This is a genomic window from Selenomonas sp. oral taxon 892 str. F0426 (genome assembly GCF_000468035.1).
Classification (GTDB): Bacteria; Bacillota; Negativicutes; order Selenomonadales; family Selenomonadaceae; genus Centipeda.
Genome location: NZ_KI260542.1, coordinates 40062 through 97048, shown reverse-complemented (window position 1 = coordinate 97048; position 56987 = coordinate 40062). Strand labels below are relative to the sequence as shown.

The following is a 56987-nucleotide window of genomic DNA, read 5'->3' as shown; positions in this document are numbered from 1 at the left end:
TCGAGGCGGTGCGCGGCAAACCACTCAGCCCCAAGGTGATGCATTACATTCAGAATGCGGGCGTGGGGTTGATTGTACTGCTCATGCTGCTCGCGATGAAGAACGACATTGTCCGTATCTTTGCAGGAGGATGACCTTCTCTATGGCAAGCTATGAACGCCGCAGGACGCGGCAAATCCATATAGGAAATATTTCCATTGGGGGAGATGCCCCTATCTCCGTTCAATCGATGTGCAATACAAAGACAACGGATACGGAGGCGACTGTTCAGCAGATTCGTGAGCTTGCGGCGGCAGGCTGTGACATCGTGCGCGTCGCCGTGCCGGATATGGAGGCAGCGAAGAATCTCGGCAATATTGTGCGGCAGGTAAAGACGCCGCTTGTTGCCGATATTCACTTTGACTACAAGCTCGCGCTTGAGGCGATGGCGCAGGGGGTTGCAGCACTGCGGATCAACCCTGGCAATATCGGCGGGACGGAGCGCGTCAAGAAGGTCGTTGCGGCAGCACGTGAGGGAGGTATTCCCATCCGTATCGGCGTCAATGCCGGGTCGCTCGATCACAAGATTCTCACGAAGTACGGCGGCATTACGGCAGAGGCACTTGTGGAGTCTGCGATGGAGCATGTACGTGTCCTTGAGGAGCTGGACTTCTACGATATGAAGATCTCGCTCAAGGCGCACGATGTACCGCTGACGCTCGCAGCGTACCGCCTTATGAGCGAGCGCGTCGACTATCCGCTCCACCTCGGCATCACAGAGGCGGGAACGGCAGGCACGGGGATCATCAAGTCCTCGGTCGGCGTTGGAGCACTCCTCGCCGAGGGCATCGGCGACACGATCCGCATCTCGCTGACGGGTGATCCTGTGGTCGAGGTGCGTACGGCGAACGAGATTCTCAAGGCACTCGGGCTGAAGGAGTACGGTCCGACGCTTGTCGCCTGTCCAACCTGCGGGCGTACGAGCATCAATCTCGTGGAGATCGCGGAGAAGGTCGAGGAGCGCCTGCGCGGCATGAAGGACCCAATCGAGGTTGCTGTGATGGGCTGTGTCGTCAACGGTCCCGGAGAAGCACGCGGGGCGGATGTCGGCATTGCGGGCGGCAACGGTGAGGGACTGATCTTCCGCAAGGGCGAGGTCATCCGTAAGGTGAAGGAAGAAGAACTGCTTCCCGAACTGTTTCGGGAAATTGATGCAATATTGGAGGAACGCAAATCGTCATGAGAGCTACGAATCTGTATGCGCCCACACTTAGGAACACACCCGCGGAGGCGGAGATTGCAAGCCATCAGCTCATGTATCGTGCGGGGCTCATACGCAAGTCTGCAGGGGGGATGTATACCTATTTGCCGCTCGCGTGGCGCACGATCCGCAAGATCGAGCAGATCATCCGTGAGGAGATGGACGCGGCAGGCGGACAGGAGATCATGATGCCGATCCTCCAGCCGTCCGAACTCTGGGAGGAAAGCGGCCGCTGGGGTGCGTACGGTGCGGAGATGATCCGTGTCAAGGATCGCCATGACCGCGAATTCTGCATGGGACCGACGCATGAGGAGATGATTACGGCACTCGTGCGCGATGAGCTGCGTTCCTACAAGCAGCTGCCCGTCCTGCTCTATCAGATTCAGGACAAGTTTCGCGATGAGCGCCGTCCGCGCTTCGGCGTCATGCGCAGCCGCGAGTTTATCATGAAAGATCTTTATTCTTTCGATAAGGATGTCGAGGGGATGAACGAGTCCTACCGCAAGATGTCGGTGGCGTATACGAATATCTTCACGCGTTGCGGACTGGACTTCCGCGCAGTGGAGGCGGACAGCGGCGCGATCGGCGGCGGACACTCTGAGGAGTTCACTGTCCTCGCACCCGAGGGCGAGTCGCGCATTGCCTGCTGTGACGCATGCAGCTATGCAGCGAGTGATGAAAAGGCGGCATTGCGTCCGATTGATGCGCCAGACGAGGCGGAGCTGCCGCTCGAGAAGGTGGCAACTCCGCACACGAGTACGATTGCTCTCCTTGCAGAATATCTCAAGCTCCCTGTGGAAAAGACGATCAAGGCGGTCGCCTATCAGACGGAGGACGATGTACTCATTCTCGCGTTCCTGCGCGGCGATCACGAGGTCAATGAGATCAAGCTCGCAAACGCCGTACCGGGCGCACGCGAGCTGCGCATGGCGGACGAAGAGGCAATCCGTGCGGTGGGCGCCTGCCCCGGTTTTATGAGTCCGATTGGCATCAAGAAGGGTACGCATATCGTCGTCGATGAGACGGCAATGCGGATGCACAACGCTGTTTCCGGTGCGAACGAAGCGGATTTTCACTATACGAATGTCAATCCGAAGCGTGACTTTGGTGCGGTGACAGTGGCGGATATCCGCCTCGTCGAAGAGGGGGATGATTGCCCCGTCTGTGAGAGCGGGCATCTCCACATCGGGCGCGGCATTGAGGCGGGACAGATTTTTGCCCTCGGCACGAAGTACAGTGAGGCGATGGGGGCGACCTTCCTCGATGAGACGGGCAAGTCGCAGCCCATGCAGATGGGGTGCTACGGCATCGGCGTCGGCCGTACGATGGCGGCGGCGATAGAACAAAACCATGACGAGAGCGGCATCATCTGGCCGCGTGCGATTGCTCCTTACGAGGTCGTCGTTGTCGTCGTCAACGCGAAGGTGGATGAGCAGCTCGCGTACGCCGAGGAGGTCTACGAGGAACTTCGTGCGGCAGGCCTGGATGTGCTGCTTGATGACCGTCGTGAGCGCGCGGGCGTGAAATTCAACGACTGCGATCTGATCGGCTATCCCGTGCGCATTGCGATCGGACCCAAGACCATCGAGAGCGGGAGCATCGAGGTGAAGGTGCGCAAAACAGGGGAACTTGTAAACTTTGCACGCGATACCTATTTGAAGGGCGTGCAGGATATGCTGGCTACGCTTTGAAGCGGAGGGGGCGGCGTTTGATACGCCGCCTTTTCTGTACATATTGAAAAGAAGGCATGTTATTGCTATAATGAGATCGTAGATAGAAATCTAGTCAGTGTTGGAGGTGGTCATTATGTTTCGTCCATTGCCGTTCAATCTGAGAGAGAATGCTGAGAAGGGGCAGGAGATCCTGGGAAAGGCACTTGAGACCGTCATGGAGCATTCGTTTAACCCATTCGACAAGGTGGGCGGTATGCTCTTTCCGTTCCGTGTTGATGTGGTCGACAGTGAGAACTCCTATGAGCTGTTCGCGGAGCTTCCCGGCTTCACGAAGGAGGCCATCGAGGTGTCTTATAACGAAGATGGACGCCTGAAGATTAAGGCGGAGCGTGTGGACTCCGAGGAATCTGAGACGAAATATCTATGTCACGAGCGTAAGGCAGGCATATTCGAGCGCTCTTTCCTCATTGATGATGTGGATGAGGCGGCGGTGTCTGTCTCGTATGAGGCGGGCATCCTTCATGTGACCCTGCCTAAACTTGAGGTAAAGAAATCCTGCCGCGTCTTTACGATTCAGTGAGATCGTACTGTAGGGAATGTGTTTGGGAGGGTAATGTATGGCGGAAGATCGCGACTGGGAGCAATTTAAGCAGAAGCTCAAGGCGAAGACGGAGATCGATCTCGACCTCTACAAAGAGCCGCAGATGAAACGGCGGATCAACAATCTGATCACGCGGGCAGGATATAAGGGATGTGTCGAGTATTTCGATCATGTCTGTCAGAATAAGGATGACTTTGCGGCGTTCATCGAATATCTGACGATCAACGTATCGGAGTTTTTCCGCACGCCGGAGAAGTTCAGCAAGCTCGAGACGGATGTTATTCCCGATCTCCTCCAGCGCTCATCGAAGCTCAATATTTGGAGTGCAGGCTGCTCCATCGGAGCGGAACCGTATTCGCTTGCGATCATTATGAAAGAGATGACGCCGGGAACAAGGCACCGCATTCTCGCCTCTGATCTCGATGTCGAGATTCTCGCGAAGGCGAAGCGTGGTGTCTATACGGCAGATGAGATCAAGAGTATGGCGCCTGAGCGTCGCCGCAAGTATTTTGATCAGGACGGCGATCACTTTGCTGTAAAATCTGAGATCAAGAGCATGATCGAGTTCAAGCGGCACAATCTGCTGCAGGATAAGTTCGAGACGGGATTCGACCTGATCCTCTGCCGCAATGTTGTCATCTATTTTACGGATGAGGCGAAGGATCAGCTCTATCGTCATTTCTTTGAGGCACTGAAGCCAGGTGGAATTCTCTTTGTCGGTGCGACAGAGTCCATCCTGAACTTCCGCAAGATGGGTTATACGAGCTTTCAGCCGTTCTTCTATCAGCGCCCTCTCGAATCATGATCTCTGAGATGCTGACATCGGAGCAGCGTCTTGCGTTGCTCCGACGCACCCTAAAATGGGCGGAGGAGAAGATAGAGTTCTACCGCGCTGCCTTCGCGCGTGCGGGCCTCAGTCATGCATGTGTGCAGAGCTTTGCGGACATGGTAAAGTTCCCGTTTTGGGATGATGTGGTGAAAGAGGGGGCAGATGCCCCCTTTTTCATGCTCACGCTGCCGCTCTCGTCCCTTCTTCGCATGAGTGCTTTGTGCGATGATGATGGGACGTACGGGATTCATTGCTATACACAAGGGGACATTGCACGACAGGTACAGACGGCAGCTGATATGCTAGTCTCCTGTGGCGTGAACCGCGCGAGTACAGTGCTCCTTACAGGAGATTTTGCGGATAGTCGTACGCTCGACCTGCAGTATGCACTTGATTCGATTGGTGCGGCGGTGCTGCCCTGTACGGGAGCTGATACTGCGGCGCAGCTTCTTCGTGCAGCAGTTCCCGATACCATCATTGCCTGGGAGCATGATCTGCCTGCACTTGCGGAGGTCATGGGCGACAGTTATATGAACCGACTGATTACCGTTGGAAATCACATTATGCCGCAGGTGTTTGCGTGTGAACTGGCAGAGCGCACGGGAGTGCGTCACACTCATATCTATACACTGGCGCAGATGGGAGCGCTCATCGGAGCCGGCTGCGCGGCGAATGAGGGGATTCACCTCGAGGATAGGCTCTTCTTTGCAGAGGTTGTTGATGAAACGGGGCGATCTTCGTGCGAGAGCGATGCATGCGGACAGCTTGTTCTTTCGACGATTGCGGCGGAGGCGCAGCCTATCCTGCGGTATCGTACAGGTCTCTCCGTGCGCCTCATACGGGAACAATGCAGCTGCGGGGATGCGCGGCTGCGCATCATAGAGGAGTGAAAACATGGCGGATGAACGGTTGATTGCTGCACTGGATGTATCGACACGTGCGGAGGCAGAGAAACTCGTCACGCAACTTGGGGAGCGTGTTGGCTATTACAAGGTGGGCATGGAGCTTTTCTACGCACTTGGCGGCGATATTGTCACATGGCTCAAGGGGGAGAGAAAGAAGGTCTTTCTCGACCTCAAGCTCCATGATATTCCAAATACTGTGGGGAACGGGATTTGCTCACTGCTGCGGCTGCGTCCCGACATCCTGAACGTCCATACTGCGGGCGGCCTGCGTATGATGAAGGCGGCAGCAGAGGCTCTGCACAGTGCGGCAGCTGAGGCGGATATTCCCTGTCCGAAGCTGATTGGTGTCACGGTGCTCACAAGCATGGATGCAGAGGATTGGGCAGGCCTTGGGCACACAGAGCCTGTTGCGGATTCCGTTCTGCGACGTGCGAAGCTCGCGCAGGAGGCGGGACTGGACGGTGTGGTCGCCTCGCCTGCGGAGACGGCAGAGATTCGGCGCGCTTGTGGTGAGGATTTTCTTATCGTGACGCCGGGCATTCGCCCCGCAGGTGTTTCACATGACGATCAGCGGCGCGTCATGACACCGGCGGGGGCGATTCGCTCTGGTGCGTCGCAGATTGTGGTCGGACGTGCGATTTATGCAGCGGAGGATCCGCGTGCGGCAGCAGAGGCTGTTTTGAAGGAGATGGAGGCTGTATGATGACACAGGAGGAAGTGCGCGCACTGCTCGTAAAGACAGGGGCGATCATGGATGGACATTTTTTGCTGACTTCGGGGCTGCACAGCCCGCATTATGTAGAAAAGTTCAATGTGCTTCAGCATCCTGCCTATACACAGCAACTTTGTGAGGCAATGGCAGAGAAGTTCAAGGATGCGGAGATTGAGACGGTGGTTGGCCCCGTGACGGGCGGCATCCTGCTTGCACATGAGACGGGCAAGGCTCTCGGGACACGCGCGATCTTCACGGAGCGTGTGGATGGGAAGATGACGTTTCGTCGCGGCTTCTCGCTGCGTGCCGGTGAGCGTGTGCTCATCGTCGAGGACATTGTCACGACAGGGGGATCGATCAAGGAAGTAATCGAGGTAGTCAAAGAGGCGGGGGCTGTTCCTGTTGCGATATCCATGCTTGTTGACCGCAGCGGAGGAAAGGCACGGTTCGGCGACGTTCCTGCAACGGCACTCCTCACAATGGATGTAGAGACCTATGCGCCTGAGAGCTGTCCGCTTTGTGCCAAGAGTGTTCCAATGACGAAGCGCGGACGTACGGGTAAGTAGCAGGGACTTTGATGGCTGAGGAATTTACGGAGCAAATTGATGCCGCGCTTGCCGAATGGATGGTGTTGGACAAACTCCCCGCCGAAATCGAAGGGTTCGTTCTTTCGAAGGAGCGGCAGGCAAGCGAGGCGCAGTATGATTTCTTTCGTTACGATCATGTGCAGGAGCATCGCGCCGTTGTCGGTTTTTATGACGCATCGACCACCTCCTACAAGCTGCGTGTCGAGATTGGTGTGGTGAGTTTTGCCCTGCCATCCTTTATCCACGGGGATTTGGATGCGTTTGGGCAGGAACTGATGCGCTATTTGCCGCGCGTAATAAAGGAAATTCATGCGAATGCGCTAACAACGCAGGAACTCCTGCCCGTGCGCGAGAGCATTGAAGCATGGATATATGGAAAAGCGTTGCCGGAGGAGATGGAGGGATATACGCTCTTTATCCACCCTCTGGCTCCTGCAGAACTCACGAATGGTTCCTTTCTCATCATTGATTATGTTGACTTTGCACGAAAAAATGACGTCGGAATTTACTATAACTGCTATCGAAATGAATTCTTTGGTGAATATCATGTGAACGGTATGCCGTATGTGAGTTATTCGTTTGATGCGTCAGATCTCGAGGAGCTGGAGCAGCGGCTGAAGCTGCATCTTGTGCGTTATCTGCGCATGGCGCGCACACAGTCGGATTTGGAAAGGAAGTAGGATTTGCAGAGGGACGAGTTAGGCACGCTGCGCGCGGAGGTTATTGAGCGGGCACGTGATACGTTTGCACGAATGGATGAAGTCGCGGAGTTCAATACCCGCAAGGTGCTGGATGCCATGCGGGAGTGCCGCGTTTCCGATGCACACTTTGGCGTGAGCGCAGGATATGCGTACAGCGATCTCGGGCGGGAAAAGCTGGATGAACTCTATGCGCGCGTTTTTGGTGCGGAGCGGGCGCTCGTACGGACGCACTTCGTCTCCGGAACGCACGCGCTTGCAACGGTGCTCTTCGGCATCCTGAGACCCGGCGATCAACTTGTCTCGATCACAGGAGCGCCGTACGATACGATGCAGACTGTCATTGGTTGGGCACATGAGAGTATCGGCTCCCTCAAGGAGTTTGGCGTACTCTATGATGAGCTGCCTATGCCGGATGGACACGTCGATTTGGATGGTATTGCGCGCGTTGTAACGGCACAGACGAAGGTCGCGCTTGTGCAGCGCTCGCGTGGCTACAGTGAGCGAGAGCCGCTCAGCATCGAGGACATCCGCGCGGTCAGTGCGCGGATCAAGGCAGCGAATCCAAATTGTATTGTATTCGTGGACAACTGCTACGGTGAATTTGTCGATACGGTTGAGCCGACGGAACTGCCGAATGTGGACATTATGGCCGGCTCGCTCATCAAGAATCCAGGAGGCGGACTTGCCCCGACGGGCGGCTATATTGCGGGACGTAGTGAGCTCGTAGAGATGGCGTCGTATCGGCTCACAGCACCTGGAATGGGGGATGAACTTGGGGCAAGTCTCATTTCGAACCGACTTCTCTTTCAGGGGCTGTTTCTCGCGCCGCACGTTGTGGCGCAGGCACTCAAGGGAGCAGTCTTTGCAGCCGGCATCTTTGAAGGACTAGGCTGTCGCACCTTCCCGCGATTTACATATGAACGCAGTGATATTATACAGGCAATTGTTCTTGGGAGTGCGGAGCGGATGAAAGCATTCGCCGGCGCGATCCAGTCGATGTCTCCTGTGGACTCCTTTGCGGCACCGGAGCCGTGGGATATGCCGGGCTATGCTGATCAGATCATCATGGCAGCGGGGACATTCGTACAGGGGGCGTCGATCGAGTTGAGCGCGGACGGTCCGATGCGCGAACCATACTGCATCTATCTGCAGGGCGGCCTGACCTTTGAGCACGCAGCACTCGGCGTAATGGCGGCGGCAGAGGCGATTCTATCATAAAAAGCTGGCAAACGGGGCAGGTGCATGAAGATCAAAAATCTTCGTGTACGCGCCCCGTTCTTATTGACAATTAAAACGTTATATCGTAATATATAAATATATAGAAAAGGAGATGATATCGTGAGCAAATATATCATTGTTGGAGGCGTGGCAGGTGGAGCAACGGCTGCAGCACGCCTGCGCCGTTTGGATGAACACGCGGAGATTGTTCTCTTTGAGCGTGGAGAGGATATATCCTTTGCAAACTGTGGACTTCCGTACTATGTGGGGGATGTCATCGCCGAGCGCGGGGATCTGCTGCTCCAGACCCCAGCAAAGTTTCGTGGAATGTATAACGTCGATGTGCGTGTATGCAGTGAGGTTGTGCGTGTGGATACGGCGCAGCATACGGTGGAGGTACGCTCTGCGGACAGTGTCTACACGGAGCGTTATGACGCGCTGTTGCTTTCACCGGGAGCGAAGCCGCTACGTCCGCCGATTCCCGGCATTGAACATCCGCGTATTGCGACGCTGCGCAGCGTGCAGGATGCGGATCGCTTCCGCGCGATGATGGAAACGGGGCGCAGCGTCGTTGTGGTTGGCGGGGGCTTTATCGGTGTGGAGCTGGCGGAGAATTTCTGCGAGCGGGGGCTTTCTGTGACCTTGGTCGAGGCAATGCCGCATATTCTCCCCGTATTCGATACAGACATGATTTCTCTACTTGAAGATGAACTGCGCAGACATGGTGTGGAACTGGTACTCGGGGACGGTGTTGCGGGATTTGAGGAGCAGTCGGACGGTGGAATCTGCGTGCGCCTCGGCAGCGGGCGTGAGGTGCATGGAGATTTTGTCGCACTTGCGATTGGCGTGCGCCCCGATACGTCCTTTCTAGAGGGGAGCGATATTGCTCTCGGTGCGCGTGGGCATATCCTCGTTGATGAATACATGAGGACAAATGTGCCTGATGTGTATGCGGTGGGGGACGCCGTGCTAACACGTTCCGCGCAGACGGGAAAGGAAGCGGCACTTCCCTTGGCCGGACCCGCAAATCGGCAGGCGCGTCTGGCGGCGGACAGCATGGCGGGAGTGGGGCGTGCTTATCGCGGCGTGATCGGAACGGCTGCGTTGAAGGTATTTGGACGTACCGCTGCGGCGACGGGACAGAATGAGCGTGCCTTGCAGGCAGCGGGGCTGAAATATGGTGAGGACTATCGCTTTACGGTGATTTTTCCACGACATCATGTGACCTATTATCCGGGGGCGCAGGAAATTGCACTCAAGCTGATGTTCCGTACATCGGACGGCGTGATATTGGGGGCACAGGCAATCGGATCGGAGGGCGTGGATAAGCGTATCGACGTGATTGCCGCCGCAATCGGGCAGTCGCTTACGGTGGCAGATCTGCAGGAGTTCGAGCTGTCCTACGCGCCGCCGTATTCTGCGGCAAAAGACCCCGTAAATATGGCAGGCTATGCGGCGGAAAATATCCTGCAGGGCAGAAGTGTCCCTCTTCTCCCGCGTGAACTGGCGGCGGAAGTCGCAGCAGGAGCGATGCTCATTGATGTGCGTCCGCCGGAGGAATACCACACCGGTGAGATTGCGGGGGCGCAGCGGATTCCTCTGCCGCAGCTGCGTGAACGCCTGCATGAATTTGATCCGAAGACTCCAATCATCGTTTGCTGCAAGATGGGGCTGCGCGGCTATCTTGCCGAACAGATTCTGCGCGCACACGGATTCACAGCAAAGAATATGGTCGGTGGATACTATTATTTGAGAATGCAGCACGAAGAGGAGATATGAAATGGTGATTGAGGATCGGGAGCTACTTGAGGAGGCGGCGGATTTTTTGCGTGCATTGGCGCATCCCGTGCGCCTCTGTATTGTGCGACGGCTTCTGCGTGAGGGGAGCTGCAACGTTTCCTATATGCAGGATTGTCTGGATGCGCCGCAGTCCACCGTATCGCAGCATCTGAGCAAGCTGCGGCAGGCGGGACTGATCCGTGGAGAGCGCAGTGGACTTGAGGTCACCTATCGGCTGAAAGATGAGCGCGTTGCGCAGATTCTGCGTGCGCTTCTCCGTGCGGAAGGCAAGGAGGGAACATCTCATGGGGACGAAGAAGCGCCTGCTTCCTGTTGTTGAGCGCGGCAGCTGTGTTGCCTGCGGAACGTGTCAGAATGTGTGCCCACGCGGTGCGATCACCATTCTGCGCGGACTCTATGCGACGGTCGATCCCGCTCACTGTGTCGGCTGCGGTATGTGCAGCCGCGAGTGTCCGGCGGAGGTCATACGAATGGAGGTGCACACATGAGGGAGCGGCGGACGCGATGGTATCAATACTTTTGGATCTTCTCCATCGTGTATTTCTCTCTGGGCTTTGTCAATATTCTGTTTGCATGGCTCGGCATGATCTGTTTTCTTACGCCGCTCGGCTTTGCCCTGCTGGCGGGGAACAAGGCTTACTGCAATCACTACTGTGATCGCGGGCAGCTCTTTCAGCTGCTCGGCAGCCGTTTGCGTCTTTCCGCGCGGAAGGAACTGCCTGCGTGGCTGCGCACCCGCAGATTCCGCTATGGTTTTCTGGCGTTTTTTCTGACCATGTTTGCCAATGTGATGGTTGTGAGCTATCATGCGGCGGCAGGCGCTCCTCTGCAAGAGACTGTGACACTGTTCTGGCTCTTTGATGTGCCGTGGGGGTGGGCGTACAGCGGAGGCGGTGCGCCGTGGGCAGCACAGTTTGCCTTTGGCTTCTACAGCCTCATGCTGACCTCGGCAATCATCGGTATTCTGATGATGCTGCGCTATCGTCCACGCGCTTGGTGTGTCATCTGTCCCATGGGTACAATGACGCAGATGATCTGCCGTGCAAAAGCAACAGCGGCTGCGGATGCGGTAATCCCCGGTGAGCGGCGTATGTGCCCGAATGACTGATACAATCGCCATAAAAATAATCCCCATGCGACGGATGCTGACCGACGTATGGGGATTTTACGTATGTATGTTTGTGATATTAGGCGAAAGCGGCATGATGATTGACGCTTTCGGCATTTTCTGATATAACTTATTGTATATCTCTATCGCAATCTGCGTTGGATGTGTGCATATTTTCGATGAGGAGTGACGACGATGAAGCTGGTTGTGACGATTGTCGGGCGGGATCAGGTCGGTATTGTGGCGATGGTGAGTGGGATTCTTGCCGAGCAGCGCGTGAACATCCTAAATGTGAACCAGAATATCATGGATGGGTTTTTCAATATGGTCATGATTGCTGAGATGCCGGATGACGCGGAGATCCGCCTGAAGGATCTGCAGGAACTTCTGCGGAAAAAGGGGGAGGAGCGCGGGCTTGAAATCAAGCTTCAGCACCAGGAGATCTTTCAGGTCATGCACAGCATTTGAGCGAGGGCAAAAGAGTGATTACATTTGAGGACATCCGTGAAACAAATCGGATGATTACGGAGAACCGCCTCGATGTGCGGACCATAACGATGGGGATTTCCCTGCGAGACTGTGCACATCCGAACATTGATAAGTTTTGTCAGAATGTGTATGAAAAGATCACGAGCTCGGCAGAATATCTTGTACGCACGGGCGAGGATATCGAGGCGGAGTACGGCATTCCTATCATCAATAAGCGTATTTCCGTTACACCGATTGCCATTGCGGCGGATGCATGCCGGACAGATTCGTTTGTACCCGTTGCAGAAGCGCTTGATCGTGCGGCAAAGGCCGTCGGCGTCAATTTCATCGGAGGCTTTTCCGCACTCGTCGAAAAGGGGATGACGCATGGCGATCGCGTGCTCATCGACTCGATTCCCCAGGCCATGGCGGCAACGGATATCGTCTGCTCGTCGGTGAATATCGGCTCAACGAAGGCGGGCATCAATATGGATGCCGTGCGTGAGATGGGTGATGTGATCAAGCGCACGGCGGAGCTGACGCGTGAGCAAGAGGCTCTCGGCTGTGCAAAGATTGTTGTATTCTGCAACGCGCCCGGAGATAATCCCTTTATGGCGGGAGCGTTTCACGGAGTCGCCGAGGGGGATCGCGTTATCAATGTGGGGGTCAGTGGGCCAGGTGTCGTGAAACATGCCCTTGAGGAGCTGAAGGGGGCAGACTTCACAGAGATTGCGGAGACGATCAAGCGGACGGCATTTAAGATCACACGCGTTGGACAGCTTGTTGCACGAGAGGCATCACGTCGCCTTGGCGTACCGTTTGGAATTATCGACCTCTCTCTTGCACCGACATCAGAGGTCGGGGACAGCGTTGCGCGTATTCTCGAGGAAATGGGGATCGAGGCATGCGGCGCTCCCGGCACAACAGCTGCATTAGCACTCCTCAACGACGCAGTCAAGAAGGGCGGGCTCATGGCCAGCTCCCATGTTGGTGGACTGTCGGGCGCGTTTATTCCTGTCAGTGAGGATGAGGGCATGATCGCAGCTGTTGAATGCGGCAGCCTCTCGATTGAAAAATTGGAGGCGATGACCTGCGTCTGCTCGGTCGGTCTTGATATGATCGCCGTCGAGGGGGATACTCCGGCTGCAACGATCGCCGCGATCATTGCAGATGAGGCGGCAATCGGCATGGTGAACAACAAGACGACGGCAGTTCGAATTATCCCCGTACCTGGGAAAAAGGTGGGGGAGGGGGTATCGTTCGGCGGACTCCTTGGGTACTCGCCGATCGTTCCGGTGCGCAGTGCATTCAGCTCAGCGGCATTTATTGCACGGGGAGGGCGGATCCCCGCACCAACGAGGTCGTTGACGAACTAATATGAGAGTAACGAAAGCCATCAAAGCGGAGCAGCTCCGCATACTCCGCGAACTTTACCCCAATGCGAAGCCTGCCCTAGAGTTCAAGACACCGTTTGAGCTCCTCATCGCGGTGATTCTTTCGGCACAGTGTACAGATGTACGCGTCAATATTGTGACGGGACGCCTCTTCCAATATGCGAATACACCAGAGGCGATTGCAGCTCTTGGGCAGACGAAGCTCGAGGCCGCAATTCATGACTGTGGGTTCTTTCGTATGAAGGCCAAGCATATTTTGGAGACGTGTGACATCCTGCTCCAGGAATATGGAGGGAAGGTTCCTGCAGACTTCGAGGCGCTGCAGCGTCTCCCCGGTGTCGGCCGCAAGACGGCGAATGTCGTGATGAGTGTTGCCTTTCACGCACCTGCGATTGCCGTCGATACCCACGTATTCCGCGTGTCAAATCGTCTGCGCCTTGCGGTTGGAAAGACGCCGCTTGAGGTGGAGAAGGGCCTGCAGAAAGTGATTCCAAAAGAGGACTGGAGTGACGCGCATCATTGGCTGATTCTGCATGGACGGCAGCTATGTAAGGCACGCAAGCCCCTCTGTGGAGACTGTCCGCTCAGTCCTGTCTGCCCAAGCAGTGCTGCATAACGTATGATGAAAGGAGCGTGAGATATTGATCTACCGAAAGGCGCGGTTTGATGATATTGAGTCCATCTATGGGCTCGTACATATCTATGCGGCGCAGGGTGAGATGCTCCCACGCTCACGCAACACACTCTACGAGAACTTGCGTGATATGGTCGTAGCAGAGGCAGATGACGGCGTCATCGGTGTTGGTGCTCTGCATATCATGTGGGATCGTCTTGCTGAGGTGCGTATGATGGCAATTTCTCCCGATCATACGCGTAAAGGAGTTGGAGCCGAGATTGTGAGCAGGCTGCTCGCGGAGGGCGATGCCCTTGGGATTGAAAAGGTATTCACGCTCACGTATAAGCCGGACTTCTTCCGAAAATTGGGCTTTATCCGTATTAGTAGGGAGGAGTTGCCGCAAAAGGTTTGGAAAGAGTGCATTGACTGCCCGAAGTATCCAAACTGCGATGAGATTGCTATGATCAAGGTATGATGGAGGCGCGTTATGATTGTTGTGATGAATCCAAGAGCTACGCAGGAAAATATCGATCAGGTTACGGCGAAAATCGAGCAGGCAGGGCTGCGTACGCATCTGTCGAAGGGGGAGGATCGCTTTATCATCGGTGTGATTGGCGATAAGAAGCTCATTGCGGGACTTGAGATGAATATGATGGATGGTGTTGAGAAAACAGTTCGTATTACAGAGAAGTATAAGCTTGTCAGTCGTGATTTCCATCCGGCGAACAGCATTGTTGATGTGGCAGGATTCCCGGTCGGCGGCGAACAGCTTGTTATCATGGCTGGTCCCTGCTCGGTCGAGAGCTATGATCAGCTCTATGATGTTGCAGTTAAGGTGAAGGCTGCCGGTGCTCAGTTTCTGCGCGGCGGGGCGTTCAAGCCGCGTACAAGCCCCTATGACTTTCAAGGGCTTGGGCTTGAGGGGCTGAAAATTCTTCGCGATGTTGGGGATAAGACGGGATTGCGTGTTGTGACTGAGATCGTGGATAAAGACGACATTGATCTTGTGTCTGAGTATGCTGATCTCCTGCAGGTCGGGGCACGTAATATGCAGAACTTCCAAATGCTCAAGGCACTTGGAAAGGCAAAGAAGCCTGTGCTCTTCAAGCGAGGACTTTCTGCAACGATCAGTGAGTGGCTCAATGCTGCCGAATACATTGTATCGGGCGGGAATGGAAATATCATCTTCTGTGAACGGGGCATCCGCACCTATGAGACCTTTACGCGCAATACCATGGATCTCAATGCCGTTGCAGCGCTCAAGGAGCTCACACATTATCCCGTTATTGCAGACCCGAGTCATGGAACGGGACGTTGGCAGATGGTGCGCCCCCTGGCGCGCGCCTCGGTGGCAGTCGGTGCAGACGGTCTCATTATCGAGGTTCACTGCCATCCGGAGGCTGCTCTTTCGGATGGGGATCAGAGCCTTATTCCGCGCAACTTCGAGATGCTGATGGATGAGGTGCGTCAGATTGCACCCGCTGTCGGACGTCGCGTATGACGCAAACCAAGCTTGCAATCATCGGCGTTGGCCTGATCGGTGGTTCGCTTGGACTCTGCCTCAAAGATGCACTCGGGGATGATATCTATATTACGGGGCTTTGTCGTACGGAGGCATCCATGCGGCAGGCGATCAGTCTTGGCGCGGTGGATGAGGCTTCATCCGATCTGAATACTGTTGTCGGAGACGCTGATATTGTCTATCTCAGCCCACCGGTCTTGCAGATTGTTCCGATGGTGGAGAAAATACTGCCCCATTTGAAAGATGGAGCGATCCTGACCGATGCGGGCAGCACAAAGGGCGCTGTCTATGAGGCGCTGCATAAGATACTGCCTCCGCATATTTACTATGTGCCGGGGCATCCGATGACGGGGCGTGAGAAGAGCGGTGTGGAGGCCGCAACAAAGGACCTTTTTGCGCACAAGGCATATGTTATCATTGATGACCCGATGGTACCTCAGGAGATCAAGGATCGTCTTATGATGGTTCTGCGTTATACGGGGGCAAACTTTACCACGCTCGATCTCGCACAGCACGACCGTTGTGCGGCGGTGATCAGCCATGTGCCGCATCTTGCGGCGGCAGCGCTTGTTACTCTGCTCAATCGAAGCGGGGATGATCTAGCCTCTTGCCTGAAGCTCATCGGCGGCGGATTTAAAGACACGACACGTATTGCATCGTCGAATGCAGATATGTGGGCGGATATCTGTATGACAAACAGAGTGCCGATCACGGATACGCTTCACACGTTACAAAATATTCTTGGAGAGGTCATTACGGCAGTAGAGGCGGGCGATCGACAGGCAGTACACGACTACTTTTCTGCCTCGAAGGCAAGACGTGACAGTATTCTCCATGATGCAGAACAAAAATTTGATACAAATTGAGTAAAATTTTACGAAACCTCTTTTTTTTAGAACGTATATATGATATAGTATAAAATACTATATATGTACGATCCTATCAGGGGGGATTACCGTGAAAAAAACCAGAATATCCACGCGGCGTCAGTCTGAAATCCTGCAGTATATCAAAGATTTTTTGGTCGAAAAGGGCTATCCGCCATCGGTACGAGAGATTGGAACGGCAGTGGGGCTGAAATCAAGCTCCACTGTGCACCGTTATCTTGCCATGCTTGAGGAAAACGGGGCAATTCGGCGTGATGCGACAAAGCCGCGCGCCATTGACATCATGGGTGAGAATCCATGGGGGCGCACGATCCCGGTGCCGCTTGTCGGCACGGTGACGGCAGGTGAGCCGATTCTAGCAGAGCAGAACGTCGAGGATGTATTTTCTTTCCCCCGTGGTTTGATTGGTACGGCGGAGGATGTCTTCATGCTGCGTATTCAGGGCGACAGCATGATCAACGTCGGCATTTTTGACGGTGATTTTGTGCTTGTCCGTCAACAGCCGACAGCGAACAATGGGGAGATCGTCGTTGCCCTGGTGGATGGTGAGTCGGCGACGGTGAAGCGTTTTTTCCGGGAGAAGAATTGCATTCGTCTGCAGCCGGAGAACGATTCGATGGAACCCTTCTACGAGACAGATGTACAGATTCTAGGGAAGGTTATTGGACTTTATCGTCATATTTGAGACGATTCGAGGGAGTACTGTGTGAAAAGCATGGTGCTCCCTTTTCATTTGGAGCAAGGAATGATATAATAATTTTGTTTTCTGTCATTGGAGAGGTAATTATGGCAAAGGAATTGCGCAGCGGCTATACAACAGGTGCTTGTGCAGCAGCAGGAGTCAAGGCCGCATTCCTGTTTATGGCAGGTGTAGATTGGCGTGAAATCTCTTTGACAGCGCTCGATGGTACGCTTCTGACGATTCCGGTCAAAGAAGTCAGGGAGACAGCAGATGGCATTTGCGCTGAGGTCGTAAAGTTCTCGGGCGATGACCCTGATATTACGAATGGAGTCTCCGTATTTACTACGATTCAGCGGCGCGATGAGCCAGGCATCGTATTTCGGGCAGGCAAGGGTGTCGGCACAGTGACAAAGCGAGGCATGAGCCTTCCTGTTGGAGAGCCATCGATCAATAAAGGACCGCGCACACTGATTCGCAGTGTGATTGAGGAGATGACAGGCCGTCCAGATTCTGGCGCGGTCGTGACGATTTCTATACCTGAGGGCGTGGAGCTTGCCAAGAAGACCCTCAATCCAGTACTTGGGATCGAAGGAGGCATCTCCGTCATCGGGACGACGGGAGTTCTCCGTCCAATGTCAGAGGAGGCTTTCAAGGACTCCCTCGTGCCGCAGATCGATGTGGCACTTGCAGCACAGGAACCTGTGCTCGTATTCGTTCCCGGCAAGATTGGGGAGAAGATTGCCCTCTCGCTTGGGGTACCGCAGACAGCGCTCATTGAGACGAGCAATTTTATTGGATTTATGTTGGATCGTGCTGCAGAACGAGGAGCAGCACGCATACTCATTCTCGGTCATACGGGAAAGCTTGTGAAGATGGCTGCTGGGGTCTTTCACACGCACAATCGCATTGCGGATGCCCGCCTTGAGACACTCGCTGCCTACGCAGCGGCAGAGGGCCTGCCACAGGACGGTGTGCGTGCCGTTCTTGCGGCGAATACGACGGAGGACGCGATGGAGATCATTGCTTCGGCCGGATTGATGGAGCGCGTCTGCAGTGTCATTGCGGAGCGCGTGCATGTCCGTGCGGAGCGGTATGTCTTCGGCAAGGTCGAGGTCGGTGCACTCATGGTGAATTTCGCGGGCGATATTCTTGGCGCGGATGAACGGGCATATGGCTTTGCACGTGCGTATGGATGGAGACTTGAACAATGAACCATAAAATTATCGTGGTTGGTATTGGCCCGGGAGATCCTGCGTATTTGTTGCCAAAAGCACAGACAACGATAGAGAATGCTCGTATCCTGGTTGGAGGCAAACGTGCGCTTGTCGACTATTCGCATCATGGGGTACATGAATGTGCCGTCGGTGCAGATATCTCGGGTGTTCTCGCCTTTATTGAGGAGTCCCTCGCGGGAGATGATGTCGTCGTTATGGTCTCTGGGGATCCTGGATATTTTTCACTTCTCGATGCATTGCGGCGCACATTTCCTTTGGAACAAATAGAGGTTGTTCCTGGCATTAGCTCGCTCCAGCTTGCGTTCGCGCGGCTGGCTCTGCCATGGCATAATGCTAGGCTTCTTAGCTTTCATGGACGCGAACCTCTGACAGAGGAACTCTTTCGCTCATCGGATGCAGTAATCGGTATGCTGACAGATGGGCGAAACAACTCGCAGACAATTGCTGTGCGCCTGCTCGCGTGTGGATGGCGGGATGAGGATATAATGTATATCTGCACGCGGCTTTCGTATGCAGATGAGAATATTATAACGACGACTTTGGGGGCAGCGAAGATGGATGCCGGCATTGGGCACGGTGTCATCATTGTCTGTGCACATGAGGAGAATGTATGAACTTAGGAATTAAAGACGATGCTTTTGTGCGGGGGAAGGTACCTATGACGAAGGAGGAGATTCGTATTCTCACGCTCGTCAAAGCGCAGATCGCACCGGATGCAGTGATCTACGATGTCGGTGCGGGAACCGGATCGCTCTCTATTGAGGCTGCACGCCTTGCCCCTGCAGGTCATGTTTATGCGATCGAAAAAAATCCGGAGGGCATTGGTCTAATCACTGAGAATGCAAAGATTTTTTCTGTGGAGAATATCACCGTAGTGGAGGGGACTGCCCCTGACGCTTTGGCGGGGCTGCCGGAAGTCGATGTGGCCCTCATTGGCGGCAGCGGACGGAAACTTGCAGATATTTTAGATATCATTGGGCAGCGCCTGCGCCCTCATGGACGTATTGTGGCAAATGCAATCACCATGCAGACGGTAGCTGCATGCCTGGACTATTTCCATAAGCATACAGAGCATTATACCTATGAGGCGATACAGGTGCAGATCAGTAAGCTCGAGCGTGTCGGCCCGTACGACATGGCAAAGGCCCTGAATCCAATCTATATTATTACAGCACAGCGAAAGTGAGGTATCTATATGATTCATATTGTCGGTGCGGGACCAGGTGATCCCGAACTCATTACTGTCAAAGGTGCACGCTATCTTTCAGAGGCGGACGTTGTCATCTATGCGGGATCTCTCGTTAACCCTGCCCTTCTCGAGATGTGCAAAGAGGGGGTGGAGATCCACAACTCAGCGCATATGACACTCGACGACGTGGTTGAGGTGATCGTCCGTGCAGAGTCCGAGGGAAAGATGACAGTTCGTCTGCATACGGGTGATCCTGCAATCTATGGTGCAATTCAGGAACAAATGGATGCCTGGAAGAAGCATGGATTTGACTATGATGTTGTACCTGGTGTCAGTTCGTTTCTTGGCACTGCCGCCGCGCTGCGCCAGGAGTATACGCTGCCCGGCATTTCACAGACGGTTATTATCACGCGCAACGAGGGACGTACGCCCGTTCCGGAGCGCGAAAAGCTGCGGAGTCTCGCCTCACATCATGCGACAATGTGTATTTTCCTTTCGATCACCATGATTGAGGAGGTTGCAGCCGAACTCATTGAAGGTGGATATGAGGAGACTACGCCGATTGCCATTGTTCAGAGGGCAACATGGCCGGAGCAGAAGATTCTGCGCGGCACTCTCGCAACGATTGCAGAGCAGGTAAAGGAAGAGGCGATTGATCGTACGGCGATGATTGTCGTCGGAGATTGCCTTGATACGGAATATAATCTTTCACAGCTCTATGCGCCCGGATTCTCGCATATGTTCCGGGATGCAAAATCGTGAGAACAGCGCTTTTTGCCTTGACGGAGAGCGGTGCACAGCTTGCGCTGCGCCTCTCTGAGGCCCTCGGTGATGGGGGGACGATTCACCTGCCGGAGCGCCTGCGCAGCAGTGTGATAACGTCCTGTGAGACCGTATATTTTACACGTCTTGCGGATGTCATCAAGACGGCGTTTGTGCGTTATGATGCACTGATCTGTGTGATGGCGACGGGCATTGTCGTGCGTATGATCGCGCCCTATACGACGAGCAAGCTGTACGATCCCGCGGTCATTGTCTTTGATGAGGCGGGACACCATGGGATCAGTCTCCTCTCAGGGCATGTCGGCGGTGCAAATGAACTCACACGCAACCTTTGTGCAGCGGTAGGGGCTGACCCGGTCATCACAACGGCGACCGATGTGACGGGGGTTCTTGCACCAGATGCGATCGCTGCACGATTAGCCTTGCGCCCCGTACCCAAGGCCGCCATACAGACGGTGAATACGGCACTTCTTGAAGGAAAGACGCTCACATACTACCTGGATGCCAGCTTGTCGCAGGCCCCATTCTATGAGGAACAGCTGCGTAGAGAGGATGTGCAGGTACGATCCTTTCAGGGGGCGATACCGTCCGTGGGGGCGGATGAGTTCCGCGTTGTTATCGTGCAGGCGGACGATATTCCGAATATGCATGAGCCGCGCACACTATACCTTACACCGCGCCGACTGATTGCAGGGGTTGGCTGCCGTGCAGGTGTGCCGGAGGCGAAGATTCTCCGCGCACTCACAGAGGCGTGCGGCATGATCGGACGTGAGCCGTCCGCCATCGATCTCTTTGCGAGCACAGTGGTCAAGAGTCATGAGGATGGGTTGTTGTCGGCAGTTCGCACACTTGGACGGGAGATTCGTTTCTACCCGAACGAGGAGCTTGCTGCGATGATTCAAGAATACGGACTTATAGAGTCCAATTTTGTCCGGCAGACGATCGGCGTCGGGAATGTTTCCGAGGCGGCGGCGCTCTGCGCGGCTGGAGAAGCAGGCGGGCGCATGGCGCTCGGAAAAACAAGTTTTGGGAAAGTGACGGTGGCACTCCTATGGGAAAAATAAGTGTTGTGGGCATTGGCCCGGGCAGCTTGGACGATATGACCTACCGTGCACGGCGCACGATTGAAGAGGCGACGACGGTAGTCGGATACAAGCGCTATGTGGATCTGATCGCGGAGCTTGTCGAAGGAAAAAAGGTGCTCGATACAGGCATGACGCAGGAGATTGACCGCTGCCGTGCGGCGCTTCAGGAGGCGTCAGCAGGGGAAAATGTCGTTGTCATCTCGAGTGGTGATGCCGGCATCTATGGAATGGCAGGTCTTGTCCTCGAATTGCTCGTGAAGATGGATGACGCGGAGAAGCCGGAGTTCGGCGGCGTGATTCCAGGTGTCTCGGCGATGAGTGCGGCGGCAGGTCTTCTTGGTGCGCCCATTATGCACGACTTTGTTGTCATCAGCCTCTCGGATCTGCTCACGCCGTGGGAGATCATTCAGGAACGTGCCGAACTCGCGGCAAAGGGCGATTTTGTTACGGCGCTCTATAATCCGCGCAGCAATAAGCGCGTGGGACAGATCAACGCGGTGCAGGAGATCTTCCTGCGCCACCGTGCTCCCGAGACGCCCGTTGGCGTCGTGACGGGAGCGAGTCGTACCAATGAGGCGATGCTGATTTCGAGGCTCAGCGACTTTACGAAGGAGGACATCAATATGTTCTCGATCGTCATCATTGGCAACTCCAAGACACGTCAGGTGGGAGACTGGATGATTACGCCGCGCGGCTATCAGAAACGGGAGCCGGGACTTTGATTTTTGTAGCATCGGGGACGCAGGACGGGCGTGAGATTGTACGCCGCCTGTGTGCCTCAGGATATGATGTTGTTGCCTCTGTTGTCAGTTCCTATGGGCAGCAGCTCCTCGCAGAACAGCAGAAAAGGGGCGGTGGGCGTCTCATTATCAATGATACACCACTTGATGAAGATGGTCTGCGTCGTTTTTTCAGTGAACATGAGATTCGTGCCTTTGTCGATGCAACGCATCCCTATGCAGTCAATGTTTCACGGAACGCCATGACGGCGTGTGCGGCGGAGGGGATTCCCTATATTCGTTATGAACGCAATCTCACGGATATCTCCTATGAGAATGTCCATCTCGTTCATTCATATGAGGAGGCGACGGAGGTTGCTGCTCGTTTAGGGAAGACGGTGTTTTTGACAACAGGCAGCCGTAATCTGGAGCGCTTTGTCAAGGCACCTTCTCTTGTGGACTGTACACTGATTGCGCGTGTGCTGCCAACGGCGGATGTAATTGCCCTTTGTGAGGACCTTGGATTGACACCGGCCCAGATTATTGCGATGCAGGGGCCGTTCTCCCGTGAGCTGAATCGAGCTATGTATGAAAAGTATGGTGCAGATGTCGTCGTGACAAAAAACAGCGGCACAATCGGCGGAACGGATGAGAAATTTCAGGCAGCTGAGGATTTGGGGCTCCCTGTAATTGTGATTGATCGTCCCGTACTCGCATACCCACATTTAGCACATACCTATGAGGAAGTAAAAGATTTTGTTGATTTGATGAAAGTATCATAGAATAAGGAGTTTTTCATGGATTTTATAAAGGAACCTATGGCGATTGAAAACCGCAGCATGGAGCTGATTGCACCTCATCTGGAGGGCCTCGGCTTGGACGAGCGTGCGACAAAGGTATACTCTCGCTTAATTCATGCCTCGGGGGATGTTGGCTATGCACCGATTACCCGCATTCATCCCGAGGCCATTGATTCTGCCATTGAGGCGCTTAAGGCTGGTGCACATATCTATACGGATGTAGAGATGGTGCGTACGGGCATTAACAAGAAAAAGCTTGCCTCATTCGGAGGTGAGGTGCACTGCCTCGTAGCGGATCCCGATGTCGCTGTGCGCGCGAAGGAACTTGGAATTACGCGCTCGATGGTTGCCATGCGTCAGTTTGGCAAGGATCTCCATGGCAGTATTATTGCCATTGGAAATGCGCCGACGGCACTCTTTGAGGTTCTTCGCCTTGTGCGTGAGGAGGGCATTCGCCCTGCCTGCATCGTTGGTATTCCCGTCGGCTTCGTGGGAGCAGCCGAGTCGAAAGCTGAGCTCGCAGAGAACGGCATTATTCCATATATTACCGTCGAGGGCACGAAGGGCGGCAGCCCCATCGCGGCGGCGGCAATCAATGCGCTCATGTATCTGATTGATAACACGCGCCCCTAATCAAGGAGAGGTGGATTCATGCAGTGGAACATTCCACGTCTTGTCGTCGCTGCGACTCAGTCCGGCGGTGGCAAGACAACCTTGGTTACAGGGCTTCTTGCCGCACTGCGCAGCCGTGGACTTTGTGTGCAGTCATTCAAGGTTGGCCCGGACTATATTGATCTTGGTTACCATCGGATGGCAAGCGGACGTACAGGGCATAATCTGGACACCTGGCTTGTGCCGGAGGGGCGGCTGACAGAGATCTTTGCACGCGAGTGTGAGGGCGCTGATATTGCTATAATTGAGGGCGTGATGGGACTCTATGATGGGGGGCGCCGCGGCATCAGTTCGACGGCTGCCATCGCAAAGGCTCTTGACACCCCCGTGCTTCTTGTGATTGATGCGAAATCGGTCGGTGCTTCGGCAGCGGCGACAGCACTCGGCTTTCGTGTCTATGATCCTAAGCTGAATCTTGCGGGAGTTCTCATCAACCGTCTCGGCAGCGATACACACGAGGACATGATCCGCGAGGCAATGGCTGGGATTGATATGCACGTTTATGGTGCGATACGGCGCGACAGTACGCTTTCCTTGCCGGAGCGTCATCTTGGCTTGACTCCAGTGGAGGAACATGCAGCCGCAGCGACGATTCATGCCGTGGGAGAGCGCGTTGAGGAAGGGCTTGATATTGAGGCCATTCTGGAACTCGCTCGCAGCGCTGAACCCGTTTCATTGCCGATGGCATCGCGGCAGGCCGCGCAGCGAGCCACGCGTATTGGCGTTGCACGTGACGAGGCCTTTTCCTTCTACTATGCAGCCAGTCTCGCCGAACTTGAGGCACAAGGCGCAGAAATCGTGGAATTCAGCCCTCTGCATGATGCCTGTATTCCGAACGTAGATGGTCTCATTATCGGCGGTGGATTCCCCGAGATGTTTGCAGGGCAGCTTTCTGGGAATGTGTCCATGCGAACATCTATCTCTCGTGCAGCAGCCGCGGGTATGCCTATCTATGCAGAATGCGGCGGATATATGTATTTAATGAAAACACTCATCGACTTTGACGGAGTGGAGCATGAGATGGCTGGTATATTTCCTATGCAGGCGCGCATGACCGAGAAACTGCAAATGGTTGGTTATGTTGAAGCAGAGCAGGCCGTAGATACTGTGCTTGGCTCCGCAGGACTTGTTCTGCATGGGCATGAGTTCCACTTCTCCGTCGAGGAGGCAGAGCACTCGGCAGATCTTGTTCGTCCGTTTACCTTTACGAAGCTGCGCAACGGAGCACAGTACCAAGCGGGATGCGTTTTTCAAAACGCATTGGGGAGTTATCTGCATCTTCATTTTGCAGGATGTCCGTCTGCTGCAGCGCATTTTGTGGAGGCGTCCAGCAGATGGGGAAAATAGTCCTTGTAACGGGTGGTGTGCGATCTGGAAAATCTGCATTTGCCGAACGCTATACGGCTTATTGTGCGGCACAGACGGGGACGAAGGTCGCCTATATTGCCACGGCACAAGTCTATGATGAGGAAATGCGCCAGCGCGTCGATCTTCACCAGAGCCGCCGTCCAGCAGATTGGTCTACATACGAAGCACCTTTCCATACAGAGGATGCCATTCGTGCGGCAGGAGCGGCGCACGGTGTCATCCTATTTGACTGTATTACCATGTTTCTGAGCAATGATATGCTTCAGTACCCGGAAGAGGAACAGGAGCGTGATTCCTTTGTGCTCCATGTGGAGAAGCGAATAGGCGCGCTTATTTCTGCGGCCCAGGAAATCTCTGCGACCACCATTTTTGTAACGAATGAAGTGGGGGCGGGGATTGTGCCCGAACATCGCCTGGGGCGTCTTTATCGGGATATGGCGGGACTTGCCAATCAGCAGATTGCGTGCAGTGCAGCGGAGGTCTATCTCGTCACCTGTGGGATTCCGGTGAACATCAAGAAGATTGCGGAGGTGATCTGATGGCAAAGAGCGTTATGCTGATGGGAACGAGCTCTCATGTTGGCAAGAGCATTTTGACGACGGCGCTCTGCCGCATATTCCACCAAGAAGGATGGCGTGTCGTTCCTTTCAAGGCACAGAACATGGCGCTGAACTCCTATGTCACGCTTGATGGGCGTGAGATGGGGCGTGCACAGGTGGCACAGGCGGAAGCGGCGGGGCTTGCCCCTATGGTTGATATGAATCCCGTTCTTCTCAAGCCGACGGGGAATGCACAGTCTCAGGTTATCATCAAGGGTGAGCCGGTCGGCAACATGAGCGCACGTGAATATCACAAGGGATACTCGCTTAAAGCATGGGGGGCGGTTGAGGAAGCACTCGATCGACTCCAGGAGGAGTACGAGCTGCTTGTGATCGAGGGAGCGGGCAGTCCCGCCGAGATCAATCTCAAAGCAAATGATATTGTCAATATGCGTGTGGCAAAGCATCTGCATGCTCCTGTCCTGCTTATTGCTGACATTGATCGCGGCGGTGCTTTGGCTTCTCTGGTAGGCACGTTGGAACTCTTGGATGAGGAGGAACGCGATCTTGTCAAAGGCCTCATCATCAACAAGTTTCGCGGTGATGTGAGCCTCTTGACTCCGGCACTTGATTTCCTTGAGGAAAAGACGGGCAAGCCTGTTCTTGGCGTTGTACATCATATCGAACAGCTTGGGATTGATGAGGAGGACTCTGTCTCGCTCGATGAGAAGCGCTATGGAGATGGGGGGGCGCACAAAGATCAGCTGCGCATCGCGGTCATTCGTACACCGAAGCTTTCGAACTTCACAGATTTTGACGCACTTGCAAATGAGCCGGATGTCGCGCTTTACTATGTGAGCGTACCGTCGGAACTTGGGACTCCCGATCTTATTCTCCTGCCGGGATCGAAAAACACAACGGAGGATCTCCTCTATATCCGAGACAGCGGTCTGGAAGAGGCGATTCGGAGCTGTGTATCGCGAGGCACACTTCTCTTTGGTATCTGCGGAGGGTATCAGATGCTTGGCAGAGTGGTGCGCGATCCGCTCCATACGGAGTCGGAGCACGAGCAGACGACCGGTTTTGGCTATTTGCCGATCGAGACGACATTTGCAGCCACGAAGCGTCTGCGTCAGGTCACTGCAACGGCTGATTTTAGCTTCCTCGGCGCACAGATTTCAGCGGTGAATCTTTTTGGCTATGAGATCCATATGGGAGAGACTATATTCACGGAGGAGGCGCATCGACCATTCCATATTGTTCGGGCAGGCAGTCAGCCGACAGACGTACGTGATGGTGCGCTCTCGAATGATGGGCTTGCCATGGGAACCTATATTCACGGAATCTTTGATGCGGATGAATTCAGACGGGCGTTTCTCAATCGCCTGCGTCAGCACCGTGGGTGGGAGGAGTTGCCCGTGCAGTACCGCTATCGTGCAGAAAAAGAGCGTGCCTATGATCGCCTTGCCGAGAGTGTGCGCAAAAGTCTAGCCATGGAGAAACTCAGAGCGATTGTCGGCCTGGGGGAGAGCAGATGATCCCTGCACCACTCCTTGCCATGGGGGCATTCTTTCTCGATACGGTACTTGGCGATCCACAGACAAGGTGGCATCCTGTCGCCGTGCTTGGTCGTTTTATTTCGCTTTTGGAGCGCCTGCTCTATCCAACGGGTGGCAGTAATCAGCGAAAATTTGTGATGGGATCTCTGCTGGTGCTCTTCATACTCTGCATTGCCTATGCGTTCGCAGAGGGCCTGCTGCTTGCGGTGCGTCAGCTGCCTGTGGCATGGGGGAGCGACGCTGTCAGCGTGCTTCTGCTCTATTTTTGCATCTCTCCCCGCATGCTGGCTAAGGCGGGACAGGATATCTATATGCTGCTCGTCAAAGGGGATCTCCCAGCAGCGCGGGAACACGTTGGATATATTGTCGGGCGCGATACGGCACAGCTTGATGAGGCTGATGCCGCACGAGCAGCCATTGAGACCGTTGCGGAGAATACTGTGGACGGCGTGATTGCACCGTTTTTTTTCTTTGCACTTGGGGGAGCTCCTCTTGCTGTACTCTATCGTGCAGCAAATACGATGGACTCTATGCTCGGCTATCGAAATGAGCGGTATCTTTACTTTGGCCGCATGGCAGCGCGCGTGGATGATGTCCTGAACTACATACCGGCGCGCATTTCGGGGGTGCTCTTTGTCATGGCGGCCTTCCTCCTGGGCTATGATGGGCGCAATGCGCTCAATATTCTTGTCCGCGACGCTGCCGGACATCCAAGCCCGAATGGGGGACATGCTGAAGCTCCTGTTGCAGGTGCTCTTCACATACGTCTCGGCGGCATCAACTACTATTTTGGTGAGCGACATTTCCGCGCCTATATGGGTGATGCGCATATGGATATATCTGCAAAGCATATTCTCGGCGCAATTCGCCTCATGTATACGGTGGCTGTACTATTCTTGCTCTTTTACTATCTTTTTTCACTTTATCGGTACAATTAGAGGCGTTTCATGCATTCATTTTTGATTGGGCTTCAATTTCTTACAAGGATTCGCTTGGTGAATCAGACGGAATGGACGGCAGAGGACTTTGGGCGCAGTACGCGTTTCTTTCCTCTTGTCGGACTTGTCCTTGGTATCTGCTATGCATCTGCGGCATGGCTTCTCGTTTATACGAAGGGGCTCTTCGGAATGCAGGCACTGCCCACAGCACTCCTGCTCATACTGCCGCTCGTTTTGACGGGAGGGCTGCATGCGGATGGTTTTATGGATACGGCAGATGGCGTGTTCTCTGGACGTGAACGTGAGCGCAAACTCGAGATCATGAAGGACAGCCGTGTCGGTTCGTTTGGGGTTGTTTCCTTCGTTCTCCTCATGTTTGTGCAGTTTTCTTTGCTCTTTGATATGCATCCGCTTCTTCTCGTCCCTGCGCTTTTCGTTATGCCCATCATCGGCAGGCTTGCGATGGTGCTCGCCGTTTCCTGTTTTCCCTATGCGCGCAAGGACGGCGTAGGGAAGACATTTGCGGATATGGGGGATCGCAGGACCGTTGTGATTGCAGCATTGACAACGACAGCGCTTGTTCTTCCCTGGGGGACGCTTGCAGCGGCAGCACTCGTCCTCGGCACGGCCTTTGCACTTCTTTTTTGCAGTGCAATGACGAAAATTCTTGGCGGGGTGACGGGGGATGTCTATGGAGCGGCAACCGTACTTACCGAAACACTTGTCCTTGCTGTCTTTTCACTTGCATCAACACATCCGAACGTTTGGGGGATATTATGGAAATAATCGCAAAAGCACCGGCATCCTGTGGGGAACTCGTGGAAGGCGTCCTTGAGGGGACGCCGTTTCTTGTGACTGCGCCCATCAGTATGTATGCCGTGGCGACAGTCTCAGATCGCTTCACGGGAGTGCATGGGCTTGGGGCGAAAGCACAGGAGGCAATGCGTCTAACGCTTGCGCATATCGGACAGAAGGCGCTGCCCTTCGGTATACGCTTGGAATCGGAGATTCCGCAGGGCAAAGGCATGGCATCCTCAAGTGCGGATATTGCTGCGGTCAGCTGTGCGACGGCGCGCGCCTTTGGTCGAGAGATTACAGGGCGCGAGATCATGGATATTGCCATTGCAATCGAGCCGAGTGATGGGATTGCCTTTTCAGGACTCGCCCATGTAAGCCACACGACAGGCGAACTTTTTGGGCAATACGCCAATGTTCCTCTTTTCCCCATCTCAATTTTTGACGTAGGTGGGGAGGTCGATACGATTGCCTACTATCAGAGCAAGGGAAACAGCGGCAATCAGGACGAGATTTATCGGGATTTACTTGCTAAGGTGACGCATGCGTTTTATGCAGCGGAACGCCAGAAGGAGGAGATGCTTGGTCAGGTGGCGACTGCGAGCGCTCGCCTCAATCAAGCGCATTTGGAAAAACCACAACTCGAGGAGTTCATCCGGGCGGCACAGGATCAGGGCGCGCTCGGCATTCTCGTGGCGCACAGCGGAACGGTGGTCGGCGCACTCTGGTCGACTGAGATGAAGAGTGATGTAATCGAGGAAAAGACAAGCACTCTTGCAGCGGCATTTGAAGGAAGGTATCGTTTTATGCAGCCAGCGCGACTCATCTCGGGCGGCGTTGTCTGTGAAATCAGGCCGTAAGAAGAGAAAGGGGAGGGGAATATGACGGAGCTCATTATCATACGTCACGGGGAGACGGAATGGAATCAGACGGGGCGCTTTCAGGGGCACTCCGACGTGCCCCTTTCAGAAAAGGGGAGGGCCCAGGCAGAGGCACTTGCACAAAATCTTATCATCGATCATGTAGACGCAATCTATGCGAGTGACCTCATTCGGGCGATGGATACGGCAGCTCCCCTTGCCCGGCGCTTCGGGGTAGACGTTATTCCTGATACCGCGCTCAGAGAACTCAACTTTGGTACATGGGAAGGGCGTAATTTCAGCGATATCAATGCAGAATGCCCGGATGGAATGAAGCATTTTTACAGTGACCCGGAGAAGGCCAATATTCCGAACGGTGAACCCTTCCCTGTCTTTCAAAAGCGTGTAGCAGGACGTGTCAGCGAGATTGTGCGTGCACAGCAGGGAAAACGCGTCGTTATTTTTTCGCATGGTGCCTCCATTCGCATCCTGCTTGCCGACATCCTTGCTATGCCGATTCGCTCAATATGGCATGTATCACAGCTCAATACTGCGGTCAACAAAATTCGATTCGAGGATGATGGCTTTGCCATCGTCACACTGATGAACGACACCTCTCATCTGCGTACAGAGGACGTGCGATGAATCTTCTTGCCGTAGGGCTTGGCGGTGCGATCGGCGCCATCTGCCGATACCTTCTCGGGCAGATGGTTCCGAAACTGGGGAGCGAATTTCCGATTGGCACATTTGCAGTCAATATGATCGGCTGCTTTGCCATCGGCCTGATTGTCGGTATTGCGGGCAGGTATGGCAATCTCGACCCGCGCCTCGTGCTCTTCCTGCAGACGGGAATCTGCGGCGGTTTTACAACATTTTCTACGTTTTCGCTCGAAACATTGAGTCTGATGGAGGAGGGGCGATTCACAGCAGGTATTCTCTATATCGTTTTGAGCGTTGTGTTTGGCATTCTTTCCCTTTTTGCAGCGAAGTACATGGTCAACAGTTGAATTTCTAAGAGAAAATATAAATTTTTATTTGCGCGCAGGAGATTGGCGTGTTATACTGTTACCCAGATTGTGTGGATGGGATTCTGTATACGTGCATTTATTGAGAATCAATATACATTACGGTGAGGTCTATGGAGGTTATTTTAGCTGAACACCTGGGGTTCTGTTATGGAGTGAAACGCGCCATAGAGATTGCCCGCCAGAATGCCTCTCCGGATGGCACGTCCAGTACGCTTGGTCCGATCATTCATAATCCGCAGATGGTGGAGCGCCTGAAAAATGAGGGCGTTGGTACTGTCGGCTCACTCAAGGAGATGGAGGATGGCCTTGTCATCATTCGTTCGCACGGAGTGGGACCAAACGTGTATGAGGAGGCGGAGTCACGCGGTTTAGAACTCGTGGACGCAACTTGTCCGCACGTCAAGAAAGCGCAGCTCTCGGCAAAACTGTTATCCGAGGAAGGATATACCGTTGTTATTGTCGGAGAGAAGGATCATCCGGAGGTCAAGAGTATCTTCGAATGGACGGTGCGTGGTGCTCATATTATCGAGACCGAGGAGGAGGCGAATGCCCTTCCCCGTATAGGCAAGCTTGGGATTGTCTCACAGACGACATTCTCTGGGGATCGCTTTCGGAGCATCGTGTCCTGCCTTTTGGAAAAGTCACGTGAGATCAAGATTTTGCGTACGATATGTACGGCGACTGATCTGCGCCAGGCAGCGGCACTTGAGCTTGCTGAAAAGGTCGATGTGATGCTTGTCGTCGGCGGCAAGAACAGTGCGAATACGACACGGCTTGCCCAACTATGCGCAACAAAGTGTAAAACATACCATATCGAGACTGTGGAAGAGCTGCAGGACGATTGGATTAAGGATGTTAATAAAATTGGTATTACAGCCGGTGCTTCTACACCGGACTGGATTATCAAGGAGGTTTATAAACAGTGTCAGAGCAGAGCATGAAGGAACTTTTGGAACAGGAAGATATGCCCGATATCCAGGAGCGTACGGTTGTCAAAGGGGTCGTTGTTCAGGTATCCCGTGACGAGGCGTATGTCGATATCGGCTATAAGCAGGAGATTCCTGTCTCTAAGAGGGATCTTGCCGTTCCTGCGCCGGACGATGCACGCGATGTCGTGAAGGTCGGCGATGAAATCGATGTTTACATCAAGTCGCTCGGCGGCGACAACGGCGGCAGCCTGTCCAAAGTCGAAGCGGATAAGATGGCGGCTTGGAAGGATATCGAGGAGATCAAAGCCAAGGGCGATACCGTCGAGGCGAAGATCGCGAAAGAAGTCAAGGGCGGTCTTGTTGCCTATGTCATGGGTCTGCGAGGCTTCATTCCGGCATCCCAGATGGAACTCCACTTCGTCAAGGATCTCGCAGTCTATGTAGATCAGACGGTTGAGGCAGAGATCATCGAGATTGATGTTCAGAAGCGTCGTCTCGTACTCTCCCGCCGCAAGCTTCTCGAGCGTGATCGCGCGGAGAAGGAAGAGGCTGTATTCTCGGCGATTGAGCCGGAGCAGGTTGTGCGCGGTACGGTCAAGCGCCTTGTCGACTACGGTGCGTTCATCGACATCGGCGGCGTGGATGGCCTTGCTCACATTTCGGATCTTGCATGGCATCGCGTAAAGCATCCGTCCGAGGTGCTCGAGGTCGGGCAGGAACTCGATGTCTTCGTTAAGAGCGTCGACCGTGATGCAAAGCGCATCTCCCTCTCGGTAAAGGATACGCTTCCGGATCCGTGGGTCGAGAAGGCGGAGCAGTATGCTGAGGGCGACTTCATCGAGGGTAAGATCATCAAACTGACGGACTTCGGTGCGTTCATGGAGATCGAGCCGGGCTTTGACGGTCTTATTCCGATGGGCGAGCTTGCCGAGAAGCGCATCGAGCGTGCGGATGAGGCTGTCCACACGGGCGATGTCGTGACTGTCAAGGTGCTTCGCATCGATACGAAGCGTAAGCGCATCTCGCTGTCGATTACGAAGGCGAAGCGTGATGCAGATGCGGCAGAGGTCAAGAAGTACGTGGACGAGCATCAGTCGGAAAAAGCTGAGGAAAGCGAGAACACGGAAGATCAGGCCTAGTTCTGTCTCGATCGGGTGAGGTAAGTCTGCACTGCAGATCGCTGCATAAAATACTAAGGAGTGATGTATGTCACTCCTTTTTTATTTCAGCGATGCTTCCGAATTTGCCTTCTTGCACATCGTTGTCTTCTTTGCTAAAATAAGGAAGGAATCAAAGGCGATCTGCGCGTCGGCGTCTCTGAAGAGATGCGGGCGCATTTCTTTTGTTGACAGTATTGGACTGGGAGTGAGGGAAGCTGTTATGCTCGCGAGGATAAAGCGTGATATTCGCGTTGTCTTTGAACGTGACCCTGCGGCACGGAGTACGATCGAGGTACTGCTCTGTTACGGCGGACTTCACGCCATCTGGCTGCATCGCATCGCGCACGCGCTATACATACGCGGCTGGGTACTCTTCCCGCGCCTGATCTCCAATTTTGGCCGCTTCCTGACGGGCATTGAGATCCATCCTGGTGCGACGATTGGCGAGGGGCTATTTATCGACCACGGTACAGGTATTGTCATCGGAGAGACAGCAGAACTTGGGCGAAACGTTACTCTCTACCAGGGGGTGACACTCGGTGGAACGGGTAAGGAGAAGGGCAAGCGCCATCCAACGCTCGGCAACAATGTCGTTGTTGCCTCGGGTGCGAAGGTACTCGGCTCTTTCACCGTGGGCGATCACGCAAAGATCGGTGCGGGCTCCGTCGTACTGCGTCCTGTCCCTGCACATGCAACGGTGGTCGGTATTCCTGGACGCATTGTCATGATGAATGGACAGCGTGTCCGTACGGAGGCAGATTTTCACAGAGCGCGGGAACTCTCCATCGAGTATGATGAGAGTGCGGAGGAGATTGCAAGCGAGCTGGATGTCGACCTCGATCACGATATGCTGCCCGATCCAGAGGCGGAGATGCTCGAGGCGATGAGGCAGGAGATTGATGCACTCAAAAACCGTCTTTCTGAACTGGAAAATAAACAATAGGGGGTATTATGTTTACCGTATACAATACAATGACGCGAAAAAAGGAAGAGTTCCATCCACTGCGCGCGGGGGAGGTCAGCATCTATTGCTGCGGCGTGACGCCCTATAATGATCCGCACATCGGAAATGCGCGCCCCTTTGTCACATGGGATGTCATTCGCCGCTATCTTGTACGCAAGGGGTATGCTGTGCGCTACATCCAGAACTTTACGGATGTGGACGACAAGATCATCAATGCCGCAAACCGCGAGGGCGTGACGTGGAAGGAGATCTCTGATCGCTACATCGCCGCGTATTTCAAGGCGATGGATGCGCTCAACGTGCGACGTGCCGATGTGTTTCCGCGCGTCTCCGAGACGATGGAAGACATCCAGCGCATGATTGAGAAGCTGATCACGCGCGGCTATGCATACGTGACGGAAGCGGGGGATGTCTACTATCGTGTGGAGGCATTTGCACGCTACGGCTGCCTCAGCGGGCGCAGCCTCGACGATATGGAGGCAGGTGCGCGCGTCGAGGTTAACGAGACGAAGGAGCACCCCATGGACTTCGCTCTCTGGAAGGCCGCAAAGCCCGGCGAACCCTCGTGGGAGAGTCCGTGGGGGCAGGGCCGTCCCGGCTGGCACATTGAGTGCTCGGCGATGTCCGTGAAATATCTCGGCGAGGTATTTGACTTCCATGGCGGCGGCAACGACCTCGTCTTCCCGCACCACGAGAACGAGATTGCACAGGCGGAGCCGTGCATCGACGGCGATGAGAAATTTGCACGCTATTGGCTGCACAACGGATTCATCACGATCGACAATGAGAAGATGTCGAAGTCGAAGAACAACTTCTTCACGGTGAAGGACATCCTCAAGGAGTTCCCTGGCGAGGTCATCCGCTTCTTCATCCTCCAGACGCATTACCGCAGTCCTCTCGATTTCAGTGACGAGCGTCTGCACGAGGCACAGACGGCACTCGATCGCCTGCGCAATGCGAATGAAGTGATTACAGAGCTTTTGCAGCGTGAGGGGGCTTCTTCGGATACGGCGGCGGAGCTGGCAGCGCAGGCGGAGACATTCCTGCGGGATTTCGATGCGGCGATGGACGATGACTTCAATACGGCGCTTGCGATCAGTCAGATGTTCGGTCTCGCGAAGGAGATCAACCGCTACCATCAGGAGGTGGAGCGCGGCGCAGCGTTTGACGCAGTGAACTTTAGAAGGACTGCGGATGCCTATCGCGCAATGGCAGCGATCATCGGCATCTTTGAGCAGGAGGAAGCGGCGGCGGACGACGGGCTTGCCGATGCGCTGATGGACCTCATCATCGGCATCCGGCAGGAGGCGCGTGCAGCGAAGAACTGGGCAGTCGCGGACAAGATTCGTGACGGACTCAAGGAGGCGGGCGTCGTGCTCGAGGACACGCCGACGGGCGTGCGTTGGAAAAGGGCTTGACCGCGCATGAAATTTGAACGGTTTCAACAGCTCGTACGCATGATGTTCCTGCCGGATGAGGCGGGCAATATCCGCACGCGCTATGAGAACGTGGATGCGGCGAATATACATCCGCTTGTTCTCGCATACATAGGCGATGCCTACTTTCACCTCTATGTGCGTATGCGTCTCCTCTCCTACGAGCAGACGCAGGTTCAGGCACTCCATGCGTTCAGCGCGCAGATCGTCTCCGCGCTCTGGCAGGCGCGTGCCTATCGCGGTATTTCGGATATGCTCACGGAGGAGGAGCAGGCGATCTATCGGCGCGCACGCAATACGAAGAGCCACGCGCCGCGGAGCGCGTCCGTTGCCGACTACCATGCGAGCACGGGGCTTGAGGCACTGCTCGGGAGCCTTTACATTCGTGAGGAGCACGAGCGCCTTGAGGAGATCACGGAGGCAGCATTTCAGATCATCTCGAAAGAGATGATGAATCAGCAGGAGCAAAAACATGGACATTAAACTGATTTCAAAGACACCGAATTATCTGAGGACCTGCTGGACGGCGGCGCGGACGTGCTACAGCGCGGACTCTCCGATTGAACTCCTCACCGAAGAGAAGACGGACGAAGAGATGCTGCGTCTCTTAGAGCGCATTATGACGAGCAAGCATCTCTCGGTGGTGGAGCACTGCTCCATGACCTTTGCTGTCAAGGATGTCTCGCGGACCCTGCTCGCGCAGTACAGCCGCCACCGCATCGGTGTCTCGCTGAGCGTGCAGAGCCAGCGCTATGTCTCCGAGCAGTCCGCAAAGCAGGCGGGCGGACTCTTTGGACATGTCGTCCCGCAGACGGTTGCGGATAACGAAGAGGCGTATGCGCGCTATATGGCGTGTATGCGTGAGATCCAACAGGTGTATGACGATTTGCTTGGAATGGGCGTTGCAAAGCAGGACGCACGCTTCGTGCTGCCGGGCGGTGCGTGTACGAATTTTGTCACGACGCTCAACCTGCGCTCCTTTATGGATGTGTATGAGAAGCGTGTCCTGACCCCCGGTGCACAGTGGGAGATCAAGGAGATGATGCTCCGTATGCGCGACCTCATTGTTGCGGCAGAGCCGTGGCTGGAGCGCTTTATCCCGCGCGGATGATGTAGGGGGAGCGCAATGAAGCCGAAAGAACAACGCACGGAAAAACGAACAGAAAAGCATACGGAGAAACATAGGGAAAAACGTATTGAGAAAATTGCAGAGGAGCGTACATCGGAGCAGCCCTCTCATATTCTTGTGGGACGCCATGCCATTGTGGAGGCAATCAAGGCGGGGCGCGGCATCAACCGCATCCTGCTCGCGGACGGTCTGCATGGGAACTCTGTGCACGAACTGCGCGATCTTGCGCGTGAGCACAGCATTACGGTGGATACAGTTGGACGAGCGAAGCTGGATGCCGCCGTGCCCGAGGGGGTGCGTCATCAGGGAGTGCTCGCCTACGTTGCGCCCGTTGCCTATGTTGCCGTCGAAAAGATTATTGCGGCGGCGCGTGAACGCGGCGAGGATCCGCTGCTGCTGCTGCTCGACGGTATCGAGGATCCGCAGAATCTGGGGGCGCTCCTCCGCACAGCAGATGCGGCGGGCGTACATGGGATTCTCCTGCCGCGCCGCCACAGCGTTCCCCTGACGGAGACCGTCGCACGCGTTTCGGCAGGTGCACTCGAGTATGTCCCCGTGGCGCGCATCGGCAATATTGCGCAGACCATGCGTGCCCTCAAGGAGCAGGGATTCTGGATTGCGGGCGCGGATATGGCAGGGGAGGAGACGTATGATCGTGCGAACCTCACGGGGGCACTCGTCCTCGTTATCGGCAGCGAGGGGCGCGGCATGAGCCGCCTCACGCGCGATCTCTGCGACTTCACCGTGCGTCTGCCGATGCGCGGGAAGATCAACTCGCTCAACGCCTCGGCCGCGGGTGCGATCCTCATGTACGAGGCGCTGCGTCAGCGCACGGTGAAGGCTGCGGTGCGGCATGGCTAGACAGCGCGAGAGCGAATACTATCTCGTTGACGGCTACAATGTTATCAATGCATGGCCGGAGCTCATGCGCCTGCGCGGCAATCTTGATGAGGCGCGCGATGTCCTGGTGCACATCCTCACGGAGTACGGCGCATTTGAAAACTACGAGATGACGGTCGTGTTCGACGCCTTTTTCACCGAGGATGAAGAATATGAGCTGCAAATCAGTGACCGCATGCGGGTCATCTACACGGGTGCGGGCGAGACGGCGGATAGCTGCATCGAGCGTCTTGCGTATACGGCGGTGCGCGCGGGACGCGAGGTGCACGTCGTCACATCCGACGGTGCAGAGCAGAGCGTTATCCTCGGCGCGGGCGCCTATCGCATCACCTCGCCCGAGCTGCGCCGCTCCGTGAAGAAGGCGAAGAAGCAAATGAAAGCGGAGTTTATGAATCCGCACATTCAGCCGCTTGCACGCAGCGAACTGCACGAGCGCATCGACCGTGATACGCTTGCGCGTCTTGAGGAGCTGCGGCGTGGGAAATAGAAGAACGAAAAAATGAGTCTTCTTAGGGATACGCAATCAACGCAGTTTTATCAACAATTTTCAAGAAAAAAACGATCATGTGGACGCAAAATCCTGCATGGTCGTTGCTTTATTTGGAAGAAAAGATAATGAGAGTGCATCTCAAAAATCACTTGAAATTTCTGCTCCGGCGAGTGATAGATAGACATGGAAAACCACACCACTACAAAGGAGGACAACACCATTGAACGCAAGTACAATGTGAGCGGAGCAGACCGTAAGCGGCTTGTCAAAGTTATCGGAGATGCTCTGGGAATCAGACCCAAATACATGGGGACACCGAGCTTTGCCTTTCAGATTGGCGGCTACGAGATCGGTAAGCACGGTGTGCTGATTTTCGAGAAGGATGAGCAGACGGAAAGTGTCCTCGCAGCCATCGAAGCAGCAGGATTCATGGTAGAGCAGTCCGAAGGGGACGTTCTCACTGACAGTAGTAAGAAAGATGCCGAGGAGATTCCGCAGGAGGAGCAGACACAGCGGGGATTGAAGTGATGGCGCAGACAAAACCGAGGAACGCATCACGGAGGAGTTTGCCCCCATTGAGTCACGAGAAGACATCATCAAATTTTCCATCAGTATGCCGAGGGAAAACTTCTCCGACACTACACTCACAAATTTGGATGCCTTGCTCAAAAGCAAAGGGAATCTCATCAAGGCAGCTTTTGACATCGAGGATGTGAACTATACGCTGACAGAGGAGCGGATTACTTTCGCATGGTTTCGCGGAACCCTCACCCCGGAAGCATACCACGCCTACGCTGATTTCATCGGCAAGCTGTGCGATATGGAACGGCGGCAGAAGCGTGTACTTGCCAAAGAAAAGGAAGTGGACAATCCAAAGTACGCATTCCGCTGTTTTCTCCTGCGGTTTGATTTGATTGGCAATAAGTACAAGACCAGTCGGAAAATTCTCCTTCAGAATCTTTGGGGGAACAGTGCATTCAAATGTGGACATCGTAAGGAGACTGCTTAGGATGAAATTTCTCAGTAGAGAACACATCAAAATTCTCCGCAAAAAGTACCTAGCGGGGACGGTGGTTGAGCTTATCTCGATGGAAGATACCCAAGCACCTCCTGCCGGAACATTGGGGATGGTTTGGGGAGTAGACGGTGCTGGGAGCATTTTGGTATGCTGGCGAAACGGATTCTTTCTAAGCCTTATCCCTGAAGTGGACGAATTCCGCATTATGAAGTCTGTAAATAAAAAGTCAAGTCATCAACAGTAAAAAGATGAAGAGTTGAGGAAAGCCTCGGGAAGATTTTTTTCCGTGACTTCAGATTTACGCAAATATAGTCTGCTCAAAATCTGTGTAGGCTTTTTTCCTTAATTCTTCAGCTTTTGTATAGAACTTGTCTGCTCCGTCTTTTGTGGAGTAGTATTTCTTGATGATTTCCTCTTGCTCTGAGATTGAGGGAACCGGGATACGGATAGAACCTATTTCATCGCTATTTATATTACACTGTCCTGCAGTTTGTCTGCTCATAGTATCGATTTGGAATCGTACCAATGGAAGCATGAATAGGATGTTCACATATTCTGGCAAAACTATAGAAGTATCAAACCGATACCGTATGACGTATGATGCATAGGTATAATCGCCGTCAAGGTTAAAGACTGCTGATTTCCCAACAAGCTCTTTGCTGTTTGTTCTGTTAATGAGGAAGTCTCCTTTACGTAATAACCATTTATCTGGCGCCCTTACCGTAGTCGCAGTTTTGCGTGGTAAGTACTTTAAATCGTCTAAGTCAAGCTCCCCATTGACGATGTTGGACATACGCAGCATTGGTATCATACCGACTTCCTGTGCGGGGGATGCCTTTATCGATAGACCGAAAAGCGACTCCTTTGTAAGATCCGCAATTGTGTATATGGGGGACTTGAAACTGCTATAAATCTTGTCCAATTTGCCTTCTTTTAAACTAAACGCAACTTCCCAGCGTGATACGGATGAATAAGATATTATCTGAAGGATCGATGCTGCTGCTGTAGACACATCCTGCTCCTTCAAATCTGAAATCATAGACTGAATATCAAAGAGTAAGCCGTTGCTGAAATCGTCCCCCTCGGAAATGCTCTTTTTAGCCTCCTCGATCGTGGCGTGATATGCCTTTAGAATCTGTTCTTGTTCCGGGATTGACGGAATAGGTGCCTCAATAGTTGCTAATTTTTCATAACTCAACGTCTGTCTAACCGAACCTGTGGTCGAATCTTTGATTAAAGTGTTGAAGTATTCGCTCTTCATCATTAACCATAAGAATTGTGGAATTAGGGTTTCCATGCAGCTGAAAACGACATATGCGGGACTGATGTAGCTGCCTTTTAGATCGGCTGTTTTAATGCCGATAGAGCCGACATTGATCCTGTATGGGTTATAAGCAATCCAGTCGTTTTCTACCCTGTGGTATTTCTGCTTTATCTTCTTACCCTTTTTAACACTGGCATCAAACATTCCAACCTTATTGGAAACGCCAAGAATAGTGAAATCCTCATCTGGGTAATCGGATAGCTGAATCTTTTCTGTTTGATGAATTAAATGCCTTCCTAATGGCTCTACTGGATAGATTGACTTTATCTTGTTTAGCAGAAACTGCTTTACATCCCACTGCCCAAGTGAAGAAAACAAAACATTGGAAAGGATGGTCGCATTATTGTTCATTTAACACAACCTCCTTTTCATGGTTGTCTCTGCAATAAAATCCGTCTGTATTAAGACTGTATTCGACATCATTTTTTTCGGAATACCATAAGCAGTTCTGAATTCGATAATCCCGATATTCATTCACCAAGGCAGGCAACTGATTGCCTTCTGATTCCGCTCCGGTTGTGGTTATTCCTGCGTCATCGACCTTTGCAATCGGCACATCGTAGTCAAATTTTTTCTTTAAGACAGGCTTGGTCTCATCCGCGATCTGTTTCTGCAGGTCTTTGAGATCCTTCTCTGCAGACTTCTTCGAGTCTCTGTTTTTTTTCTGTTTTTGCTGAATGGCTTCGATCTCTTTCTTGATTGCAGAGATAACCACCTCTTTTGCTTTTTTTGCCTGTTTCAACCGACTACGAGCTTCCTTCAAATCTTCTTTCAAAGCATCCGCACTGGAGGTACAGTTGGCGATAATGGTCTTCAGAGCATCGATTTCAGGCTGATGGAGTTCGGTTACTTCATCGTGCGCAGCTTTTTTACAACGAGCATATTCTTGCTCTTCCTCATCTGTGAACCTGCGCATAAAGACGAGGGACGGCTTAACCGTTGCTCCTGCCGCGATAAACACATCTTGGGGAATCGAGCAGATGAGTATAAGTTTTGCACGTCCTTCAAAGTATTCTCTGACTGTAGCAAGGTTTTTATTGTTAAGTACGCCTTCAGGGAGAACCATGCCCAGCCTTCCACCTTTTTTGAGCAAACGAAGACACCGCTCCATAAAAAGAACCTCTGTAAGGGTACTTGTGCTACCAAGATCGTAAAGCGAGAGTAGGGATTCACCGATGTGGTCATCGACCTGTTTAAGAGCCTCATCATAGGATTTACCATATTTTTCTTTGTATTTTCTTTTCATCTCCTCATCAGTAAAGCGATCAGCCTCGGAGATGAGCTGGTTACGGTCAACATTCTGACCAAATGGCGGATTTGTCAGAATTACATCAAATCTTTCCTCGAATATACCGTTGACATTGAGCAGACCATCGTGATGATGTACGCCGCCGTGACCATCACCATGCATAATCATGTTCATTTTCGATGTTCGTGCCATACGAGGATTTGCATCCGTTCCATAAATACAATTGCGGGAAAGCTGATACATTCGACTTCCCTTGATAGAAGTATCTATCTCAGTATTCAGCGCCGTTTGCATCGCATCAATTTTGTCGCTGATTTCTATCTGTTCTTCTTCCGTCTTGCTGTCAAAGTCATTTCCTTCAAGAGAGGCTCTCAGTTTTTCTTTTTGTAATCTGACATCAGCCTCTATTTTCTCACGTACATATTCAAACGCTTTGATGAGGAATCCGCCGGAGCCGCAAGTTGGATCGCAGATAACTTCCCCCTCCTGAGGATCGAGTATCTCCGTCATAAAATCCACAATTGTTCTCGGCGTAAAGAATTGTCCAAGTTCACCGCGAAAAGTTGTACCGAGAAATTGCTCAAAAGCAATACCTTTTACATCATCCTGTGTATCAGACAAATTGTAATTTTCAAGTTTCTCCAAAATCTGCACGAAACTGTTCTCTCTGATTTTAATTTCATCATTATCATCGAACAGATGGTCTTCCTTAAATTCGATTTTTGTGGTGTCGAACAGGTTCTGCATATAAGCTTGGTCAATACCTCTCGCTCTTAAACCAGGACGCACATTTTTTTCGTAATTATCAGCTTGAGACAGATATTCCGCTTTGGTAAATACCTTTGTGCCTCTTTGCTGACGCTCATATCTGATTTTCATAAAAAGGAGTTTGCTGATTTCGTCAAATGCCGCCTCTGGTGATAATTTATCATTATTGCGGATGATGTTATGGCAAGCCTGTAAGGTTTTTGTAAATTCCTCACGTGTGAATGTCTTTGTCTGATTCTTGATTTGCTCAATTTTCTTAGCGTTGTCGATATCCTTGGCAGTAGGTATGGCTACAACTTCCTCCAGTTTTTGTGGAAGAAATGCCGGATCAACATTAAAGAACTTTGTTTCCTTCTCGTTTGTAGTAACAAAGAAATCAGCATGTGCCCAAGCGGCATAGTTGAAGCCTTGATAGTAGTCCTCTACGCGGATTTTTACATTTTCAGCTTTGCATTCTATAACTATAAAAGCTGTTTTCTTATCATCTTTATCTTTTTTGCTTTTCCATATTACAATATCTGCACGAGCCTTGCCTTGCCCACGCTGGGAATTATTTACTTTTAATTCCTGCGCCATCTGGTCTAAAGAGTACCCATAGTCATTCACAAGAGTACAGACATATCTCTGCCTAACCTTTTCCTCCGGTTTTGCAACAAGCCACTTATTTGCTAATGGGCAAAATACCTTACCATCTTTTTCTTGATATTCAAGCTTTGCCATTATAATTTTCCTCCGTTTGCATTTTCTTTCCCGCCTTCGACATTTTCTTGCGTTTTCTAAACCCTCGCTGATTCTTGGCATTCCGTGCTTTCTGGCATTTATCCTTGTCGCAGTATTCCTGCCGATTGTTCCTGCGAATGAAGAAGTCCCCGCAGTGGCGGCAGGTCATCATAACGCCCGTCAATCATCAAATCCGTGAATGGCTTCTCTTTTGGTTTGCCAGATTGCACAGGCTGGAAAGTATGTATCCTCCCGAAATGTAATCCTTTTGCGTTACATCTGGGGGATGATGAGCGTCGCATACGAGGATGGCAGCCTAAGTGCCGTCCTTCAAATAATCAATCTCATAATCGGCAAAGCGGAAGCTGTGGTAGACAAGCTGTCCCACGCCGCCGACCTCCCCAAAACTGAGCATATCCGTCTGTTTGTTGGCTCTCATGCCGACGTTGTTTCGTCTATATCCCATCATTACCACACTAACCGTTTGATAGTAAGCGTTAGAGTAAGTATAAGCGTGAGTGTGAATACGTTGATTACAATTATAGCTTATAGCAGAATAGAGAGAAATACAAGGGGATGTGAAAAAATTTTTTCAAGAAAATAAAACATGTTCCCAATCGTACGCGAGTTCATCGAGAAGGTGTACATCTTCCATCCGGAAGTGGCGGACGGCAAACGCACCCAGAAAATCGTCATCGTGTGGAACTGCATCGGAGAGTTCAACACTCGGACTTTGGATGCGGAAAACGAACAGGCATAGCCGGTTTTACGGACTGGCTGTGCCATATTTTTTGCGAAAGCGGTATCCATAAGGGAAGTTATCAAATGAAAAACTCTTTGAACCAAGAGCGGCTCAAAGAGTTTTTTCGTATGCGTCATTACCATCGCTTCGTCTTGCGCCAGAACGAGGGGCGCAGAAGGATGAGCAGGGTAAATATTTCAAGGCGGCCGAGGAGCATGGTCGCGCAGAGAATTGTTTTTGCGAAGTCCGAGAGCGGCGCGTAGGTGGAGGTCGCGCTCACAATGCCGAACGCAGGGCCGATGTTGCCAAGGGTTGTGACAGCGACGGCGATCGCATCGAACGGGAGCAGTCCGTCCATCGTGAGGAGGAATGCCGTTACGAAGATGATCGCGAAATAGAGGAAGAAAAACGTTCCTACGCGCAGCAGCATGGCACTGTCTACATGTGCGCCGCTGAGCGAGATGTCGATGACGCGGTTTGGATTCAGCTTTTGGAGGATGACGGCACGCGCATTGCGTACGAGGAGGATGATGCGCGCGACCTTGATGCCGCTCGCGGTCGAACCGGCACAGCCGCCGATGGTCATGAGGAGGAGCAGCAGGAGCTTCGAGAACGTCGGCCACGTCTCAAAGTCTGCCGAGACGAAGCCTGTCGTCGAGAGCGATGTCACCTGAAAGACGGTAGCGCGTGCAGCGGCGCCGCTGTCCAGCCCCATCTCAATAATGAGGTTGAGCGCAATGAGCAGCATGGCGACGAGGATCAGGCTGAGGTAGGTGCGGAACTCCGTATTGCGGAGAATAACAGCCGGCCCCTTGATCCACGCACGGTAGTAGAGAGAGAAGCTGCCGCCTGCGAGGAACATGAAGAGCGCAGTCCACATCTCAAACGCGAGGCTGTGAAAGTGCATGGTGCTGTCATCATAGGTCGAAAAACCGCAGGTACCGATCGTCGACATTGCGTGTGTGATGGCAATGGCGAAATCCACACCGCAGAGCATGAACACTCCTGTCGTAACGGCAGTAAATATGAGGTAGATCTTGAAGAGTGCCATGGTCATATCGCGCAGGCGCGGCATGACGCGATCCATGGTCGGTCCCGCCCCCTCGGCGCTGTACATATAGATCGTGCTCGCACCGGACTGCGGGAGCAGGGCAATGAAGATGACGATGATGCCGAGTCCCCCGATCCATGCGGTCATCATGCGCCAGAAGAGAATGCTGTAGGGGAGTGTACCGAGCGACGAGAAGACCGTTGCGCCCGTGCCCGTGAATCCTGAGATGCTTTCAAAGAGCGCATCGAGAAAGCCAAGGTAGTTGCCGAGCAGATAGGGGAGCATTCCGAGGAATGTTCCCGTGAACCATCCGAACGCAGTGATGGCAATGCCTTCACGCGCCGTCAGCTCCTCGGAGGGCTTTCCGTAGCGGCGAAAGCCGACACCGAGAAATGCACTGACAAGCACGGACAGAGTGAACGCCTCACGGCTTGGCTCATCGCCCACGACCGCGAGCACGAGCGGGATTACAAGTACTGCCGCCATCGCAAACGAGAGGCGCGAGAGAATGTAGTTGACGGTGTAGATATTCATAACGTCCTACCACCTGTGCCCCGTGTCCTCAAAGAGAGAGCCGACGAAGAGAAAGAAAGCAAAGATCTCAATGCGTCCGAGGATCATCAGCAGCGCACAGAGGACCTTTGTCCACATGGGGAGAGCCGCAACCGTATCCAGATCCACGAGTGATGCCACACCGCCCGTCGTCGTGAGACACGAGACGGTCAGTGCGATCGTCTCGATGGGGCTCAAACCTGCGAGAGCGATGAGCAGGCTGCTGATGGAAAAGACGGCGGCAGAGATGAACGCGAGGACGAGAATGCGTCCCGCAGAGTGAAGGGGGACAATCCCACCGCCCTGCCGTACGGCGAACACCATGCGCGGATGCAGCGTCCGCAGCAGCTCCGTCCACGCGAGCGAGACGAGGATGAGAACGCGCGAGATGCGAAAACCACCCGCCGTCGAGCCCATACAGCCACCGATGATGGCGAGCAGGATGAGCAGCAGCTCTGCACCGTTATGGAATGGAATTTCCTCCTGTAACATGAGCCCATTTGTCGAGAGAAAGGAGATTGCATAAAAAAAACCATAGCTAACAGCCGCTGTGATCGTCTGCACACCGTGCAGGATGGGAAGAATGGACAGCAATACACCCGCACAGAGAAAAAGTGCAAAAAAAGAGCGCAGCTCCATATGATGTGCGAGCTCTGTCGCTGATTTGCGGTGCAAGAACTGCCAGAGCGTGAGCAGCGGAAGTGCCGAGAGCAAGGCAACCAATCCCGCGCCGAGCATGAGCGGCGGCGTTGGAGAGAGACCTCCCGTCACGGGACCTGCCCCTGAGGAGATCGTAAAGAGCGCAAGGATGAGCGCAGGAAAAATTTCATCGCCCGCCGCGAGATAGATGATGACGGCAAGGCATGTGATCGCCATGTAGATCAATGTCATCTCGCGCATGGGGCGCGTCATGCGATTCCAGAGCGGGCTGAACAATCGTTCTTGCCGAACCGTGAAGTCGACGCCGAAACAGCCGCTTACGACGGGCAGAACTGTCACGAGAATCACGATAAAAAGCAGCCCACCGAACCAGCTCATCAGTCCACGCCAGAGCAGGAGGGTGGGAGGGAGTGATTCGCCGAGTGTTGTTATCCCAGTCGTTGTGAGTGCGGAGATGCACTCAAAGAACGTATCCGTGGGGGAGAGCTGCAGCTCTGCCATATGAAACGGCAGCATACCGAGCACAGCGAGAAAGAACCAGACACTGAGGAGGAATCGTGTACCCTCCTCGATGGACAGCTGGCGCATATGGCTGCGTCCCATATTGCCGAACACTATGCCGAGAACCGCCGTCAGTACGCCGAGCGCGAGGAACGAACCAGCGAGCGGATCGCCGAGTGCAAAGCCGTATGCGAATGGGATGAGGTAGAGCGGCGCAAAGACATATGCCGTTCGCCCCATAAGCACCCAGAACAGATCAAAACGCATTAGTCATCTCCAAAATAGGCGAGGGCCTTTTTCGCAAAGGTCTTGAGTACAAAGAGGATGACGCGGTCGCCCGGCATAAGTTCTGTCATGCCGTTCGGGATTGCCGCTTCCTCGCCGCGAACATAGGCGCAGACCAAGCACTCACGCGGAAGATTCGCATTCATAAGCTTCTTTCCGACAATCGGAGCACCGGGGCTGATGATTACCTCAAGTGCTTCGGCCCGTGCGCCCTCGAGCAGGGTCACACGCGTCACATCGCCGCCGCGTGCATAGGCGAGCACCTCACTTGCGGAGAGCAGACGAGCCGAGAGTGCGATATTGACGCCGACCTTTTCCATGAGGTCGATGTACTCGTTGCGGTCGACACGTACGACCGTTTTAATCTTATTGTTTGAGAGGTGTCGTGCAAGGAGGGCAAGCATCAGATTCAGCTTATCATCTTCTGTAAGGCAGACGATGACATCCGCCTCGGCGACACCTTCCTCCGTCAGGAGGTCTATATCCGTGCCGTCGCCGCAGATCGCAAGTCCCGCCGTCAGCTTTTCGGCGAGCAGTTCGCAGCGCTCGCGGCTCTTGTCAATTACTTTCACCTGAACTCCCTGTCGCTCAAGCAAGAGCGCCAGCGCGCGCCCCGTTCGCCCCGCACCGATGATGGCGGCACGCGTCAGCTTGTGCGTGTCGCTCGGTACGAGACTGTGACTGAACTCCTCAATGCGTTCGGGCAGTCCGATGAAGTAGGCATTGTCCCCCGGGAGAAACATATCGTCACCGTGCGGGATAATCATGCGGTGGTCACGGAAGATGAGTCCTGCGAGTACCCCCTGGGGAAGACGCAGCTCCTTGAGCGGCTTGCGTGTGATGGCGGAGCGGCGGCGAATGCGTGTCTCGAAAAGACGCACCTTGCCCTGTGCGAAGTCCTCCACGTTGAGTGCGGCAGGGGTCATGAGAATGCGATTGATTTCGTTCGCTGTGATGAGTTCCGGATTCAATACGAGGTCGATGTCGAAGTTTTCCTTGAGATAGCGTCCTGCATCCATTGTAAAATTCATGTCGCGAATGCGGGCGATCGTATGCTTGACACCGTGCTTCTTCGCGAGTACACAGGCGACGATATTTACCTCGTCGCTCTCCGTTACTGCGATGAGAATGTCCGCGCTCTTGATGTCGGGGTCGTTCATCGTGAGCGGGCTTGTGATGTTCGCCTCGATCGTCAGTACGTCCAGCGTTGTCTTTGCCGCTTCGAGCTGACTCTCATCGCCGTCCACCACGACGACATTCATGTCCTCCTCCGAGAGCAGTGCCGCGATGCTGTAACCCAGCCGTCCAGCTCCTGCAATTACGATCCGCACGATGATTCCCTCCTGCGCTTCAATAGGTAAATATAAAGAAGTATACCATAGATTTTCTGGAAGTTAAACTCATATTGATCGATACATCCGCATATTCTGGATTGTATGAAAGAAGTTTTCTGTTTTGACAAAAAAGTAGTTGACGATGTTAACCTATATTTGATATATTTTTAGTAATAATTAAGAGGATCAATGGGGGTAAAAGAATGAGCAACAATCAATCACCACACGTTCAAATCGCAGTCGCGGACCCGACACCGCTCGGTCTGATGGGGCTTGCCGTTGTCACAATGGTGGCATCTGCGGCAAAGCTTGGGATCGTCAGCAATGTGGCATGGGTACTGCCGTGGGCGATCTTCTGTGGCGCTGCAGCTCAGGTTGTCGCAGGTGTGCTGGACTATCTACATAAGAACATCTTTGGCGGGACAGTGTTCTGTGCATTCGGGTTCTTTTGGTTTGGCGTCGGCATGAGCTGGATGATTAAAGCCGGCGCATTTGGCGAGGGACTGGCTGCCGGGGTTGATCCTCTGGCAATCGGATTTGCCTTTTTCGCATATTTTCTCTTTTCTGTTACTGCAACCATTGCGGCATCCTCGGCGAATCTCTTTCTCTTCGTCGATATGGTGCTGATTGATATCCTTCTGCTGGGGCTTGCTCTTGATGCATGGGGGATTGGAGGCCACGCACCGCATATGATTGCAGCCTATGCAGAGGTTGGTATTTCACTCCTCTCCATGTATGGCGCTGGAGCAGCTCTGCTCAATAATTTCTACGGTCGTGTATTTTGGCCGCTTGGTAAGCCGGTGAATAACTGGAAATCGTAATGAGATCAGATGGACATGGCGCTGCTTGTAACGGGCAGCGCTTTTTTGTTGAAATGACGATTTTGTGTTAGACTATGTCTGTGGAAATTTTTGGATGGGGGCGATAGCTTGCTGTGCTTTTCGGGGGTGTCCGTAGACTATGGAACGGGGACGGATGCCGTACACGCGATTGCGGACACGTCGCTTTGTGTTGAGCGGGGGATGGTGCTCGCACTTATCGGAGCATCGGGCTGCGGCAAGTCGACGATGCTGCGTGTGGCGGCGGGACTTGTGCGCCCGACAGCGGGGACACTGTACGCCGATGGTGTCCCTGTTAATCCGCATATACTGCGCATTGGCTTTCTCCCACAGAACTACGGCCTGCTCGCGTGGAAGACTGTGCGCGAGAACATCCTCCTCGGCGCACAGATCAAAGGGATGTGGAATCCGGGGCGGATGAATGCATTCGATGAGATTGTATCTGATCTCGGACTGTCCGGTCTCCTCACGCGTTACCCGTCCGAACTCTCGGGCGGTCAGCAGCAGCGCGTGGGACTTGCGCGCGCCTTTTTGCTTGCGCCTGACCTCTTGTTGATGGACGAGCCATTCTCCGCGCTCGACGCGATCACGCGTGAGTCTATGCAGGAGATATTCCTGTCTCTCTGGAAAAAGCACGCCGTCACTACCATGCTTGTCACACATTATGTCGAGGAGGCGTTGATGCTTGCGGGACGCATCGCCGTCATGACGGGGACACCGGGGCGCATCGCCGAGATCATTGACAATCCACTCGCGGGTGATCTCACACATCGCTGCATGCCGGAGTTCTTCGCAATGGGACAGGAACTGCGTGCAAAGATTGCGGGGGGCATTGTGTAATGGGAAAAATTTCACTGCGGATGTTCGTGTTCGGCGCATGTCTTTGTATCGTGCTCTGGGCAGGGCTGGCATATCTCCTCGCAATGCCTGTGATTCCCTCGCCTGAGCAGGTGGCCCTGCGTCTCGCGGCGAAATTCCCCGAAACGATTTCCGTTCATGCGGGCTACAGTCTTATGCGTATTGTGCTGGGACTATTTGCCGCTGTCGCCGTGGGCTACCCGGTTGGTGTGCTGATGGGACATTTCCCTCGTGTGAACCGTCTCTTTGCGCCCGTCCTATACATGACCTATCCCGTACCGAAGATCGCCCTGCTGCCCGTTGTAATGCTTCTCTTCGGCGTGGGGGAGACGAGCAAGCTGCTGCTCGTATTCCTCATTATCGTCTTTCAGGTCATCGTTGGCGTGCGTGATGCGGTTGCCGCAATTCCTTCCGAGACGTACGCGCCGCTGCGCGTCCTCGGGGCATCCTTTCCGCAGATTGTGCGCCATATCATCGTACCCGCTTCCCTGCCGAAATTCATTACGGCAGTACGCGTTGCGATGGCAACGGCGATCTCCGTACTCTTCTTCACAGAGACATTTGGAACGCAGTACGGCATTGGCTGCTATATCATGGATGCGTGGCTGCGCGTGAACTACCTCGATATGTACGCGGGCATCGTCGTCCTCAGTACAATGGGGCTGATGCTCTTTATCCTGCTTGACTTTGCGGAACGACGGCTGTGTGCGTGGAATAGGCAATAAAAGCAAAAAGAGCGACTGCACTCTTGCTGTGTAGTCGCTCTTTTCGTATGTGCTTAGCGGACCAGTACAAATCCGCTTGCACTGTCCCAGACGACGGTGCCGTTCTCTGCCTTGTGGATGGAAATATTCTCGAAATGGATGAGATAATTTCCTATCTTGTAATCCTGCAGCTCCCCGCTGAGAAGATGGATATTGTCGTGTTGATTCCCATATTGCACAAGTATTTCCGCATAGGACGTTAGGTCAATGCGCTCCTCTGTTCCGTCAGTGCGCGTGAGTACGAGGAACCCCTCGTCTGTTATTTGTTGTGTGTCGAAACGGATGAGCGTGTGGTAGCCCTCGATGGACAGCTCCGTGAAATCTGTGCCGTAGAAGAAAAAGCTCTCATGCATAGATCTGAAATTCTCATCGAATACCTCTGCAGCGAGCGGAGAGACATCCTGTTCGAGGTAGAACGCAATATCGATGATTTCGTCCACAACCGCGGGCGGTGTATCGTCGCGCTTCACAATCCGACCGTCCTGCAAAAGATTGTTCTCGGTGAGGATTTGCGTGAGGCGCGCCTCCTGATTGCGGCGCGGCACGTCGACGACGTTGAGCGGAGTGAGACTGAAGATGAGCGCGAGAATGGCGGCGCAGAGGTATACTTGCTGGGGCTTTCGTCGAAGGAAGGCGACGGCAAGCGCATAGATGCCGCAGAACGTACAGATCATGGAGGTGTAGCGCAGCGTTGTCAGCCCGTACGCCTCATAGCGGAGCCAGACGCCGTAGAGCTGGACGGCGAGGATGGGGAGAAAGAGCAGGAGTGCCCATTTCAGAAAGCGGGAAAAGAGGGGAAGCCTAGACTGCGCAGCGAGCGTGCCGAAGAAAAAGGCGAAGCCAAGGAGCGCAAACGAGGCGTACCAATTCATCGTGCCGACAGGCATCTCGCCCGCACCGATGATCTTGCCGACGTAGAGGTAGAGGACAAGGAGCAGGAGAAGATAGACAGGGAAGAAGAGATAGAGGAGCAGCTTCTCTGTGGCTGCGGGGAACTCATAGCGTGCGCCCGCATTTGTCAGTGCGCCGAGGAATGAGGAAAATCCCCAGCCGCCGTAGGCGATCAGACCGGAGAAGAGATAGGTCGTCTCGGGAAGCCATCCGTCCGCATCGGTGATGATCAGCGCCCAGAATGCGGCGACGCAGAGGATGAGTCCGAGAAAGAGCAGGATGCTCGTCGCGATGGAAAATGCGGCGGCAAAGAGGAGGGCGGGCAGCCCCGGGGCTCTGTTCGCACGTTCGAGGAGGAAGAGCGCGAGAAAGGCGAGTGCGAGATAGATGCCCTGTGTCCCAACGATCAGCTGGCGGCTCGGATTTTCCACGCCATACCACGCATAGGCAAGGAGGAGGAACAGGACGGCAGACGACGCCGCGCGCAGCAGCAAGGCCTTTTTTACTGGAAATACATCCGTGAAGAGGCGGCAGGTGACTGCCGTCATCCATGCGCCGAAGACAGCGGGTGCGAGGCGCACGAGATGCTCGAAATAATCGCTGTGCCAACCCTCCTCATACAAACCGGGGCGCAGCAGAATAATGCCTGCACCGACGAGGACAAGAACCGTCTGCCAAAAGACAGCAACTGGAAAACGGCGAAGGAGTTCATGCGCCCGCCCCTTCAGCCGCAAGATGCGTATGGTGATATTCATAGCAATCATCCTCTCTGTGCATTGGTATTCGTTTGCTAAGGAATCACTGATAAAATGAAGTCCGTCGTATTGGTGCTGAATTTATCAGTGCTTCCTATATTCTATGTGTATAGGGAATCGCCGTCAATGCGTACCAGATTAAGGAAATGAATACTTCTTCTCAAATCTTTACAACGACCTCCGAAAAATGGTAAGATGGGCGCGTGTGGTTTTGCCGTGCGGACAGGGATCTGTTCGGCATTCTTTTAGAAAAAGGGTGGTACGCAAGATGAACGAGCTTCTCTATAAGATTCCCGCCAACACGCCGCGCGAAGAGATCATCCGGCAGCTCAAGGCACATCCCGAGGTGCGCTTCGTCTCGCTTGTCGGCATCGACATGGCGGGAAATGATACGGATGAGAAGATCCCCGTGCGGATATTTATTGAAGATATCGAGAAATTCTACAACGGAACCGCTGTGCAGACAGATGGCTCCTCCGTGGTTCTGCCGAAGATCGCGACGATTAATAACGCGAAGGTGGATCTGCCGATTGATCCTGCAGTCAACTGGTTTGTCGACTATGACCCCGAGGGGACGGACGAGGAGACGGGGCTGCCCATCGGTACGCTGCGGATTCCTTCCTTTATCATTCACGAGGGGAAGCGCGTCGATTCGCGTGCGGTACTCGTGGATACGCTTGCATATGTCAAGCAGGAACTCCTCGATTTTTTCCATGCAAATCCGAAGATCTCAGGTGCGCCAAGCCTAAACGGAGCGGATATAGTGGACATTTCCTTTACGTCTGCAACGGAGCTTGAATTTTGGGTCAAGACGCCGCTCGATGATAATGCATCCATCGAAGAGATGTCGGCGTCGCAGGTAATGAACGAGCAGTATTGGGAGCGTACGCACGGAGCGGTGCGTACGGCACTTGAAGACTGCCTTATTCAGCTGGATAAATATGGCTTCCATATGGAGATGGGGCACAAGGAAGTCGGGGGACTCAAGGCGCAGATCGACGAGAGCGGCCGTATGACGCACGTCTGCGAGCAGATTGAAATCGATTGGCAGTATGACAATGCCGTGCAGGCGGCGGATAACGAACTCTTCGTTCGTACCTTTGTCCGCGAGATCTTCCGTCTCTACGGACTTGAGGTAAACTTTAAGGCAAAGCCGCTGATCGGGCTTGCGGGCAACGGCGAGCATACGCATCTGAGCCTTGCGGCGATCACGAAGGACGGCAAGAGGCACAGCCTCTTTGCCGCCGATGATCAGAATGCACACTATATGAATGCGGTCGGCTACGGCGCACTGATGGGGCTGCTCAAGAACTACGAGGCGATCAACCCGTTCGTCTCGGCGACGAACGACGCGTTCAACCGCCTGAAGCCGGGCTTTGAGGCGCCGGTATGTGTCGTCACCTCGTTCGGCGCATCGCCCGCGATCCCGTCACGCAACCGTACGGTGCTTGTGAGTCTCATTCGTGACCTTAAAAATCCAATTGCAACGCGTTTCGAGCTGCGTGCGACGAATCCGTATTCGAACACTTACCTCGTCATTGCCGCATCCTATCTTGCGATTCTCGACGGCATCAAGCATACGGCTGGACGCAGTACTGAGGAACTTCTCGGCGAGTTGTCGAAGCAGCCAGGGGAGAAGGGCCTCTACCTCGAAACCGACCGTGCCTATCGGAGCGAGGAGGACGTATTCGAGTACTACACGGCAGATGAGCGCGATGCGCGCTTTGGAAAGCCGCCCGCAACGGTCTGGGAGAATATGCTCGGCTTCGACCTCTATCCGGAGAAAGTCGCAGCGCTCACAGCGGGAGGGACGCTTCGTCCGCAGATCATCGAGTCGTTCCGCACGGGTGCACTCCTGCGTTGGAAGATCGAGCTCATCAGCCGCATCATTCCAGAGAATCGCAATATTGTGCGCCGTATGACGGAGATCAAGAGTGACTTCGTGACAGATCAGGATGCCTATATGTGGAACAAGATTCACGATCTGCGCATCTATCTTGCGAAGGATACGATTGACGACAAGGCACTCTTTACCCTGCTTATCAAGGCACTGAACGAGGGCGACTATCCGACGGCATCTGCCCTGCAGCGTGAGATGTATGCAAAGATGGAGGAGCTCAAGGAGCTCTATGCCTGCTATAAAAAGAATATGATCTAAATTGTTCCAAAGCCTTCCCTTCATGACAGGAAATGGGGACAATAAGGAGTTACTGCACGAAGTTCACAGCTGGGTTTTGCGCAGTAACTTTTTTTATAAAATAAAAGTCAAAAAATCAAAGAAAAGTATTTGACTTTTTGACTTTAACTGTTATAATGAATCCAAGAGCAATCATATGAATGGTGGAGGGATACATTATGGAACAGGATAAATACACAGCGCGCACGCTCGCGGCACTGCAGTCGGCACAGCAGATCGCGGCGATGCGCTATCATCAGGAAATCACATCGGTGCACGTACTGCTCGCACTTGCAAAGGAGCCGGAGGGGCTTCTCGCAACCATCTTCGATGTCTGCGGTGTTGACCTGCCGCTGCTCAAGGCACGCCTCGAAAAGGAGCTTGCCGCCATTCCGAGCGTGCGCGGGACGAATCGACTTGGCATGGGGATGGACATGGTGCGCGTGCTCGGACGTGCCGAGGAACTGGCGAAGTCGATGAAGGACGAATACGTCTCGACCGAGCATCTGCTGCTCGCGCTCATCACGGACGGGAGCGACGAGGTGCAGTCGATTGCACGCGAGTTCCGCCTGACGAAGAGCGCCGTGCAGGACGCGATCCAGAAGCACCGCAAGCAGAATGTCACAAGCGACAACCCCGAGGAGGGGTACCAGTCGCTTGAGAAATACGGACGCGATCTGACAGCGGCGGCGCGTGCGAACAAGCTCGATCCCGTGATCGGACGCGACGAGGAGATCCGTCGCTCGATTGAAATTCTCTCGCGCCGGACAAAAAACAACCCCGTGCTGATCGGTGAGCCGGGCGTTGGCAAGACGGCGATCGTCGAGGGGCTTGCTCGCCGCATTGTGGCAGGGGATGTGCCCGAGTCGCTGAAGAACAAGACGCTCTACTCGCTTGATATGGGCGCACTCGTTGCAGGTGCAAAATTTCGCGGCGAGTTTGAGGAACGCCTCAAGGGTGTGCTGAACGAAATCGCAAAGTCCGAGGGGCAGATACTGCTCTTCATCGACGAGGTACATACGGTCGTCGGTGCGGGCGCGGCAGAGGGCGCGATGGATGCGGGCAACCTGCTGAAGCCGCTTCTTGCGCGCGGCGAGCTGCGCTGCATTGGTGCGACGACACTGAACGAGTACCGCAAATACATCGAGAAGGATACGGCGCTCGAACGCCGCTTCCAGCCCGTCATGGTCGGTGAGCCGAGTGTGGAGGACACAATCTCGATTCTGCGCGGACTGAAGGAGCGCTACGAGGTGCATCACGGCGTACGCATCCGCGACGCGGCACTTGTCGCGGCGGCGACGCTCTCCGACCGCTATATCTCCGACCGTTTTCTGCCGGACAAGGCGATCGACCTCGTCGATGAGGCGGCGGCAAAGCTGCGCACGGAGATCGAGTCCATGCCCGCACCGTTGGACGAGATTCGGCGCAAGATCCTCCAGCTTGACATCGAGGAGGAGGCGCTGAAAAAGGAGACGGACGAGGCATCGAAGGAAAAGCTTGCTGCACTCATCGCCGAAAAAACGCAGCTCCATGCTGAGGAACAGAAACTCCAAGCGAAGTGGGAGGAGGAAACACAGTCCATTCTGCGCGTGCGTGCTATCAAGAAGGAAATGGACGAGCTGCGCGGTGAGATGGAGGCCGCGGAGCGCGCCCAGAACCTTGCGCGTGCATCGGAGCTGAAATACGGAAAGATGCCGGAACTCGAGAAGAAGCTCGCAGAAGAGGAGGCAGCGATTGCTGCGAAGGCGGACGGCGAGCAGATGCTCAAGGAAGAGGTCGGCGAGGAGGACATCGCGCGTGTCGTCAGCCGTTGGACGGGCATCCCCGTGACGAAGATGATGACGGGCGAGCGCGAGAAGCTGCTCCACCTCGAAGAGGTGCTGCATGAACGTGTGGTTGGACAGGACGAGGCCGTGACGGCAGTCAGTGAGGCAATCCTGCGTGCACGCGCGGGCATCAAGGATCCGAACCGTCCGATCGGTTCGTTTATCTTCCTCGGTCCCACGGGCGTAGGCAAGACGGAGCTTGCAAAGACGCTTGCCGAGTCGCTCTTTGACGATGAGCGGAGCATGATCCGCATCGATATGAGCGAGTATATGGAGAAGCACAGCGTCTCGCGTCTCATCGGCGCGCCTCCGGGCTACGTCGGCTACGATGAGGGCGGACAGCTGACGGAGGCCGTACGCCGCCGTCCGTACAGCGTGATCCTGCTCGACGAGATCGAGAAGGCGCATCGCGATGTGTTCAACGTGCTGCTGCAGATTCTCGACGACGGGCGTCTGACGGATGGCAAGGGGCGCGTCGTGAACTTCAAGAACACGGTTATTATCATGACAAGCAACCTTGGCTCGCATGAGATTCTGAGCAAGGACTACGCGGAGGCAGAGACTGCGGTGCGTGCACTCCTGCGGGAGTATTTCCGCCCCGAGTTCCTGAACCGTGTGGATGATACGATTGTGTTCAAGGCTCTTACAAAGGAGGATGTGAAGCACATCGCGGCGATTATGCTCGCGGCGCTCAGCAAGCGGCTTGAACGGCAGACAGATATTCAGCTCACGTGGGATGAGGCGGCACTCACGGCACTTGCCGATGAGGGCTTCGACCCCGACTTCGGCGCGCGTCCGCTCCGCCGACTGCTCACGCACACGGTCGAGACCGCGCTCTCGAAGAAGATCATCGCGGGCGATGTACGCGGCGGCGATACCGTGGAGCTCGGGTTTGACGGGACGGAGTTTACGTTTAAGACACTGTAAGTGAGCGCCCCTATCGGCTCGCTGTGCTCGCCACTTCCCCCGTTGCGACGGGGGAAGCTAATATGCCGTAATCAAAAAGCCTGCCCCGCTTGTGGGGAAGGGGCACAACAGGAGCAGCATGAAGGTGTATTTTCCTTCATGTTGCTCCTTATTTTAGGAAGCACTGATAAATTCAGCACTGCCATCTTAGCACATCTTTTTTGCCCGCTTTTCGTTAGCAAATCCT

60 protein-coding genes (1 of these 60 only partly in view) are annotated in these 56987 nt (G+C 53.9%); 54 read left to right on the top strand and 6 right to left on the bottom strand.

The genetic code is table 11. The annotated features are described in order from the left end of the window. The 48 genes from rseP to HMPREF1992_RS08250 form a co-directional block, all read left to right on the top strand. Positions 1-134: the final stretch of an RIP metalloprotease RseP gene (gene rseP / locus HMPREF1992_RS08480; RefSeq protein ID WP_021685487.1), read on the top strand. Its footprint begins 907 nt before the window's first position; 134 of the gene's 1041 nt are visible here — the last part of the coding sequence; the start codon falls outside the window, past its left edge; the stop codon is at positions 132-134. 8 nt (positions 135-142) lie between these two features. Continuing rightward, on the top strand, positions 143-1222 hold the full coding sequence (gene ispG / locus HMPREF1992_RS08475; protein ID WP_037359259.1) for a flavodoxin-dependent (E)-4-hydroxy-3-methylbut-2-enyl-diphosphate synthase: 1080 nt from the start codon (positions 143-145) through the stop codon (positions 1220-1222). Further along, complete coding sequence (locus HMPREF1992_RS08470) at positions 1219-2931, top strand: proline--tRNA ligase (protein WP_021685485.1); 1713 nt, start codon at positions 1219-1221, stop codon at positions 2929-2931. The genes ispG and HMPREF1992_RS08470 overlap by 4 nt, the downstream gene beginning before the upstream one ends. Before the next feature lie 115 nt (positions 2932-3046). Then, positions 3047-3493 carry an Hsp20 family protein gene (locus tag HMPREF1992_RS08465; RefSeq protein WP_037359257.1) on the top strand — a complete coding sequence of 149 codons (447 nt, stop codon included), beginning with the start codon at positions 3047-3049 and terminating at the stop codon, positions 3491-3493. Positions 3494-3530: 37 nt separating this feature from the next. Then, on the top strand, positions 3531-4319 hold the full coding sequence (locus HMPREF1992_RS08460) for a protein-glutamate O-methyltransferase CheR (RefSeq protein WP_021685483.1): 789 nt from the start codon (positions 3531-3533) through the stop codon (positions 4317-4319). Then, complete coding sequence (locus HMPREF1992_RS08455; protein ID WP_021685482.1) at positions 4316-5233, top strand: phenylacetate--CoA ligase family protein; 918 nt, start codon at positions 4316-4318, stop codon at positions 5231-5233. The genes HMPREF1992_RS08460 and HMPREF1992_RS08455 overlap by 4 nt, the downstream gene beginning before the upstream one ends. A gap of 4 nt (positions 5234-5237) precedes the next feature. Continuing rightward, the gene (pyrF, locus tag HMPREF1992_RS08450) at positions 5238-5951 is read left to right on the top strand and encodes an orotidine-5'-phosphate decarboxylase (RefSeq protein WP_021685481.1); all 714 of its coding nucleotides are present in this window, start codon (positions 5238-5240) and stop codon (positions 5949-5951) included. Beyond that, positions 5951-6526 (top strand): orotate phosphoribosyltransferase, encoded by a 576-nt coding sequence (gene pyrE, locus HMPREF1992_RS08445; RefSeq protein ID WP_037359288.1) that lies wholly within the window; start codon positions 5951-5953, stop codon positions 6524-6526. Before pyrF ends, pyrE begins: the two co-directional genes overlap by 1 nt. Positions 6527-6537: 11 nt before the next feature. Then, a complete protein-coding gene (locus tag HMPREF1992_RS08440; protein ID WP_021685479.1) occupies positions 6538-7227 on the top strand; it encodes a hypothetical protein in 690 nt (229 codons plus the stop codon). A gap of 3 nt (positions 7228-7230) precedes the next feature. Then, on the top strand, positions 7231-8466 hold the full coding sequence (locus HMPREF1992_RS08435) for a methionine gamma-lyase family protein (protein ID WP_021685478.1): 1236 nt from the start codon (positions 7231-7233) through the stop codon (positions 8464-8466). Positions 8467-8586: 120 nt separating this feature from the next. After that, the gene (locus tag HMPREF1992_RS08430; protein ID WP_021685477.1) at positions 8587-10245 is read left to right on the top strand and encodes an FAD-dependent oxidoreductase; all 1659 of its coding nucleotides are present in this window, start codon (positions 8587-8589) and stop codon (positions 10243-10245) included. 1 nt (position 10246) lies between these two features. After that, entirely contained in the window at positions 10247-10585 is a 339-nt protein-coding gene (locus tag HMPREF1992_RS08425; protein WP_021685476.1) for a helix-turn-helix transcriptional regulator, read from the top strand. Beyond that, on the top strand, positions 10551-10754 hold the full coding sequence (locus HMPREF1992_RS08420) for a 4Fe-4S binding protein (protein WP_037359254.1): 204 nt from the start codon (positions 10551-10553) through the stop codon (positions 10752-10754). Before HMPREF1992_RS08425 ends, HMPREF1992_RS08420 begins: the two co-directional genes overlap by 35 nt. After that, the gene (locus HMPREF1992_RS08415) at positions 10751-11374 is read left to right on the top strand and encodes a 4Fe-4S binding protein (RefSeq protein WP_021685474.1); all 624 of its coding nucleotides are present in this window, start codon (positions 10751-10753) and stop codon (positions 11372-11374) included. Before HMPREF1992_RS08420 ends, HMPREF1992_RS08415 begins: the two co-directional genes overlap by 4 nt. A gap of 195 nt (positions 11375-11569) precedes the next feature. Next, complete coding sequence (locus HMPREF1992_RS08410) at positions 11570-11842, top strand: ACT domain-containing protein (RefSeq protein ID WP_021685472.1); 273 nt, start codon at positions 11570-11572, stop codon at positions 11840-11842. A gap of 14 nt (positions 11843-11856) precedes the next feature. Beyond that, positions 11857-13218 carry a PFL family protein gene (locus HMPREF1992_RS08405; protein ID WP_037359285.1) on the top strand — a complete coding sequence of 454 codons (1362 nt, stop codon included), beginning with the start codon at positions 11857-11859 and terminating at the stop codon, positions 13216-13218. 1 nt (position 13219) lies between these two features. Continuing rightward, complete coding sequence (nth, locus tag HMPREF1992_RS08400; protein ID WP_021685470.1) at positions 13220-13852, top strand: endonuclease III; 633 nt, start codon at positions 13220-13222, stop codon at positions 13850-13852. 25 nt (positions 13853-13877) lie between these two features. Continuing rightward, positions 13878-14327 (top strand): N-acetyltransferase, encoded by a 450-nt coding sequence (locus HMPREF1992_RS08395; RefSeq protein WP_021685469.1) that lies wholly within the window; start codon positions 13878-13880, stop codon positions 14325-14327. A gap of 12 nt (positions 14328-14339) precedes the next feature. After that, positions 14340-15353, top strand: a complete 1014-nt coding sequence (gene aroF / locus HMPREF1992_RS08390) for a 3-deoxy-7-phosphoheptulonate synthase (protein WP_021685468.1) — start codon at positions 14340-14342, stop codon at positions 15351-15353. After that, complete coding sequence (locus HMPREF1992_RS08385; protein ID WP_021685467.1) at positions 15350-16240, top strand: prephenate dehydrogenase/arogenate dehydrogenase family protein; 891 nt, start codon at positions 15350-15352, stop codon at positions 16238-16240. The genes aroF and HMPREF1992_RS08385 overlap by 4 nt, the downstream gene beginning before the upstream one ends. A gap of 91 nt (positions 16241-16331) precedes the next feature. Continuing rightward, positions 16332-16946, top strand: coding sequence for a transcriptional repressor LexA (gene lexA, locus HMPREF1992_RS08380; RefSeq protein ID WP_021685466.1), 615 nt, complete (start codon positions 16332-16334; stop codon positions 16944-16946). Between the two features lie 101 nt (positions 16947-17047). Then, a complete protein-coding gene (cbiD, locus tag HMPREF1992_RS08375) occupies positions 17048-18154 on the top strand; it encodes a cobalt-precorrin-5B (C(1))-methyltransferase CbiD (RefSeq protein WP_021685465.1) in 1107 nt (368 codons plus the stop codon). Further along, complete coding sequence (cbiE, locus tag HMPREF1992_RS08370; protein ID WP_021685464.1) at positions 18151-18792, top strand: precorrin-6y C5,15-methyltransferase (decarboxylating) subunit CbiE; 642 nt, start codon at positions 18151-18153, stop codon at positions 18790-18792. Before cbiD ends, cbiE begins: the two co-directional genes overlap by 4 nt. Continuing rightward, positions 18789-19364, top strand: coding sequence for a precorrin-6Y C5,15-methyltransferase (decarboxylating) subunit CbiT (gene cbiT, locus HMPREF1992_RS08365; RefSeq protein ID WP_021685463.1), 576 nt, complete (start codon positions 18789-18791; stop codon positions 19362-19364). The genes cbiE and cbiT overlap by 4 nt, the downstream gene beginning before the upstream one ends. 9 nt (positions 19365-19373) lie before the next feature. Continuing rightward, positions 19374-20129, top strand: coding sequence for a precorrin-4 C(11)-methyltransferase (gene cobM / locus HMPREF1992_RS08360; RefSeq protein ID WP_021685462.1), 756 nt, complete (start codon positions 19374-19376; stop codon positions 20127-20129). Continuing rightward, positions 20126-21214: a cobalt-precorrin 5A hydrolase gene (locus HMPREF1992_RS08355; protein ID WP_021685461.1), complete on the top strand. Its 1089-nt coding sequence runs from the start codon at positions 20126-20128 to the stop codon at positions 21212-21214. The genes cobM and HMPREF1992_RS08355 overlap by 4 nt, the downstream gene beginning before the upstream one ends. After that, positions 21202-21957 (top strand): precorrin-3B C(17)-methyltransferase, encoded by a 756-nt coding sequence (gene cobJ, locus HMPREF1992_RS08350; protein WP_021685460.1) that lies wholly within the window; start codon positions 21202-21204, stop codon positions 21955-21957. Before HMPREF1992_RS08355 ends, cobJ begins: the two co-directional genes overlap by 13 nt. Continuing rightward, positions 21954-22736 (top strand): precorrin-6A reductase, encoded by a 783-nt coding sequence (cobK, locus tag HMPREF1992_RS08345; protein WP_037359251.1) that lies wholly within the window; start codon positions 21954-21956, stop codon positions 22734-22736. Before cobJ ends, cobK begins: the two co-directional genes overlap by 4 nt. A 15-nt stretch (positions 22737-22751) precedes the next feature. Beyond that, positions 22752-23387 (top strand): precorrin-8X methylmutase, encoded by a 636-nt coding sequence (locus tag HMPREF1992_RS08340; RefSeq protein ID WP_021685457.1) that lies wholly within the window; start codon positions 22752-22754, stop codon positions 23385-23387. Positions 23388-23405: 18 nt separating this feature from the next. Next, positions 23406-24773: a cobyrinate a,c-diamide synthase gene (locus tag HMPREF1992_RS08335; protein ID WP_021685456.1), complete on the top strand. Its 1368-nt coding sequence runs from the start codon at positions 23406-23408 to the stop codon at positions 24771-24773. After that, a complete protein-coding gene (cobU, locus tag HMPREF1992_RS08330) occupies positions 24761-25333 on the top strand; it encodes a bifunctional adenosylcobinamide kinase/adenosylcobinamide-phosphate guanylyltransferase (RefSeq protein ID WP_021685455.1) in 573 nt (190 codons plus the stop codon). The genes HMPREF1992_RS08335 and cobU overlap by 13 nt, the downstream gene beginning before the upstream one ends. Next, the gene (locus HMPREF1992_RS08325; protein WP_021685454.1) at positions 25333-26871 is read left to right on the top strand and encodes a cobyric acid synthase; all 1539 of its coding nucleotides are present in this window, start codon (positions 25333-25335) and stop codon (positions 26869-26871) included. Before cobU ends, HMPREF1992_RS08325 begins: the two co-directional genes overlap by 1 nt. After that, entirely contained in the window at positions 26868-27830 is a 963-nt protein-coding gene (gene cbiB / locus HMPREF1992_RS08320) for an adenosylcobinamide-phosphate synthase CbiB (RefSeq protein WP_021685453.1), read from the top strand. The genes HMPREF1992_RS08325 and cbiB overlap by 4 nt, the downstream gene beginning before the upstream one ends. Positions 27831-27839: 9 nt before the next feature. Then, positions 27840-28616: an adenosylcobinamide-GDP ribazoletransferase gene (cobS, locus tag HMPREF1992_RS08315; RefSeq protein ID WP_021685452.1), complete on the top strand. Its 777-nt coding sequence runs from the start codon at positions 27840-27842 to the stop codon at positions 28614-28616. After that, positions 28607-29485 (top strand): GHMP kinase, encoded by an 879-nt coding sequence (locus tag HMPREF1992_RS08310; protein WP_021685451.1) that lies wholly within the window; start codon positions 28607-28609, stop codon positions 29483-29485. The genes cobS and HMPREF1992_RS08310 overlap by 10 nt, the downstream gene beginning before the upstream one ends. A 21-nt stretch (positions 29486-29506) precedes the next feature. Further along, positions 29507-30130: a histidine phosphatase family protein gene (locus HMPREF1992_RS08305; protein WP_021685450.1), complete on the top strand. Its 624-nt coding sequence runs from the start codon at positions 29507-29509 to the stop codon at positions 30128-30130. Further along, positions 30127-30492: a fluoride efflux transporter CrcB gene (gene crcB / locus HMPREF1992_RS08300; protein WP_021685449.1), complete on the top strand. Its 366-nt coding sequence runs from the start codon at positions 30127-30129 to the stop codon at positions 30490-30492. Before HMPREF1992_RS08305 ends, crcB begins: the two co-directional genes overlap by 4 nt. Positions 30493-30623: 131 nt before the next feature. Next, positions 30624-31454: a 4-hydroxy-3-methylbut-2-enyl diphosphate reductase gene (gene ispH, locus HMPREF1992_RS08295; RefSeq protein ID WP_021685448.1), complete on the top strand. Its 831-nt coding sequence runs from the start codon at positions 30624-30626 to the stop codon at positions 31452-31454. Further along, positions 31451-32581: a 30S ribosomal protein S1 gene (gene rpsA / locus HMPREF1992_RS08290; protein ID WP_021685447.1), complete on the top strand. Its 1131-nt coding sequence runs from the start codon at positions 31451-31453 to the stop codon at positions 32579-32581. The genes ispH and rpsA overlap by 4 nt, the downstream gene beginning before the upstream one ends. 241 nt (positions 32582-32822) lie before the next feature. Then, a complete protein-coding gene (cysE, locus tag HMPREF1992_RS08285; protein WP_037359281.1) occupies positions 32823-33545 on the top strand; it encodes a serine O-acetyltransferase in 723 nt (240 codons plus the stop codon). Positions 33546-33553: 8 nt separating this feature from the next. After that, on the top strand, positions 33554-34984 hold the full coding sequence (cysS, locus tag HMPREF1992_RS08280) for a cysteine--tRNA ligase (protein ID WP_021685445.1): 1431 nt from the start codon (positions 33554-33556) through the stop codon (positions 34982-34984). A gap of 6 nt (positions 34985-34990) precedes the next feature. Beyond that, a complete protein-coding gene (locus HMPREF1992_RS08275; protein ID WP_021685444.1) occupies positions 34991-35485 on the top strand; it encodes a Mini-ribonuclease 3 in 495 nt (164 codons plus the stop codon). After that, positions 35475-36113 carry an FAD-dependent thymidylate synthase gene (thyX, locus tag HMPREF1992_RS08270; protein WP_021685443.1) on the top strand — a complete coding sequence of 213 codons (639 nt, stop codon included), beginning with the start codon at positions 35475-35477 and terminating at the stop codon, positions 36111-36113. The genes HMPREF1992_RS08275 and thyX overlap by 11 nt, the downstream gene beginning before the upstream one ends. A 15-nt stretch (positions 36114-36128) precedes the next feature. After that, positions 36129-36992, top strand: a complete 864-nt coding sequence (gene rlmB, locus HMPREF1992_RS08265) for a 23S rRNA (guanosine(2251)-2'-O)-methyltransferase RlmB (protein WP_021685442.1) — start codon at positions 36129-36131, stop codon at positions 36990-36992. Further along, entirely contained in the window at positions 36985-37518 is a 534-nt protein-coding gene (locus HMPREF1992_RS08260; protein WP_021685441.1) for an NYN domain-containing protein, read from the top strand. Before rlmB ends, HMPREF1992_RS08260 begins: the two co-directional genes overlap by 8 nt. Positions 37519-37704: 186 nt before the next feature. Then, positions 37705-38049: a hypothetical protein gene (locus HMPREF1992_RS12015; protein WP_021685439.1), complete on the top strand. Its 345-nt coding sequence runs from the start codon at positions 37705-37707 to the stop codon at positions 38047-38049. Between the two features lie 133 nt (positions 38050-38182). Then, positions 38183-38530 carry a hypothetical protein gene (locus tag HMPREF1992_RS12010; protein ID WP_369791856.1) on the top strand — a complete coding sequence of 116 codons (348 nt, stop codon included), beginning with the start codon at positions 38183-38185 and terminating at the stop codon, positions 38528-38530. 1 nt (position 38531) lies between these two features. After that, entirely contained in the window at positions 38532-38783 is a 252-nt protein-coding gene (locus tag HMPREF1992_RS08250; protein WP_021685437.1) for a DUF4314 domain-containing protein, read from the top strand. Positions 38784-38837: 54 nt separating this feature from the next. Here HMPREF1992_RS08250 and HMPREF1992_RS08245 read toward each other — a convergent pair whose 3' ends face one another. Together HMPREF1992_RS08245 and HMPREF1992_RS08240 are read right to left on the bottom strand one after the other, a co-directional pair. Continuing rightward, a complete protein-coding gene (locus HMPREF1992_RS08245) occupies positions 38838-40214 on the bottom strand; it encodes a restriction endonuclease subunit S (RefSeq protein WP_021685436.1) in 1377 nt (458 codons plus the stop codon). Further along, positions 40204-42600: an N-6 DNA methylase gene (locus HMPREF1992_RS08240; RefSeq protein ID WP_021685435.1), complete on the bottom strand. Its 2397-nt coding sequence runs from the start codon at positions 42598-42600 to the stop codon at positions 40204-40206. Before HMPREF1992_RS08240 ends, HMPREF1992_RS08245 begins: the two co-directional genes overlap by 11 nt. 607 nt (positions 42601-43207) lie before the next feature. Here HMPREF1992_RS08240 and HMPREF1992_RS11245 point away from each other — a divergent pair. Continuing rightward, positions 43208-43360, top strand: coding sequence for a DUF4368 domain-containing protein (locus tag HMPREF1992_RS11245; RefSeq protein ID WP_021685432.1), 153 nt, complete (start codon positions 43208-43210; stop codon positions 43358-43360). Between the two features lie 118 nt (positions 43361-43478). Here HMPREF1992_RS11245 and HMPREF1992_RS08230 read toward each other — a convergent pair whose 3' ends face one another. The 3 genes from HMPREF1992_RS08230 to trkA are packed head-to-tail and all read right to left on the bottom strand — an operon-like array spanning position 43479 to position 47722. After that, positions 43479-44927 carry a TrkH family potassium uptake protein gene (locus tag HMPREF1992_RS08230; RefSeq protein WP_021685431.1) on the bottom strand — a complete coding sequence of 483 codons (1449 nt, stop codon included), beginning with the start codon at positions 44925-44927 and terminating at the stop codon, positions 43479-43481. A 6-nt stretch (positions 44928-44933) separates the two neighbouring features. Beyond that, positions 44934-46373: a potassium transporter TrkG gene (locus HMPREF1992_RS08225; RefSeq protein WP_021685430.1), complete on the bottom strand. Its 1440-nt coding sequence runs from the start codon at positions 46371-46373 to the stop codon at positions 44934-44936. Continuing rightward, positions 46373-47722, bottom strand: a complete 1350-nt coding sequence (gene trkA, locus HMPREF1992_RS08220; RefSeq protein ID WP_021685429.1) for a Trk system potassium transporter TrkA — start codon at positions 47720-47722, stop codon at positions 46373-46375. The genes HMPREF1992_RS08225 and trkA overlap by 1 nt, the downstream gene beginning before the upstream one ends. Before the next feature lie 206 nt (positions 47723-47928). Between trkA and HMPREF1992_RS08215 the strand changes: the two genes are divergently transcribed. From HMPREF1992_RS08215 to HMPREF1992_RS08205, 3 genes are all read left to right on the top strand, one after another. Beyond that, positions 47929-48546, top strand: a complete 618-nt coding sequence (locus HMPREF1992_RS08215; protein ID WP_021685428.1) for an acetate uptake transporter — start codon at positions 47929-47931, stop codon at positions 48544-48546. A 108-nt stretch (positions 48547-48654) separates the two neighbouring features. Continuing rightward, positions 48655-49404 carry an ABC transporter ATP-binding protein gene (locus HMPREF1992_RS08210; protein WP_037359242.1) on the top strand — a complete coding sequence of 250 codons (750 nt, stop codon included), beginning with the start codon at positions 48655-48657 and terminating at the stop codon, positions 49402-49404. Further along, a complete protein-coding gene (locus HMPREF1992_RS08205; protein WP_021685426.1) occupies positions 49404-50147 on the top strand; it encodes an ABC transporter permease in 744 nt (247 codons plus the stop codon). The genes HMPREF1992_RS08210 and HMPREF1992_RS08205 overlap by 1 nt, the downstream gene beginning before the upstream one ends. Positions 50148-50200: 53 nt before the next feature. Here the strand turns inward: HMPREF1992_RS08205 and HMPREF1992_RS08200 are convergent, their stop codons facing one another. After that, complete coding sequence (locus HMPREF1992_RS08200) at positions 50201-51832, bottom strand: DUF4153 domain-containing protein (protein WP_231366977.1); 1632 nt, start codon at positions 51830-51832, stop codon at positions 50201-50203. Positions 51833-52100: 268 nt separating this feature from the next. On the opposite strand from HMPREF1992_RS08200, the gene HMPREF1992_RS08195 reads away from it, so the two are divergent. Beyond that, the gene (locus HMPREF1992_RS08195; protein WP_021685424.1) at positions 52101-53990 is read left to right on the top strand and encodes a glutamate--ammonia ligase catalytic domain protein; all 1890 of its coding nucleotides are present in this window, start codon (positions 52101-52103) and stop codon (positions 53988-53990) included. 197 nt (positions 53991-54187) lie between these two features. Continuing rightward, entirely contained in the window at positions 54188-56761 is a 2574-nt protein-coding gene (gene clpB / locus HMPREF1992_RS08190; protein WP_037359238.1) for an ATP-dependent chaperone ClpB, read from the top strand. The last annotated feature ends 226 nt before the right edge of the window (positions 56762-56987 follow it).

Bases quoted from the DNA above. Each gene is read 5' to 3' on its own strand.
- ispG (WP_037359259.1), top strand. From the start codon at position 143: ATGGCAAGCTATGAACGCCGCAGGACGCGGCAAATCCATATAGGAAAT.
- HMPREF1992_RS08470 (WP_021685485.1), top strand. From the start codon at position 1,219: ATGAGAGCTACGAATCTGTATGCGCCCACACTTAGGAACACACCCGCG.
- HMPREF1992_RS08465 (WP_037359257.1), top strand. From the start codon at position 3,047: ATGTTTCGTCCATTGCCGTTCAATCTGAGAGAGAATGCTGAGAAGGGG.
- HMPREF1992_RS08460 (WP_021685483.1), top strand. From the start codon at position 3,531: ATGGCGGAAGATCGCGACTGGGAGCAATTTAAGCAGAAGCTCAAGGCG.
- HMPREF1992_RS08455 (WP_021685482.1), top strand. From the start codon at position 4,316: ATGATCTCTGAGATGCTGACATCGGAGCAGCGTCTTGCGTTGCTCCGA.
- pyrF (WP_021685481.1), top strand. From the start codon at position 5,238: ATGGCGGATGAACGGTTGATTGCTGCACTGGATGTATCGACACGTGCG.
- pyrE (WP_037359288.1), top strand. From the start codon at position 5,951: ATGACACAGGAGGAAGTGCGCGCACTGCTCGTAAAGACAGGGGCGATC.
- HMPREF1992_RS08440 (WP_021685479.1), top strand. From the start codon at position 6,538: ATGGCTGAGGAATTTACGGAGCAAATTGATGCCGCGCTTGCCGAATGG.
- HMPREF1992_RS08425 (WP_021685476.1), top strand. From the start codon at position 10,247: ATGGTGATTGAGGATCGGGAGCTACTTGAGGAGGCGGCGGATTTTTTG.
- HMPREF1992_RS08420 (WP_037359254.1), top strand. From the start codon at position 10,551: ATGGGGACGAAGAAGCGCCTGCTTCCTGTTGTTGAGCGCGGCAGCTGT.
- HMPREF1992_RS08415 (WP_021685474.1), top strand. From the start codon at position 10,751: ATGAGGGAGCGGCGGACGCGATGGTATCAATACTTTTGGATCTTCTCC.
- HMPREF1992_RS08410 (WP_021685472.1), top strand. From the start codon at position 11,570: ATGAAGCTGGTTGTGACGATTGTCGGGCGGGATCAGGTCGGTATTGTG.
- nth (WP_021685470.1), top strand. From the start codon at position 13,220: ATGAGAGTAACGAAAGCCATCAAAGCGGAGCAGCTCCGCATACTCCGC.
- aroF (WP_021685468.1), top strand. From the start codon at position 14,340: ATGATTGTTGTGATGAATCCAAGAGCTACGCAGGAAAATATCGATCAG.
- HMPREF1992_RS08385 (WP_021685467.1), top strand. From the start codon at position 15,350: ATGACGCAAACCAAGCTTGCAATCATCGGCGTTGGCCTGATCGGTGGT.
- cbiD (WP_021685465.1), top strand. From the start codon at position 17,048: ATGGCAAAGGAATTGCGCAGCGGCTATACAACAGGTGCTTGTGCAGCA.
- cbiE (WP_021685464.1), top strand. From the start codon at position 18,151: ATGAACCATAAAATTATCGTGGTTGGTATTGGCCCGGGAGATCCTGCG.
- cbiT (WP_021685463.1), top strand. From the start codon at position 18,789: ATGAACTTAGGAATTAAAGACGATGCTTTTGTGCGGGGGAAGGTACCT.
- cobM (WP_021685462.1), top strand. From the start codon at position 19,374: ATGATTCATATTGTCGGTGCGGGACCAGGTGATCCCGAACTCATTACT.
- cobJ (WP_021685460.1), top strand. From the start codon at position 21,202: ATGGGAAAAATAAGTGTTGTGGGCATTGGCCCGGGCAGCTTGGACGAT.
- HMPREF1992_RS08340 (WP_021685457.1), top strand. From the start codon at position 22,752: ATGGATTTTATAAAGGAACCTATGGCGATTGAAAACCGCAGCATGGAG.
- HMPREF1992_RS08335 (WP_021685456.1), top strand. From the start codon at position 23,406: ATGCAGTGGAACATTCCACGTCTTGTCGTCGCTGCGACTCAGTCCGGC.
- cobU (WP_021685455.1), top strand. From the start codon at position 24,761: ATGGGGAAAATAGTCCTTGTAACGGGTGGTGTGCGATCTGGAAAATCT.
- HMPREF1992_RS08325 (WP_021685454.1), top strand. From the start codon at position 25,333: ATGGCAAAGAGCGTTATGCTGATGGGAACGAGCTCTCATGTTGGCAAG.
- cbiB (WP_021685453.1), top strand. From the start codon at position 26,868: ATGATCCCTGCACCACTCCTTGCCATGGGGGCATTCTTTCTCGATACG.
- cobS (WP_021685452.1), top strand. From the start codon at position 27,840: ATGCATTCATTTTTGATTGGGCTTCAATTTCTTACAAGGATTCGCTTG.
- HMPREF1992_RS08310 (WP_021685451.1), top strand. From the start codon at position 28,607: ATGGAAATAATCGCAAAAGCACCGGCATCCTGTGGGGAACTCGTGGAA.
- HMPREF1992_RS08305 (WP_021685450.1), top strand. From the start codon at position 29,507: ATGACGGAGCTCATTATCATACGTCACGGGGAGACGGAATGGAATCAG.
- crcB (WP_021685449.1), top strand. From the start codon at position 30,127: ATGAATCTTCTTGCCGTAGGGCTTGGCGGTGCGATCGGCGCCATCTGC.
- ispH (WP_021685448.1), top strand. From the start codon at position 30,624: ATGGAGGTTATTTTAGCTGAACACCTGGGGTTCTGTTATGGAGTGAAA.
- rpsA (WP_021685447.1), top strand. From the start codon at position 31,451: ATGAAGGAACTTTTGGAACAGGAAGATATGCCCGATATCCAGGAGCGT.
- cysE (WP_037359281.1), top strand. From the start codon at position 32,823: ATGCTCGCGAGGATAAAGCGTGATATTCGCGTTGTCTTTGAACGTGAC.
- cysS (WP_021685445.1), top strand. From the start codon at position 33,554: ATGTTTACCGTATACAATACAATGACGCGAAAAAAGGAAGAGTTCCAT.
- HMPREF1992_RS08275 (WP_021685444.1), top strand. From the start codon at position 34,991: ATGAAATTTGAACGGTTTCAACAGCTCGTACGCATGATGTTCCTGCCG.
- thyX (WP_021685443.1), top strand. From the start codon at position 35,475: ATGGACATTAAACTGATTTCAAAGACACCGAATTATCTGAGGACCTGC.
- rlmB (WP_021685442.1), top strand. From the start codon at position 36,129: ATGAAGCCGAAAGAACAACGCACGGAAAAACGAACAGAAAAGCATACG.
- HMPREF1992_RS08260 (WP_021685441.1), top strand. From the start codon at position 36,985: ATGGCTAGACAGCGCGAGAGCGAATACTATCTCGTTGACGGCTACAAT.
- HMPREF1992_RS12015 (WP_021685439.1), top strand. From the start codon at position 37,705: ATGGAAAACCACACCACTACAAAGGAGGACAACACCATTGAACGCAAG.
- HMPREF1992_RS08250 (WP_021685437.1), top strand. From the start codon at position 38,532: ATGAAATTTCTCAGTAGAGAACACATCAAAATTCTCCGCAAAAAGTAC.
- HMPREF1992_RS08245 (WP_021685436.1), bottom strand. From the start codon at position 40,214: ATGAACAATAATGCGACCATCCTTTCCAATGTTTTGTTTTCTTCACTT.
- HMPREF1992_RS08240 (WP_021685435.1), bottom strand. From the start codon at position 42,600: ATGGCAAAGCTTGAATATCAAGAAAAAGATGGTAAGGTATTTTGCCCA.
- HMPREF1992_RS11245 (WP_021685432.1), top strand. From the start codon at position 43,208: ATGTTCCCAATCGTACGCGAGTTCATCGAGAAGGTGTACATCTTCCAT.
- HMPREF1992_RS08230 (WP_021685431.1), bottom strand. From the start codon at position 44,927: ATGAATATCTACACCGTCAACTACATTCTCTCGCGCCTCTCGTTTGCG.
- HMPREF1992_RS08225 (WP_021685430.1), bottom strand. From the start codon at position 46,373: ATGCGTTTTGATCTGTTCTGGGTGCTTATGGGGCGAACGGCATATGTC.
- HMPREF1992_RS08215 (WP_021685428.1), top strand. From the start codon at position 47,929: ATGAGCAACAATCAATCACCACACGTTCAAATCGCAGTCGCGGACCCG.
- HMPREF1992_RS08205 (WP_021685426.1), top strand. From the start codon at position 49,404: ATGGGAAAAATTTCACTGCGGATGTTCGTGTTCGGCGCATGTCTTTGT.
- HMPREF1992_RS08200 (WP_231366977.1), bottom strand. From the start codon at position 51,832: ATGAATATCACCATACGCATCTTGCGGCTGAAGGGGCGGGCGCATGAA.
- HMPREF1992_RS08195 (WP_021685424.1), top strand. From the start codon at position 52,101: ATGAACGAGCTTCTCTATAAGATTCCCGCCAACACGCCGCGCGAAGAG.
- clpB (WP_037359238.1), top strand. From the start codon at position 54,188: ATGGAACAGGATAAATACACAGCGCGCACGCTCGCGGCACTGCAGTCG.